Origin of the sequence: Sphingobacterium sp. 1.A.4 (genome assembly GCF_002734245.1) — a bacterium.
Classification (GTDB): domain Bacteria; phylum Bacteroidota; class Bacteroidia; order Sphingobacteriales; family Sphingobacteriaceae; genus Sphingobacterium; species Sphingobacterium tenebrionis.
On sequence record NZ_PEAZ01000040.1, the window covers coordinates 1 to 57671 of the forward strand.

General features: G+C 41.9%; 52 protein-coding genes (1 of these 52 running past the window's edge). 27 read left to right on the top strand and 25 right to left on the bottom strand.

From position 1 onward, the window contains the following. Positions 1-354 precede the first annotated feature (354 nt). The 4 genes from CRJ00_RS04870 to CRJ00_RS04885 all read right to left on the bottom strand — a co-directional run bounded on the left by CRJ00_RS04870 (position 355) and on the right by CRJ00_RS04885 (position 4249). Positions 355-1737, bottom strand: coding sequence for a nucleoside permease (locus tag CRJ00_RS04870; protein ID WP_099365759.1), 1383 nt, complete (start codon positions 1735-1737; stop codon positions 355-357). A 31-nt stretch (positions 1738-1768) separates the two neighbouring features. Continuing rightward, positions 1769-2419, bottom strand: a complete 651-nt coding sequence (locus CRJ00_RS04875; RefSeq protein ID WP_099365760.1) for a bifunctional nuclease family protein — start codon at positions 2417-2419, stop codon at positions 1769-1771. Between the two features lie 104 nt (positions 2420-2523). Continuing rightward, on the bottom strand, positions 2524-3498 hold the full coding sequence (locus tag CRJ00_RS04880) for an electron transfer flavoprotein subunit alpha/FixB family protein (RefSeq protein ID WP_099365761.1): 975 nt from the start codon (positions 3496-3498) through the stop codon (positions 2524-2526). A 19-nt stretch (positions 3499-3517) separates the two neighbouring features. Beyond that, the gene (locus CRJ00_RS04885; protein ID WP_099365762.1) at positions 3518-4249 is read right to left on the bottom strand and encodes an electron transfer flavoprotein subunit beta/FixA family protein; all 732 of its coding nucleotides are present in this window, start codon (positions 4247-4249) and stop codon (positions 3518-3520) included. Positions 4250-4405: 156 nt separating this feature from the next. Between CRJ00_RS04885 and CRJ00_RS04890 the strand changes: the two genes are divergently transcribed. Both CRJ00_RS04890 and CRJ00_RS04895 read left to right on the top strand, forming a co-directional pair. Next, a complete protein-coding gene (locus CRJ00_RS04890) occupies positions 4406-4738 on the top strand; it encodes a tetratricopeptide repeat protein (RefSeq protein WP_099365763.1) in 333 nt (110 codons plus the stop codon). A gap of 102 nt (positions 4739-4840) precedes the next feature. Beyond that, entirely contained in the window at positions 4841-5257 is a 417-nt protein-coding gene (locus tag CRJ00_RS04895) for a copper resistance protein NlpE (RefSeq protein ID WP_099365764.1), read from the top strand. A gap of 226 nt (positions 5258-5483) precedes the next feature. On the opposite strand, the gene CRJ00_RS04900 is transcribed toward CRJ00_RS04895, so the two are convergent. The 5 genes from CRJ00_RS04900 to CRJ00_RS04920 are packed head-to-tail and all read right to left on the bottom strand — an operon-like array spanning position 5484 to position 10168. After that, entirely contained in the window at positions 5484-6617 is a 1134-nt protein-coding gene (locus tag CRJ00_RS04900) for a cysteine desulfurase family protein (RefSeq protein ID WP_099365765.1), read from the bottom strand. Between the two features lie 14 nt (positions 6618-6631). After that, the gene (gene lnt, locus CRJ00_RS04905; RefSeq protein WP_099365766.1) at positions 6632-8263 is read right to left on the bottom strand and encodes an apolipoprotein N-acyltransferase; all 1632 of its coding nucleotides are present in this window, start codon (positions 8261-8263) and stop codon (positions 6632-6634) included. Positions 8264-8266: 3 nt separating this feature from the next. Next, positions 8267-9013 (bottom strand): PH domain-containing protein, encoded by a 747-nt coding sequence (locus CRJ00_RS04910; protein WP_099365767.1) that lies wholly within the window; start codon positions 9011-9013, stop codon positions 8267-8269. A 29-nt stretch (positions 9014-9042) separates the two neighbouring features. Continuing rightward, the gene (rsmI, locus tag CRJ00_RS04915; protein WP_099365768.1) at positions 9043-9708 is read right to left on the bottom strand and encodes a 16S rRNA (cytidine(1402)-2'-O)-methyltransferase; all 666 of its coding nucleotides are present in this window, start codon (positions 9706-9708) and stop codon (positions 9043-9045) included. A gap of 16 nt (positions 9709-9724) precedes the next feature. After that, positions 9725-10168, bottom strand: coding sequence for an acyl-CoA thioesterase (locus tag CRJ00_RS04920; protein WP_099365769.1), 444 nt, complete (start codon positions 10166-10168; stop codon positions 9725-9727). Positions 10169-10510: 342 nt separating this feature from the next. Here CRJ00_RS04920 and CRJ00_RS04925 point away from each other — a divergent pair, with 342 nt between their 5' ends. Both CRJ00_RS04925 and CRJ00_RS04930 read left to right on the top strand, forming a co-directional pair. Next, entirely contained in the window at positions 10511-13300 is a 2790-nt protein-coding gene (locus tag CRJ00_RS04925; protein WP_099365770.1) for a TonB-dependent receptor, read from the top strand. 22 nt (positions 13301-13322) lie between these two features. Continuing rightward, entirely contained in the window at positions 13323-14381 is a 1059-nt protein-coding gene (locus CRJ00_RS04930) for a phytase (protein ID WP_099365771.1), read from the top strand. A 199-nt stretch (positions 14382-14580) separates the two neighbouring features. On the opposite strand, the gene CRJ00_RS04935 is transcribed toward CRJ00_RS04930, so the two are convergent. Next, complete coding sequence (locus CRJ00_RS04935; RefSeq protein ID WP_099365772.1) at positions 14581-15846, bottom strand: DUF819 family protein; 1266 nt, start codon at positions 15844-15846, stop codon at positions 14581-14583. A gap of 114 nt (positions 15847-15960) precedes the next feature. Here CRJ00_RS04935 and CRJ00_RS04940 point away from each other — a divergent pair, with 114 nt between their 5' ends. Together CRJ00_RS04940 and CRJ00_RS04945 are read left to right on the top strand one after the other, a co-directional pair. After that, positions 15961-17223, top strand: coding sequence for a Gfo/Idh/MocA family protein (locus tag CRJ00_RS04940; protein WP_099365773.1), 1263 nt, complete (start codon positions 15961-15963; stop codon positions 17221-17223). Between the two features lie 49 nt (positions 17224-17272). Beyond that, positions 17273-18346: a Gfo/Idh/MocA family protein gene (locus tag CRJ00_RS04945; RefSeq protein WP_099365774.1), complete on the top strand. Its 1074-nt coding sequence runs from the start codon at positions 17273-17275 to the stop codon at positions 18344-18346. 191 nt (positions 18347-18537) lie between these two features. Here CRJ00_RS04945 and CRJ00_RS04950 read toward each other — a convergent pair whose 3' ends face one another. Together CRJ00_RS04950 and CRJ00_RS04955 are read right to left on the bottom strand one after the other, a co-directional pair. Then, on the bottom strand, positions 18538-22587 hold the full coding sequence (locus CRJ00_RS04950) for a glycoside hydrolase family 2 TIM barrel-domain containing protein (RefSeq protein WP_218962186.1): 4050 nt from the start codon (positions 22585-22587) through the stop codon (positions 18538-18540). Between the two features lie 134 nt (positions 22588-22721). Then, a complete protein-coding gene (locus CRJ00_RS04955; RefSeq protein WP_099365776.1) occupies positions 22722-23345 on the bottom strand; it encodes a 7-carboxy-7-deazaguanine synthase QueE in 624 nt (207 codons plus the stop codon). Positions 23346-23405: 60 nt separating this feature from the next. Between CRJ00_RS04955 and CRJ00_RS04960 the strand changes: the two genes are divergently transcribed. From CRJ00_RS04960 to rplT, 6 genes are all read left to right on the top strand, one after another. After that, positions 23406-24020 (top strand): Crp/Fnr family transcriptional regulator, encoded by a 615-nt coding sequence (locus CRJ00_RS04960; protein ID WP_099365777.1) that lies wholly within the window; start codon positions 23406-23408, stop codon positions 24018-24020. A 66-nt stretch (positions 24021-24086) separates the two neighbouring features. After that, positions 24087-24611 carry a cupin domain-containing protein gene (locus CRJ00_RS04965; protein ID WP_099365778.1) on the top strand — a complete coding sequence of 175 codons (525 nt, stop codon included), beginning with the start codon at positions 24087-24089 and terminating at the stop codon, positions 24609-24611. A gap of 156 nt (positions 24612-24767) precedes the next feature. Further along, positions 24768-26693 (top strand): threonine--tRNA ligase, encoded by a 1926-nt coding sequence (thrS, locus tag CRJ00_RS04970; RefSeq protein WP_099365779.1) that lies wholly within the window; start codon positions 24768-24770, stop codon positions 26691-26693. Positions 26694-26710: 17 nt separating this feature from the next. Continuing rightward, complete coding sequence (infC, locus tag CRJ00_RS04975) at positions 26711-27274, top strand: translation initiation factor IF-3 (protein ID WP_245153202.1); 564 nt, start codon at positions 26711-26713, stop codon at positions 27272-27274. A gap of 38 nt (positions 27275-27312) precedes the next feature. Further along, positions 27313-27513, top strand: coding sequence for a 50S ribosomal protein L35 (gene rpmI, locus CRJ00_RS04980; protein ID WP_099365780.1), 201 nt, complete (start codon positions 27313-27315; stop codon positions 27511-27513). 103 nt (positions 27514-27616) lie between these two features. Beyond that, positions 27617-27961: a 50S ribosomal protein L20 gene (gene rplT, locus CRJ00_RS04985; protein WP_099365781.1), complete on the top strand. Its 345-nt coding sequence runs from the start codon at positions 27617-27619 to the stop codon at positions 27959-27961. A 419-nt stretch (positions 27962-28380) separates the two neighbouring features. On the opposite strand, the gene CRJ00_RS04990 is transcribed toward rplT, so the two are convergent. Next, positions 28381-29145 carry a DeoR/GlpR family DNA-binding transcription regulator gene (locus tag CRJ00_RS04990; RefSeq protein WP_180268422.1) on the bottom strand — a complete coding sequence of 255 codons (765 nt, stop codon included), beginning with the start codon at positions 29143-29145 and terminating at the stop codon, positions 28381-28383. A 144-nt stretch (positions 29146-29289) separates the two neighbouring features. Between CRJ00_RS04990 and CRJ00_RS04995 the strand changes: the two genes are divergently transcribed. The 10 genes from CRJ00_RS04995 (at position 29290) to CRJ00_RS05040 (ending at position 42766) form a co-directional block, all read left to right on the top strand. Next, positions 29290-30570, top strand: a complete 1281-nt coding sequence (locus CRJ00_RS04995) for an MFS transporter (RefSeq protein ID WP_099365782.1) — start codon at positions 29290-29292, stop codon at positions 30568-30570. Between the two features lie 76 nt (positions 30571-30646). Next, positions 30647-32053, top strand: a complete 1407-nt coding sequence (locus tag CRJ00_RS05000) for an FAD-dependent oxidoreductase (RefSeq protein WP_099365783.1) — start codon at positions 30647-30649, stop codon at positions 32051-32053. Positions 32054-32120: 67 nt separating this feature from the next. Further along, positions 32121-33209, top strand: coding sequence for an endonuclease/exonuclease/phosphatase family protein (locus CRJ00_RS05005; protein WP_099365784.1), 1089 nt, complete (start codon positions 32121-32123; stop codon positions 33207-33209). Between the two features lie 273 nt (positions 33210-33482). Further along, on the top strand, positions 33483-34754 hold the full coding sequence (locus CRJ00_RS05010) for an MFS transporter (protein ID WP_218962187.1): 1272 nt from the start codon (positions 33483-33485) through the stop codon (positions 34752-34754). Positions 34755-34756: 2 nt separating this feature from the next. Further along, on the top strand, positions 34757-35767 hold the full coding sequence (locus CRJ00_RS05015; RefSeq protein ID WP_099365785.1) for an NAD(P)-dependent oxidoreductase: 1011 nt from the start codon (positions 34757-34759) through the stop codon (positions 35765-35767). A 2-nt stretch (positions 35768-35769) separates the two neighbouring features. Beyond that, positions 35770-37218, top strand: a complete 1449-nt coding sequence (locus CRJ00_RS05020) for an FGGY-family carbohydrate kinase (protein ID WP_099365786.1) — start codon at positions 35770-35772, stop codon at positions 37216-37218. Then, positions 37218-38654, top strand: coding sequence for an FGGY-family carbohydrate kinase (locus CRJ00_RS05025; protein ID WP_099365787.1), 1437 nt, complete (start codon positions 37218-37220; stop codon positions 38652-38654). Before CRJ00_RS05020 ends, CRJ00_RS05025 begins: the two co-directional genes overlap by 1 nt. Next, positions 38651-39247 carry a histidine phosphatase family protein gene (locus CRJ00_RS05030; RefSeq protein ID WP_099365788.1) on the top strand — a complete coding sequence of 199 codons (597 nt, stop codon included), beginning with the start codon at positions 38651-38653 and terminating at the stop codon, positions 39245-39247. The genes CRJ00_RS05025 and CRJ00_RS05030 overlap by 4 nt, the downstream gene beginning before the upstream one ends. Before the next feature lie 22 nt (positions 39248-39269). Then, entirely contained in the window at positions 39270-40145 is an 876-nt protein-coding gene (locus CRJ00_RS05035) for a glycerophosphodiester phosphodiesterase family protein (protein ID WP_099365810.1), read from the top strand. A gap of 59 nt (positions 40146-40204) precedes the next feature. After that, entirely contained in the window at positions 40205-42766 is a 2562-nt protein-coding gene (locus tag CRJ00_RS05040) for a DUF3857 domain-containing protein (protein WP_099365789.1), read from the top strand. On the opposite strand, the gene rimK is transcribed toward CRJ00_RS05040, so the two are convergent. The 7 genes from rimK to purH all read right to left on the bottom strand — a co-directional run bounded on the left by rimK (position 42763) and on the right by purH (position 49345). After that, positions 42763-43698 (bottom strand): 30S ribosomal protein S6--L-glutamate ligase, encoded by a 936-nt coding sequence (gene rimK / locus CRJ00_RS05045; protein ID WP_099365790.1) that lies wholly within the window; start codon positions 43696-43698, stop codon positions 42763-42765. The two genes, CRJ00_RS05040 and rimK, sit on opposite strands and share 4 nt — an antisense overlap. A 29-nt stretch (positions 43699-43727) precedes the next feature. Further along, the gene (locus CRJ00_RS05050) at positions 43728-44159 is read right to left on the bottom strand and encodes an ATP-dependent zinc protease family protein (RefSeq protein ID WP_099365791.1); all 432 of its coding nucleotides are present in this window, start codon (positions 44157-44159) and stop codon (positions 43728-43730) included. Between the two features lie 11 nt (positions 44160-44170). Beyond that, positions 44171-45349: an AIR synthase related protein gene (locus CRJ00_RS05055; RefSeq protein WP_099365792.1), complete on the bottom strand. Its 1179-nt coding sequence runs from the start codon at positions 45347-45349 to the stop codon at positions 44171-44173. 56 nt (positions 45350-45405) lie between these two features. Further along, positions 45406-46137: a helix-turn-helix transcriptional regulator gene (locus CRJ00_RS05060; protein WP_099365793.1), complete on the bottom strand. Its 732-nt coding sequence runs from the start codon at positions 46135-46137 to the stop codon at positions 45406-45408. 103 nt (positions 46138-46240) lie between these two features. Next, positions 46241-46723, bottom strand: a complete 483-nt coding sequence (locus CRJ00_RS05065; RefSeq protein WP_099365794.1) for a DNA-deoxyinosine glycosylase — start codon at positions 46721-46723, stop codon at positions 46241-46243. Positions 46724-46777: 54 nt separating this feature from the next. Next, positions 46778-47434 (bottom strand): hypothetical protein, encoded by a 657-nt coding sequence (locus tag CRJ00_RS05070; protein ID WP_144038102.1) that lies wholly within the window; start codon positions 47432-47434, stop codon positions 46778-46780. A 384-nt stretch (positions 47435-47818) separates the two neighbouring features. Continuing rightward, positions 47819-49345 (bottom strand): bifunctional phosphoribosylaminoimidazolecarboxamide formyltransferase/IMP cyclohydrolase, encoded by a 1527-nt coding sequence (gene purH, locus CRJ00_RS05075; RefSeq protein ID WP_099365796.1) that lies wholly within the window; start codon positions 49343-49345, stop codon positions 47819-47821. A 69-nt stretch (positions 49346-49414) separates the two neighbouring features. Between purH and CRJ00_RS05080 the strand changes: the two genes are divergently transcribed. Next, on the top strand, positions 49415-50608 hold the full coding sequence (locus tag CRJ00_RS05080) for an alpha/beta hydrolase-fold protein (protein WP_099365811.1): 1194 nt from the start codon (positions 49415-49417) through the stop codon (positions 50606-50608). Between the two features lie 24 nt (positions 50609-50632). Here CRJ00_RS05080 and purN read toward each other — a convergent pair whose 3' ends face one another. Continuing rightward, positions 50633-51208: a phosphoribosylglycinamide formyltransferase gene (gene purN, locus CRJ00_RS05085; protein WP_099365797.1), complete on the bottom strand. Its 576-nt coding sequence runs from the start codon at positions 51206-51208 to the stop codon at positions 50633-50635. A 117-nt stretch (positions 51209-51325) separates the two neighbouring features. Between purN and CRJ00_RS05090 the strand changes: the two genes are divergently transcribed. The 3 genes from CRJ00_RS05090 (at position 51326) to CRJ00_RS05100 (ending at position 52973) form a co-directional block, all read left to right on the top strand. Next, the gene (locus CRJ00_RS05090; RefSeq protein ID WP_099365798.1) at positions 51326-51829 is read left to right on the top strand and encodes a TlpA family protein disulfide reductase; all 504 of its coding nucleotides are present in this window, start codon (positions 51326-51328) and stop codon (positions 51827-51829) included. A 253-nt stretch (positions 51830-52082) separates the two neighbouring features. Continuing rightward, entirely contained in the window at positions 52083-52517 is a 435-nt protein-coding gene (locus tag CRJ00_RS05095) for a helix-turn-helix domain-containing protein (RefSeq protein ID WP_099365799.1), read from the top strand. Between the two features lie 81 nt (positions 52518-52598). Further along, on the top strand, positions 52599-52973 hold the full coding sequence (locus CRJ00_RS05100) for a RidA family protein (protein ID WP_099365800.1): 375 nt from the start codon (positions 52599-52601) through the stop codon (positions 52971-52973). A gap of 109 nt (positions 52974-53082) precedes the next feature. Here the strand turns inward: CRJ00_RS05100 and CRJ00_RS05105 are convergent, their stop codons facing one another. Genes CRJ00_RS05105 through CRJ00_RS05120 form a run of 4 tightly spaced genes read right to left on the bottom strand, consistent with a single transcriptional unit; the run spans position 53083 to position 57207 of the window. Continuing rightward, positions 53083-54534 carry a serine hydrolase domain-containing protein gene (locus CRJ00_RS05105; protein WP_099365801.1) on the bottom strand — a complete coding sequence of 484 codons (1452 nt, stop codon included), beginning with the start codon at positions 54532-54534 and terminating at the stop codon, positions 53083-53085. 20 nt (positions 54535-54554) lie between these two features. Continuing rightward, positions 54555-55298, bottom strand: coding sequence for a LytR/AlgR family response regulator transcription factor (locus CRJ00_RS05110; protein WP_099365802.1), 744 nt, complete (start codon positions 55296-55298; stop codon positions 54555-54557). Continuing rightward, complete coding sequence (locus CRJ00_RS05115) at positions 55291-56334, bottom strand: sensor histidine kinase (RefSeq protein WP_099365803.1); 1044 nt, start codon at positions 56332-56334, stop codon at positions 55291-55293. Before CRJ00_RS05115 ends, CRJ00_RS05110 begins: the two co-directional genes overlap by 8 nt. A 3-nt stretch (positions 56335-56337) precedes the next feature. Further along, entirely contained in the window at positions 56338-57207 is an 870-nt protein-coding gene (locus tag CRJ00_RS05120) for a LiaF transmembrane domain-containing protein (protein WP_099365804.1), read from the bottom strand. Between the two features lie 269 nt (positions 57208-57476). Between CRJ00_RS05120 and CRJ00_RS05125 the strand changes: the two genes are divergently transcribed. Further along, positions 57477-57671 carry the 5' portion of a DUF3276 family protein gene (locus tag CRJ00_RS05125; RefSeq protein WP_099365805.1) on the top strand. Its footprint extends 144 nt past the window's final position, so 195 of the gene's 339 nt are visible here — the first part of the coding sequence; the start codon lies at positions 57477-57479; the stop codon falls past the right edge of the window.

Consider the following 57671-nt stretch of genomic DNA (forward strand, 5'->3'; position numbering starts at 1 on the left):
GGCAGGGCCGATTCCTATGGTATCCATAACATGGAAATGCAGGGTGCAATGGCCATCTTTACGGTAAACTTGAAAAGAATCCTGAAATTGATCTAAAAAGGAAAGGTATTACCTCAAAAACAGGGCAATTGGGATACTAAAATCTCAAACAGCAAGCCTAGTCGGCTAAACCTTCAATAAGGCCATTAAAAAACACACTTTCAGAAATCCTTTAAACAAAAATGACCGAGTAAGGTAAATCCTGTACTCAGTCATTTCTTTAAATCTCATTAAAAAGTTGAGACTTTTTCAGTGCCCTCCAAATCTGGAGGCTGTTTTTTTATATCTATAAAATAATAAAGATTCTTAAAAACCTTAATGCCCTTTGAATTCCTCGGCTGCACTTTCCACCTCATGCTTATGCCTAAACAAAACCGCAAATAATATCGCAACAATCAAAGTATAAATCGCAAAAGCGATCCAGATATTCTGCCAATCCTTCAATTGGATAACCTGATTAAAAATCCCATTAGAAACCTCAACCCCTTTTTCCTTGATCACATTCAGCAGGGAAGGGTTATCAGGTGTAGTATCCAAAAATGAAGCTAAACTAGCGCTGTCATTGAAAGATTTTGTATAATACTTATCAATTGCCCATCCGGAAACGCGAGAGCCTAGAATCGCCCCAAAACCGTTCGTCATCATCATGAACAAACCCTGCGCCGATGAACGGATCTTATTATCCGTATTGGTCTCCACAAAAAGAGAACCCGAGATATTGAAAAAATCGAAAGCCATACCATAAACGATACAAGACAGAACGATCATCCAAAGGCCGGAAGAAGGGTTTCCATAAGCGAACAAGCCAAAACGAAGCACCCAGGCAAACATCGCAATCAACATCACCTGCTTGATCCCGAATTTCTTCAAGAAGAAAGGAATAGCCAGGATAAATACCGTTTCAGATATCTGGGAAATGGACATGATGATCGTTGAATATTTGATCACAAAAGAGTCCACATATTTGGGGAAGTACTTGAATTCGTCCAGGAATACATCTCCATAAGCATTGGTCAGCTGCAGGGCAGCACCCAAGAACATGGAGAAGATAAAGAACAAGGCCATTTTATAATTGGCAAAAAGCTTGAAGGATTCCAGTCCCAACATTTGGGTCCAGGAAGCATTCTCCCGGATATGATGCTGTGGAGGACATTTTGGTAGATTAAAAATGGAATATACCGCCAATAAGATGGATCCGCCCGCCGCAATATAGAACTGTCCTTCCGTGGCTTTGCTACCCGTTAGGTTGGTCAGCCACATAGCCACAATAAATCCGATCGTTCCCCATACCCGGATAGGAGGGAAGGCCTTGATCAGGTCGTAGTTGGCTTGATTCAATGCGGTATAGGCAATGGAATTGGATAGTGCCAAGGTTGGCATATAGCAGCACATCGCCAATAAGATCACGGTGAAAAAGCTGTCCGGATCGGGAACATGCGCCAGGGAAATCAAACAAATGGCATACAAGAAATGCAGGATAATGTAGAGTTTCTCGGCGTTTACCCATCGATCGGCAATAATCCCGATGATGGTAGGCATGAACAAGGAGGCAATCCCCATGGTGGAGAAAATGGCTCCAAATTCAGTTCCGTCCCAGTTTTTGGTGCCAAACCAATAATTGGCAATAGTGATTAACCATGCTCCCCAAACAAAGAATTGCAGGAAGTTCATAATGGTCAACCTATGTTTGATAGACATATTGGTAGATGATATTAGGTTATCGAAAAGATTATGATTTTCGTTTTTCTATTTCGTCCCTGATCTTGGCCGCCGTTTCGTACTGTTCGTTTTCGATGGCTTTTTCCAGGGTGTTTTCCAATTGCTCCAAGGTAAGGGAAGCATAAGGGGATGGTTTGTTTTTGATGGGTTCGGCAGCTGCAGGAGGCTCAGGATCCTTTTCTGCTTTAGCTGGCTCATCCTGTTTGTAGTTGCCTACATTTTCGATATTCTCCAAAAAGGCGAAATCATTGCCTTCGATCACGATTCCTGCACTGTTCATAATGAAATCGTAGGTAAAGATCGGACATTCAAAACGGACGGCCAATGCTACGGCATCCGAAGTACGTGCATCGATCTCCGTCGTGGTAGTACCATCCGAACAAATCAATTTGGCAAAGAATATCCCGTCGATCAGGTTATAGATGAGCACTTCTTCCAGTTTGATTTTAAAGGTCTCGGCAAAAGTTTTGAACAGATCATGCGTCAGCGGCCTGCTGGGCGTCATTTTTTCGATCTCCACCGCGATGGATTGCGCCTCGAATCCGCCAATGATAACCGGTAACCTTCTGTTTCCTCCTACTTCTCCCAAAACCAATGCATAGGCCCCAGACTGCGTCTGGCTATAGGAGAGACCGACAATATCTAACTTGATTTTCTTCATTAATAACGCGTTAACGGAAATACAAAGATGCTAATATTAAAAGCAAAAAAAAAGTGACCTTGCGTTTTTTTGAGCAAGGCCACTCGTTCATTGTTTAGTTTGTTTTAGTTGTTTTTCAAGTTTTTGATCGCCTGAGTCAATTTAGGGACGATTTCAAAGGCATCTCCAACGATTCCATAATCGGCAACCTTAAAGAATGGTGCCTCCGGATCTTTGTTGATCACCACGATGGTTTTGGATGAACTCACCCCAGCCAAGTGCTGGATAGCACCGGAAATACCGATAGCGATGTAAAGGTTCGGGCTTACCACGATACCTGTTTGGCCTACGTGTTCGGAATGAGGTCTCCAACCGGCATCAGAAACGGGCTTGGAACATGCCGTAGCAGCACCCAATACATCCGCCAATTCTTCAATCATGCCCCAGTTTTCTGGTCCTTTCATTCCTCTTCCCGCAGAAACAACGATCTCTGCTTCCGGAAGCGTCACTTTATCCGTTGCGCGAACGATATCCTTCACCAATACATTGAAATCTGTTGCTTCGATGTTTGGCGTGAAATCCACGATTTCGGCCGAACCTCCAACTTCTTTGACCTCAAATGCATTAGGATTGACCGCAATAACTTTAACCGCCGATTTGATAACTTCAGTCGCAAAAGCCTTATTGGAAAAAGCGGTCTTTTTGATCTCCATGCTATCGCCTTGGAAGCTTGGAAGATTGATAGCGCCATCCGCCAATCCAGCATCCAATTTAGCCGCTAAACGTGGTGCCAAGCCTTTTCCACTGAAGGAATTCGACAATACCACCACTTTAGATGATTCTTGCTGTGCAGCTGATGCGATGATCGATGCATAGGCTTTGTTCACAAAATTCTTTAGGTTCTCTTGGTTAGCGTTCAATACCTTGCTAACCCCATATTTCCCTAATTTTTCCAATTCCGCAGCATCCACGTTTCCAATGGAAAGTGCGGTTACCGAATCCCCTAATTGATCAGCGATTGCTTTAGCATAGGATGCTGCTTCAAAAGCCGATTTTTTTAAGGTTCCGTCTGTATTTTCGATATATACTAAAATTGCCATGATAATTTCTTTTTAAGGATTAGATAACTTTTGCCTCGTTGTGTAATAATTGAACCAATTGATCGACTTCATCTACCAATTTCACGGCTCCGCGAGGAGCAGGAGATTCAAATTTACTGATGCTCGACAATTCGGCTACTTCAATAGGCTCTACAACCTGCAAAGGCTTTGATCTTGCACCCATGATGCCGCGCATATTCGGGATTTTTGGCTCTGCAACACCTTCTGCTGTTCCCACAACAACCGGAAGAGAAACGGTAAGTACCTCTTTTCCGCCTTCGATCTCGCGATCGATGGTTGCTTCCGTACCTTGTATATCTAATTTTTTGGCGATGGATACCGATGGAAGATTCAATAATTCACCCAATAATGCCGCCACCTGCGCTCCATTGAAATCAATGGATTCACGACCGGTCAAGATCAGGTCAAATCCTTGCTCTTTGGCATATTTAGCGATCTGATTGGCTACGAACCAAGCATCACGAGGTTGGGCGTTGATGCGAACTGCATCATCTGCGCCAATGGCCAACGCCTTACGGATCGTAGGTTCTGTGGAGGCATCTCCAACATTGATCACCGTTACGGTACCTTTGCCACCTTCTGCCAGCTCCACCGCTTTCGATAAAGCAATCTCATCGTATGGATTGATGATGTATTGAACACCGTTGGTATTGAATACCGTGTTATCATTCGTGAATGTTATTTTGGAAGTGGTGTCAGGGACATTACTGATACATACTAATATTCTCATAATTCTAACGTTTTACACAAACCTACTTTTTTTTGTAAGCATTTCAAAACCTTTCCAAAACCAGAGGTCATGGAATTGTCATTTTCTATGCTAGCATAGTAATTTTATTCCTTCTTATAGCGCTCCCACGCAATTATTATTTGCTTAACTTTGGGGATGAAAACGCGATTAGATCAACTTAAAGAGTTTTTAAAGGAGTCTCCACAGGATCCTTTTTTGAAGTATGCCCTGACGATGGAGTACGTGAAAATGCAGGATAACAGCCTAGCTTTAGCCGGATTTGAGGATCTGGTAATGGAACATGCTGATTATGTAGGGACCTATTATCATTTCGGGAAGTTTTTGGAAGGGCAGGGAGAAAAGGATAAGGCTATTGAAATCTATGAAAAAGGGATCGCTGTAGCGCAATCCAAGCGGAATTTCCATGCCTTAGGGGAGCTGAAGAATGCTTTGTTGATGGCACAAGGTCTTCTGGATGAAGACGAGTAAATGAGGATGTGTTAATGTTCAAGGGGAAACGGAAATGTTAAATTTTCCTAAACAACCATTTATGGTATCTTTTTTGTTTTTTAAAAGTATATCATAAAAATCATGCGCAGGCTTACTTACATATTATTCAGTATTATCCTCTTGGTTTTTGGTTTTAGTTGTATCAATAACAAAACCAATGTAAACCAGTTAGTGGGTAATGAGGGTAATGCGTTAAAGGGTACTGGCGTGGTTGGAACCTATGAAGGAAAGCTTCCCTGTGCTGATTGCACCACGATTTCAACGGTTTTGAGCTTGGATAACAATAAGAATTACCTGATGAGGTATATGTATGTTGGGAAGAGCGAAGAGGTGTTTGAACATAAAGGAAAGTGGCAATTGGATAATGATATTCTGAGTTTGGAGAATATTGATTATAATTTCAGGATATCGAATAATCAATTGCAGCAGTTGGATTTGTCCGGAAAAGAGATCAAAGGCGACCTCGCCGAGAAATATGTGCTCTTAAAGATTAAGTAAGGTTTTTTATTAGAAATGTAAGGTATTGCGGTTTTGCGTTTATGCTTTTGTGCGTTTGCGCGTTTGCGCGTCATTGCGAGGAGGTACGACGAAGCAATCTTTACATTAGTAGAAAGATTGCTTCGTTCCTCGCAATGACGAATATCCTCGCAATGACGGGGTGAAGATTGCTTCGTTCCTCGCAATGACGGACGCCTCGCAATGACGAATATCCACGCAATGACGGTTATTTATGCTCGCAAATCTCCTTCAAAACACCCACTACAAAATCCACTTCCTCCTTCGTATTATACTTACAGAAAGAAAATCTCACCGATTCTCTTTTCGGATCAGCACAGATCCCTCTCAACACATGCGAACCAATATCCGAGCCCGAGCTACAAGCCGAACCACCAGAAGCCGAAACCCCTTTGATATCCAAATTGAACAATAACATATCGCCCATATTCGTACATGGCAAGGACACATTCAATACCGTATACAAAGCCTTATCCGCATCTGTCTCCCCATTGAACTGTACCCCAGGAATCTCCTGTACCAATTTATCCTTCATATAATCCTTCAGTCCTTGAATATGCGACTGATGCTCTTCCATTTCCTCATAGGCCAATTCCAACGCTTTCGCCAAGCCCACAATACCATACACATTCTCTGTTCCTCCGCGCATATTCCGTTCCTGTGCACCCCCATAAATCAACGGCTTGATCTTATTCTTTCCATTGATATATAAAAATCCGACACCTTTTGGGCCATGGAATTTATGCGCCGCACCCGTAATAAAATCGATCTTCAGATCAGAAAGGTCATGCTTATAATGCCCCATGGTCTGCACGGTATCCGAATGGAAAACCGCATCATACTGCTCGCATAACTCACTAACCCCTTTGATATCCGTCAAATTCCCAAGTTCATTGTTTGCATGCATGATGGAAACAAAAGTCCTTGGGTTCTTCGCCAATAATTCCTCCAAATGGTTCAGGTCGATATTTCCTTTCGCGTCCACCTTCAACAGATCCAGCTGGATCTTTCCGGCATGTGCCAGTTCTTCCAAAGTATGGAGCACTGCATGGTGTTCGATAGGAGAGGTAATGGCATGGGTAATCCCATAACATTCAATGGCACGTACGATGGCCATATTATCCGCCTCGGTACCACCAGAAGTAAAGAAAATCTCCGATGGGGAAGCATTAAGTAATTTAGCTACTGTTCTTCTTGCCTTTTCCACAATGGTCTTGGTTTCACGGCCGTGCGCATGAATAGAAGAAGGGTTCCCGAAGTTCTCGTTCAGGGTTTTAACCATTGCTTCGATAACTTGTTTATCTAAAGCTGTGGTCGCGGCATTGTCAAAATAAACTTGCATAAAGGCAAATATAATTAATCGTTAGGAGAATCGTTTGTAATTTTCTTATTTCTGACCATCATCAAACCTATTGATATCAAGCCCGTTAATAAAGCCAAATAAACGATCAAATCCTTGTTCTTTGTATAAAATGTTAATTCTTCGTTCAGGTTGATTTCCTGCGATAGGGCGGTTGGCACCCACCAGCTCGAACGCTGAACAATATCCCCGCGTTGGTTGATAAAGGCCGATATACCTGTATTGGCCGAACGCACCACCCATCTTCTGTTCTCTATGGCTCTTAATTTGGCATAGAGCAGGTGTTGATCCTTGCCCGAGGTGTCGCCCCACCAGCCATCGTTGGTAATCACAGCAATGAATTGTGCCCCTTTGGCCACATATTCCGCCACGTAATTTCCCCAGATGGATTCATAACAGATCACCGGAGCCGCGCCAATTCCGCTAGCAGAATAGAAAACCGAAGGCTCTTCCTGACTGCCATAACCTCCTGTTGTTCCGCCAAAATGTTGGAACAAGGGTTTCATAAAGGCAAGTTTAGATCCAAATGGCATCAATTCGGCACCAGGTACCAATTTTGATTTATGGTAGAACTGCAGTTTGCTGGATCCGTCGATCAGTACCGCTGCATTAAAATGGTCCTTGAATAGATTTCCGACAGGTCTCGCCGTAAAAGTACGTTGGTCATCATAAAACTGATAGCTTTCGATTCCTGAGAGTACATTTCCATTGTGGTAGGGTTCCAGGAAATCAATCACCGCGCGATACTGTGGATATTCTCGGAATTCTTCCTCGTTGATACCACCATAATTGGAAATGGCCGTTTCTGGCCATATAAAAAATTCCGTATTCAATTTCGCCACTTTCTGCGAAAGATCCATCAGCACCCTCATTTGTTCCTCAGGTGTAATCGGTCCCCATTTTCCAAATGGATCGATGTTCGGTTGAACCGTTACGACTTCGGATGGATTGATGTGTTCTTCATATTGGCTGTAGGCGATGATCGAACCTACGGAAGGGATCAACACTAATGCTGAAGTAACCGATAAAAGGATCTTATTGCTGTAAACTTCTACCTGCTCTCTTCTTTGCCAGTACCATAGGAAAACAACGACATTGACCAGCCAGATCCATAAGGTTCCACCATAAACGCCTGTCACACTGTACCATTGTACCAATTGATGGAAATTTGAAAAACCGTTTCCAAGGGTCATCCAAGGAAAGGAAAGTTCCCAAGATTGGTGCAGGTATTCATAGGCGATCCAAAAGGAAATCAGCCCCATAAAGCTTAAAAGGATGGAGTTTCTTTTCCGCATTTGATAATACAGCCGAAACGCCAGTGCCATGAGCAATGGCCCGAGGGTATAAGGGATCAGGGCTACAAAAAGGGATGGTAGGGCAGGTAAGAATGCGTTCATCGCATTGTACACCCAATAAATGGAAGCGGTATTCCAGACAAAACCGGTAAAAAAAGCCAATCCAAAAACCTTGCTTCCTTTCCGCTTGTAGTTCCCGCGCATCACCTGTTCTATGGCAACCAAAAGTGGTACAAAACCAATGAACAGCAAAACGCTGGAATAAGGAATAGGAGGCCAAGCCAACCACAATAAAAAAGCACTTAACAGCGCCAAAAGGTAATTATTGCGCATGACTTATAACTGGCTTAGGATTTCTGCCTTCTTGGTTTCGTATTCCGCTTGGGTGATCAATTGCTTATCATACAAGCTCTTTAATTTTTTTAGTTTAGCCGTGATCTCATCTTCTTCTTCCTGCTCCACTTTAACAGGCTCCGGTCTTGCCGGTTCAGGTCTAAAAGGCTCCGACCTTACAGGCTCCGGTCTGTTAGCTTCAGGTTTAGTCTCCTCAGCCACCGGACTCGGTGTGGTATTAAAGCCTTGGAAAGTCTTCGGTGATTCCTCTTCCTTAACCTCTGGTTTAGGTGCCGAATAAACAGGCTTATTCTCAATAACAATTTTATTTTCCTTTGCTTCCAGTTTCTGGTTCTGTAGATTATCCAAAGCCGCCTTGATCAATTGGTATAATTTTCTGGCCTGCGTTTTAGGAATATAATCAATGGTCAGATTTTCCCCTGTAAATGGAATAACAGTTACCTTCGATCCGAAGATTTCCTCTTTGAAAGCGATATCCTTCACATCCTGCCAAGAAAAGATCTCAAAGTTCGTCGCCAGTCCCAACTTGGTGAATTCGCATAAGAAGATGCGCTTGTTACTAACGGTTATCGAATCCGGTAAAAGCGTTACGGCCGGTTTCTTCTGTAGGGCAATATAATTGATGGATTCGCCAGGCGTCAGCATATCCAGGATCTTTCCGTGGATTTTCTCTACGACCTTTGGGTCCTGACCATCCTGTACATATTTGTCGATTTGATAATTTTCCATGTTCAAATTCTTTTTTAACGTCTATTTAATTAATCAAGACCAGCCACGCAGCATACAAACTCGCCTTTGATGGGATTGGTCTCGAAATGGGTCTTTAGTTCTTGCAGGGTTCCACGTACGGTCTCCTCATATAATTTACTGATCTCTCTGGAAAAGGAAGCCTGTCTATCTGGTCCAAAAACCCCAATAAACTCATCAATTGATTTGAGGATCCGATGGGGCGATTCGTAAAAGATCATGGTACGCTTTTCCTCCGCCAAGGCTTTCAACCGGGTCTGTCTGCCTTTCTTGACAGGAAGGAAACCTTCAAAACAGAAACGGTCGTTCGGAAGGCCAGAATTGACCAAAGCGGGTACAAAAGCGGTCGCACCTGGTAGACATTGCACTTCCAATCCTTCCTTTATGGCTTCGCGAACCAACAGAAATCCAGGATCGGAAATAGCTGGCGTACCGGCATMCGAGATCAATGCGATCTGATTTCCCTCCTTCAGTAATCGGATGATTTCATTGACGGCCTTGTGCTCATTATGTTGATGATGGGCAAACACCTTTTTATCGATTCCAAAATGTTTCAAGAGGGGGGCCGATGTCCGGGTATCCTCCGCAAGGATGATATCCACTGCTTTCAGCACATTGATGGCCCTAAAGGTCATATCTTCTAAATTTCCTATCGGAGTAGGTACGATATACAGCATAGGTCAAAGATAATTATTATTCATTGATTTCGAGGTAATCTGCTGCACGTGGAATTTTATGGATGATGCTCATCCATTCTTCGGGGATGTTCGTTAATTTTCGGGCTACAATATCCATCCATGCACCATCAACCACCACAACAGCTGCTTTCACGCCGTTTTCCTTGAAGATCTCATGTCGAAAGGAGAACCTGGAGTTTTTTACATTGAACTTGATGATCTCAACACTGACCTTGATGCGTTCATCCAAGCCGATTTCCCGCAGGTAGTTCAATTCCTCCCGAAATAGAATCGGGCCTATTTTCTTCTGGTTGAATTCGGAGAGGGAAAGCCCCAGTTGGTTCAACATATTGCTCCTTGCCTGCGCACAGAAATCGGCATAGGCCGAGTGGCGTAAGTGTACATTGGCATCAATCTGAGACCATAAAACCTGTCCTTCGTAAAATATATTGTTTTCCATTTGTTTCGATTTATCAATATGCCTAAATTAAGCAAAAGCTCACAGAATTTCCCAATTTAGTTCGCTATGAAACTAAGGTGAAAGCATGGTGAAAGTATGTAAAATGTATGCTAAGGTTATAAAATCATGCTTTATGTATACTTAAGCCTTGGTTTTGCCTCGAAAACATAGGGTTTACATAGGAAAAACATCGATTTTCCACTTAATTGATAATCTTATTTGTTAATATCTAATTAATTTAATTTCTTTAAAAGGTTATCTACTTAACAAATTGATAACATTGCCTTAATTCTGGTTTTAATTATCTGCAATAGTTTTGCAAAAAAATAAAACCATTATTATATGAGATTTTCTTTACTTATTATTTTTCAATTGATTTGTTGTTTAGGATTTGCCCAGAATACGATTCTGAAAGGTAAGGTCATGGACAGCAATGATAAATTCTCCATGCCGGGAGCTACCCTTCGCATTACAGAAGGTAATAGATATACGGTTTCTGATGGAAACGGTAATTTCGAATTCTTAAACCTACCAACAGGAACCTATACATTATCTGTTGATTATTTGGGATATGAACATTACGAGCAGAAAGTGAATGTTTCTGCGAAATTAGGAACTTTAGAAATTCTTTTGGAACCTGCTTCCAGAACTTTGGATGAGATCCAGGTGATCGGAGACCAGGCAAAAGGACAGGCAAAGGCCCTTAACCAGCAAAAGAACAACAGTAACATTACGAATGTTATTTCTTCCGATCAGGTAGGTCGTTTTCCGGATCAGAATATCGGGGATGCCTTAAAACGTGTACCGGGTATCACCATGCAGAATGACCAAGGTGAGGCGCGAAACATTATTGTTCGTGGTTTATCGCCGGAGTTGAACTCCGTGACCTTGAACGGTGACCGTATCCCATCGGCTGAAGGGGACAACCGTAATGTGCAAATGGACTTAATTCCATCGGATATGATTTCTTCTATTGAAGTGAACAAAACATTGACTCCCGATATGGATGCAGATGCGATTGGTGGTTCTGTGAACTTAGTGACCAGGGCTGTTCCAAATAGACAGCGTATTTCTGCGACATTGAGTGGAGGTTATGCCCCTATCCGTGAGAAAGGTGTCTACAATGGAACACTAATCTATGGTAACCGTTTCATGGACAATAAAATGGGTCTTGTATTATCGGGAACTTTACAGAGCCAGAATTTTGGTTCGAACAATATCGAAGCAGTATGGGATAAGCAAAGTGAAAACCTTTTCATCAACGAAATGGATATCCGTAAATATGATGTGAGCCGTATCCGTCGTAGCGTTTCTGCGGCTTGGGATTATGATTTCAATTCCAGAAACCGCATCGCCATCAATGCGATGTACAACTGGAGAGATGATTTGGAAAACCGTTACAGATTACGTTATAAAACAAAGTATGACGATAAAACCAATGTTTTTAATACAGAATTATCCCGTCAGACAAAAGGTGGTATTGACAACAATACAAACGAAAATACCCGTCTTGAAAGACAAAGCGTGATGAATTTCTCGATTGTAGGAGAGCATCTTTTGGCGCCAAAATTGGATTTTGATTGGTCTGCGTCGTATTCCAGAGCAGAGGAAGATCGTCCGAATGAAAGATATATCAATTATGTGTTGAAGAAACAACAGGTTTCTCAAGATCTATCCGATACGTACCTGCCATATTTCAACGATACATTCAAAGATTATTCTAAGTTTAAGTTTGATGAATTATCGGAGAACAACGATAATACGAATGAACAGGAAATCGGTGGAAAGCTTAATTTCCGTATCCCTTTGAGTTTGATCGATGGACAGAAGGGTAGATTACGTTTTGGTGGTAGAGTGCGTTTAAAAACCAAGGAAAGAGAGAATATCTGGAATGAATATACGCCAACTACGGATTTTGGGGTATTGAGTGCGATGCCTAATGTGCAATGGGACGCTAGAACTTGGGAACAAGGAGATCGTTACGCGCCGGGAATGTTTGTGGACAAAGCTTTTCTAGGTGGATTGGACTTGAACGATGCGACAAAATTCGAATCGGAGTTGAAGCCAAAAGAATATTTGGCAGTAAATTACAGCGCAAAAGAACAGATCTATGCAGGATACCTGCGTTTTGATCAGAACCTAACTGAAAATACAGCCTTGATTTTAGGAGCTCGTTTGGAGCATACCCGTATTGATTACAAAGGAAATAACGTGGTAAATGAAGAAGATTTGGAAGGGGTGATCAATACCAAGAATTCGTATACGAATATTTTGCCTAACTTAACCTTGAAACATAATTTCACGGAAGATTTCTTGCTTCGCGCAGCCTATTCAACCGCTTTGGCAAGACCGAACTATTATGCCTTGGCTCCATACATCAACAGTATTCCGGAAGAAGAGGAAATCACTGCTGGTAATCCAGACCTTAAGGCTACTTATTCCCATAATTTTGATGTGATGTTGGAGAAATATTACCGTAATATCGGTTTGATCTCCGGAGGTGTATTCTATAAGAACTTAAATAACTTTATTTACAGATATAGTAATACAGCCTATAAAACCGCTGATTTTGAAAGAGACTTCCCTGGAAAACCGAATCCGATCGAAGCAGGTAAATCCTTTGACTTCTTCCAGGATAGAAATGGTGATAAAGTGAACCTTTATGGATTTGAAGTTGCATTCCAAAGACAGTTGGATTTCCTACCTGGAAAATTCCTTCAAGGATTTGGGGTATATGCCAACTATACCTATACGAAATCAAAAGCTAAAGGTATCGCTGGTGAGGACGGTGTGTTGCGTGAAGGTTTAGGTCTTCCAAGAACGGCTCCTCACATGTTGAACGGTTCCCTATCTTGGGAAAACAATAAATTTTCCGCACGTGTATCTGCTAACTATACGGCAGCTTATTTGGATGAAATCGGTAAAGATGCATTCAATGATGCCTACTATGATAAACAATTCTTCTTGGATGCCAATGCATCTTACAAAATCACACCACAGTTACGCGTATTTGCGGAAGCAAACAACCTAACCGACCAACCTTTACGTTATTACCAAGGTGATGTAGCTCGCATGAAACAATTGGAGTACTACAAGCCAAGATATACGTTAGGTGTTAAATTCGATTTGTAAAATTTAAAAAGAAGGAAAACACATGATTAAACAATTCATCTTTATATGCGGTACAGCCCTGATTTTCGGGGCTTGTACTAGCAAATTAGCCCCTGTGGCGGAGAATGCAGTAAAGCCAACAGTTGTTACGGAACAAGTTCCGAACGATACGGATGACCCAGCTATCTGGGTGAACCCGAATGATAGTACGGAAGTTATTATCGTTGGAACGGATAAGCATGAGAAGACCGGTGGTCTGTATGCTTATGATATGGATGGCAAGATTATTAATAAAGTAACGCCATTGGATAGACCAAACAACGTGGATATTGCGTACGGTTTGGAGATTGATGGGAAATTGGTGGATATTGCAGTGCTTACCGAAAGAGGTACCAATAAGATCCGCGTTTTCAGTATGCCGGAACTAAAGCCATTGGATAATGGTGGTATCGAGGTTTTTGTAGGAGAGACTGAAAGATCGCCAATGGGTATTGCTTTGTATACGAAAAAGGATTCTACTGGGAATAAGATCTATGCTGTAGTAGGCCGTAAATCTGGAGGCGCTGATAATTATCTTTTCCAATATGAGTTGTCGGTTGATGCTGGTGTTGTGAAAGGAAAGAAGGTTCGTGAATTTGGGAAGTTCCAAGGTGGAAAAGAAATTGAAGCTATTGCCGTGGATAATGAGTTAGGGTATATCTATTACTCGGATGAAGGCTTTGGTATCCATAAGTATTATGCAGATCCTGCCAAAGGAAATGAGGAATTGGCCTTATTTGGACAGAAGGATTTCAAATCTGATCATGAGGGGATTGCATTGTATAAAAGCACGGATTCTACTGGTTATATCGTGATTTCAAATCAGCAGAACAATTCTTTTAATATTTATCCAAGGGAAGGTGCTGCTGGGAATGCTCATTTACATGAGATCTTGGCGGAAGTGCCGGTTTCAGCGGTTGAATGTGATGGTGCTGATGCTATTTCCATGCCGATCGGAACGAAGTTTCCGAAAGGAATGTTGGTGGCCATGAGTAATGGAATGGTTTTTCATTACTATGATTGGAGGATTTTTCAGGAGGCAGTGGATAAGGGGAGAATGTAGATGATAGATGATAGATAATAGATTATAGACGATAGACCCGTCATTGCGAGGAACGAAGCAATCTTATTTTTTCTCATCCTGAGCGAAATATTTTGTCATCCTGAGCGAAGTCGAAGGATCTGTACACTGGTAAACGAACAGATCCTTCGACTGCGCTCAGGATGACATTTTTAATATCAGTATATCCTACTTCTTCCCCCTACATCGGTGCTACCATCTGCATCAGCATCGCTGTAAACCAGCCTGCATAAGTTCCAACCGCATACCCAAACACCGCCAAGATAACCCCAACGGAAATCAAGGAAGGGTGGAAAGCGGCCGAAGTCACAGAAGCCGAAGCCACACCACCTACATTCGCCATACTACCTACAGCAAAATAAAAGAATGGCACTTTAAAAATCTTACCGACGATGAGTAACAACAAGGCATGCACACTCATCCAGATCAATCCAACTACCAATAATCCAGGATTTCCAGCAATCGCTGTAATATCCATTTGCATACCAATCGTCGTAATCAAAATATATAAAAATACGGTAGCTACTTTAGAAGCTCCTACATATTCCAATTTCTTGGCAGGCGTAAAGGAAAGAATAATCCCAATTACCGAAGCAATGAATATCACCCAGAAGAAATTACTGGTCAACGAGAATTTTGCTAGTTCTGGATGGTTGTTAGCCATATAAGCAGACAATGGCTCGGCTATCAAAGCCGATAAAGCCGTACCTCCAAATGCCAAGGCAACAATATAGATCAAATCTTTTGTTTCTGGTGTTTTACTGTTTGCTTTAACCTTAGCATCCATTTTTTCCTTTAAAGCTTCCACGTCCGAAGACTCCGCCTTAAAGAATTTATCAAACTGCTTGGATTTACTAGCTCCATATAATAAGAATGCCATCCATAAATAGGCGACAAATACATCCACAGCAATGATGGAAGAAAAAACCTCTGGAGAGGGTTGTAGGATTTCCTTTAGGGCCACCTGGTTTGCCGAACCACCGATCCAAGATCCCGCCAAAGAACCCAGACCTTTCCAAACCTCATGTGGAGTAGCACCACCCACAACCTCTGGCGCAACCATGGAAGTCAACCAAACTGCCAAAGGACCACCAATCATAATGCCGACCGTTCCTGTTACAAACATCAATCCGGCCCTTTTTCGCAATGCCCACATTTCTTTTAAATCCAGGTTGATCACAAACAAAATCAAACAGGCAGGCAATAAATAATTGCTTCCAATGCCTGTTAATGGGGAATTCGCGCCATCGATGATGTTTAAGGAATTGAGCAAGCCCGGTAAGAAATAACAGAGCAATAGGGGTGGGATGATATTGAAAAATCCCTTAACATATTTATTCGATAAGTTCGATGTATAGAACACCAAACCTAAAATTACCATTAGTAATCCCAATACAACAGAAGTGTTACTGATCAAAGGGAGGTTTTCGGTTTCTGGTATTTGCATAAACTTGTAATAATTGTTAATTTGCTGTGAAAATAGTTATTTCCATTGACTAATTTTTAATAATTACCCAAATTGCATGGGTAAATTCAAACTAAATCGAAATAATAACAGGTAATGGACCGCAGAGATTTTATTAAAAGTAGTGGCATTCTGGTAGGAGCCAGCACATTGGATATGCCCGATTACAGCATGGATGCAAAGAAGAAGATCAAGGTAGGATTGATAGGATGTGGCGGTCGAGGCACTGGTGCTGCCTTTCAGGCGCTGAACGCTGATCCGGATGTGGAAATTGTAGCGTTGGCGGATATTTTCCAGGCACAATTGGATACCGCTTTGGCATCCTTGATGGAGGCGCATAAGGAACGTGTAAAAGTTTCGGATAAACGCAAATACGTTGGTTTCGATGCCTACCAAAAGTTGATCAACAGCGATGTGGATGTCGTGTTGTTGGCTACACCCCCATGTTTTCGCCCGGACCATCTCGCTGCTGCAGTGAAAAAGGGAAAGCATGTTTTCTGTGAAAAACCAATGGCAGTGGATATTCCTGGTGTACATAAAGTAAGGGAAGCGGTTCAACTGGCTAAAGATAAAAAATTGAATATCGTTTCAGGTTTCTGTTTCAGGTATACCAATCCTAACCGTGAATTGGCAAAGTTGATCCATGGCGGAGCGATCGGTGATATCTACTCGATCAGTACCTTCCGCTTGGGTGGTGAGCTGACCGAAAAGGTTAGGCAGCCACAATGGGATGATCTGACCTACCAACTGTATAACTGGTTCTATTATCAGCGCTATTCGGGCGATATCATTGTGGAACAAACCGTACACAGTATCGATTTTATGAACTGGATGTTGAATCGTGGATTGCCAAAAGCCGTTTCGGGTACCGGTGGCCGACAAAGTAGACCTTGGGATAAATATGGAAATGTATTTGACCATTTTGCCATAGAATTCGATTATGGGGATGGGGTGAAAGGTTATCATTTCGGTCGTCAACAGAATGGAACGCAATCTCGGAACTCGGTGGAAGCTATCGGTACGAAAGGAGCAATGAATGTGAGTGTATTGAGTAAATATGAAATAACGGGTCAGAATCCTTGGAAATTCGCAGGAAAGACTGATAATATGTACCAGACACAACATAATGAGCTTTTTGCGGCAATAAAGAATAAGCAGGTGATCAATGATGGTGACTTCATGGCAGATTCTACTTTATTGGGAATCTGGGCGCGCGAAGCTGCCTATTCAGGAAAGATCATCAGTTTAGAGGAGATCCAGAACTCGACCAAGGTTTATGGGCCAAGTGCCGATGAATACAGTTGGCAGATGGAAATTGATAAGGCATTGATCCCAAGACCAGGTTTGGCAAGTTCTTAAAGCCATAAATAGATATTACTTTGCTTAAACATTGTATCCTTAATTAATAATGAATCAAAAAATTAAGATTTTGGTGGTGGGTTGTGGCAATATGGGTGCATCCCATGCACAGGCCTATCATGATATGGATGGTTTTGAAATTGTAGGCTTGGTTTCCCGTGGAGCGAGCAAAGAGATTTTAAATGTGCGGCTGGAAGCCGATTATCCTTTATTCGATGATTATGCGACCGCCTTGAAGGAAACTCAACCTGACGCGGTTTGTATTTCTACTTATCCGGATACCCATGAAGCCTATGCCATTCAGGCTTTTGAGGCCGGAGCGCATGTGTTTATCGAAAAACCATTGGCGGATACCGTGTTGGGTGCGCAGAAGGTGGTTGAAGCAGCAAGAAGGGCCAATAAAAAATTGGTCGTTGGTTATATCTTAAGGCATCATCCTTCTTGGATCAAATTTATTGAGGTTGGAAAAACCATGGGTTATCCTTTGGTTATGCGCATGAACCTCAATCAGCAGAGCCATGGGTACATGTGGGATGTGCATAAAAATTTGATGAAGAGTTTGAGCCCGATTGTGGATTGCGGGGTGCATTATATTGATGTGATGTGCCAGATGACAGTGGCCAAACCATTGTCCGTTTCGGCTATTGGAGCGCGGTTGACAAATGAAATTCCGGAAGATAATTATAATTATGGGCAGTTGCAGATCCGGTTTGATGATGGGAGTGTGGGTTGGTATGAAGCAGGTTGGGGACCAATGATCAGTGAAACGGCATTTTTTATTAAGGATGTGATTGGACCGAAGGGTTGTGTTTCCATCGTAGCGAATGATGCTGGGAAGGCTGGGAATTCGGATTCCGTGGAAGCCCATACCAAAACGGAGTCGTTGAAGGTGCATTATGCGGATATTGATGAGGAAAATGAATTCCTTAAAAAGGATGAATGGATTGATTTAACGGATGAGCCGGATCATCAGGAACTGTGTAATCGGGAGCAGGCATTCTTTTTAAAAGCGATTGCAGAGGATTTGGATTTGGAGAAATCTATGCAGGATGCGGTGAATAGTTTGAGGATCGCAATTGCATGTGATGAGTCGGTGAAGACCGGGGAGATTGTGAGGTTGTAATTTTTTGCGTCATTGCGAGAGGGTTTCTGCGTCATTGCGAGGAACGAAGCAATCTTCCCGCATGTCATGCTGAGCGCAGTCGAAGCATCTGTTCGTTTATATTCGTACAGATCCTTCGGCGATGCTCAGGATGACAAAGTTCAAAGATTGCTTCGTCGTACCTCCTCGCAATGACGCAAAAACTACCTACCCTAATCCGCTAACACCGAAAACTCTGCTCCAGAGGCGAAATCCTGTCCGTTTTGCGAACTCAAAGCCGTAAAACGAATATACCTCGCCAATACAGGTTTTGTCAACATGATCGTCTTCAATTTACTGCTTCGATCAAATTCCCCTTCAGCCACAGGTTCTGACCAATTCTCCCCATCCAAACTTACCTGAATCCTATATCCTTTTACATTTCCATTCGATCCATTCTGTCTCGGCAAATACGTAAAACCCTTGATTTTCTTCGCCATGCTGGCATCAAAGTCAATCCAATGCGGATATTGCGCAACTGTTACCGAATACATCGTATGCCAAATCGTCGATGGGTCCCCATCAATTATATGCTCAGCATTTCCTTCACCAATCTCCTGGCTGGAAACAGATTTGATTTCCATCTGAATACTTTCAATCTTTGGAAAATCCACACTTGTTTTCAGTTTTTCTTTTCCGTGGTACCATGCCGTTACCTTACCACCTTCACGTAGGTTAATAGCGCCCTTATAAACAGAAACTTTGCCTCGCCCAATCTGTACCATCAACGGAGATCCATTCGAATCCGTACGAATTTCCACCTTTCCAGAACGATCGCGGGTGATCGATAATGGCATATCCCCAGCCACAGCCGCTTTTGCTTGTGTTGCAGCATTATTATTTGCCACAGGACGAATTATAAATCCAAAATCATGCGCTCCAGCTTTCACGCGGTCCTGCTCTAATGGAGGGCCTTGTCCACAACTGTTACCTCCCAATCCAGTTACCTCAGCCATCAGGTACAAATGCGTGCCAGAGCTTTTCGGTAATTGATATCCATGTGGTGCCAAGGTCATTTCCAATTCCGACCAAGGCAATGCAGAAGCAGAAAAGGTATTTTTCGCAATAAAGATAGCTCCAGAACCAGCAGCATCGGTTAATGCACACCACCTCAATTCTTCCCTGTTACCGGTAGACTGTGGTTTCGGCCAATTGACCATCTGGTTCTTTACCGAGCTTTGGTATTGTTCAATGAATTGTCCCGTTTTCCGATCCGCATAATTATTGATCGGTCCACGGCCATAATATTGGTAATTGCTATAGTTCTCAGGTACCTGCATGGCAAAGCCTAAATGCGGTAATACAAAGGAACTATTGTTGGAAGTAATGTTGCTTTCCAGTTCGATCGACCCATCTTTATAGATCGTCCAAATATAATTGCTGGAGAATTTAAAGTCGTTCTCCCCAAATAGACGGTCTTTATGGTCTTCTATCGTATATGTTCCTGAACTTCCTCCACGGATGGTTCCGCCATTTTTCGCTTGGGATTCTACTTGGTAGATCAACACATAAGCCCCATCCTCTCGCTGATAGCTGTTTTTGGATTTTACCCTATGCTGCAATTGATGCAAACCTTTTTCGAACCACTGTTGATATGCCCAGTTATCATTGTCCAATGGAGCACGTAAAGCATCCAATTTAGGGCCTTCACCAGCACGAATTACTTCCTCTCCCTGGTAACTCAATTGATAAATGGTTCCTGTTTTATTGTCAAATTTCACATTAAACCCTTCACCTTTGATCTCTTGAACATCACCTTCCGCGCCTATCATCAGCTTACTTCCTTTGGCCAGATCCGCAATGGATGGAAGGAAAGTCATCGGTTTAACCAATATTTGTTCTTCCATCTGCACCTGACCTTGTTTTGCCCAAGGCATATCCTTTTTATGTACAAATTGCACCTTTAAGAAATATTCCGAGCTGGCCTCCAATTTATCGTATGCATATGGAACCTGGAATTCTTTATGCTGTCTTGCCGCAATAGCATTGGTCCCTTCCGTTGCGAAAGTACCTTTCTCCATTTCCTTACCATCTTTCCATAAAGACCAATTGATCTGATAATCATCCAAAGAGCTGAAGTAATTCTTATTGAACACATCAATCTTACCATTTTTCATATCTACTGCCTTTACACTCACATTCTGGTAAACTTTGCGAACCTCATAGTATTGGGGTTTTGGTTCCATGTTAGCAAAGATCAACCCGTTCATCACAAAGGTTCCATCATTCGGTTTGTCGCCAAAATCTCCACCATAGGCCAGGAATTTCTCACCTGTTTTCTTGTCGTAATAATACATGGATTGATCGATCCAGTCCCAAATTGCACCTCCCATAAAGAAATTGGTAGATTCGATGACCTCCCAATAATCGATCAGGTTACCCGATGCATTGCCCATGGAATGGGAATATTCGGAGATATGGAATGGATATTTGAGGTTATATTTTCCTTTTACAGCACCACGAACCCATTCAATGGAAGGGTACTGGTTGGAGCCGATATCCACGATGCTGTTGTTCCTTTCGTATTGAACCGGTCTGGAATCATCCACTTTTTTGATCGCATCGTACGCATGGACAAAATTCTTGCCCGGTCCAGCCTCATTTCCTAAGGACCAGATTACGATGGAAGGATGGTTGATGGTCGCATGTACCATTTCCAGATTTCTCGCCACGTGTGCATTTTTCCATTCCACAGGATGGGAAAGTGAAGCATCGCCATAATAATATTGATGGCTTTCGATATTGGCCTCATCCTCGAGATAGATACCATATTTATCACATAGGTAATACCAATAAGGATCATCTGGATAATGCGAGTTTCTAACATGGTTGATGTTTGCCCTTTTCAATAACATGATCTCTTTTTCCATCTGATCGTGGGAAACGACCTTTCCCGTTTCCGGGTTGGTCTCATGTCGGTTCACCCCTTTAAGTTTTACCGTTTTTCCATTGACATAGAAATAACGGCCTGCCAATCCAAACTCATCATCTGCAGCTTTGGTGTCTTTCAATTCTACTTTTCTGAAACCAATATAGCTGGAAACAACCTCGATAAGCCGGCCTCTATTGTCCAACAATTCGGCAAGAAGCGTGTATCGGATTGGCTCTTCTGCTGACCATTTTTTTGGATTGCTGATCTTCAAGGTCTGTTCTACGATGCTGGTAGAATCTTTGGCAATAGGATCAATGGATCGCTGAAGATCTATTTCCTTCACCTTGGAAGAGGCATCACTGTATAAAACATTTTCGTATAGGGAATACCTGATTTTATAGCCTTTGACCGATTTTCCTTGGCTGTTTTTAACCTCGGCAGTCACTTTTAGCGTCGCATCTTTGTATTCCTGATCCAGATCAGGGATGGCAACCAGGTTTCTGATCTGTACTTTTGGCTTCGCTGTTAGGGATACGGTTCGGAAGATACCTGGCAAGCGGAACATATCCTGCGCTTCCAAATAGGAAGCATCGGAGCTGCGGTAAACTTCCACAGCTACTTGGTTCTCGCCTTTTGGATTCAGGTAGCTACTGATATTGAAAGAGGCTAGGTTCCTCGAGTTTTTGGAAAAGCCTACATATTTTCCATTGATCCATAGGTAGAAGAAGGAGTCTACGCCATCGAAATTGATGTAGATTTCTTTTCCTTTCCAATCTTTTGGAACAGAGAATGTGCGTTTATAGGACCCCACTTCATTGCGATAGATATAGGTTGTCCAATTTTGGGGAGGCGTACGCATAACCCCGCCACGCCAATCATCCACCTTTACCTGATGTTGGAAAATCACCGGTTGGTTCACATAGATCGGCACGCCATATTTCAACGAACCATCCTTCTGAATGCCCAGGATGTTCCAGCTCATCGGTACCGGCACATCATCCCATTTACTCACATCGAAGTTTTTCTGGTAAAAATCTTGGGGTCTTTCCTCTGGTGTCTTTACCCAATGGAATTTCCAGGTGCCATCCAAGGACATCCAATTGCTGGAGTTCGTTGGCAACACTTTTTGGGCGGAGTTGATATCATTGAAGGAAAAATGGTAGGCATGGGGAAGTTCTTTGTTCAAGGATAGTTCCTGCGGCGATTCCCATTCTTTTCCGGTAGGCGCCTGGACCTGACCATAGGCAAATCCTTCTATATTCCTGGTTACAGGTGTTTGGGCAAATAAGTGGGTTGGTTGACTAAAAATCAGCAAACCAAAACAGAGTGCTTGCGCTAGGCTACGATTCATAAATTTGGAATTAGGTAAAACAAATTTAGGAATCTTTAACCCCATTTTCCGATATTTTAATCGGTAGGAGAAGGTTAAGGTATGAAATCAAGCCTTTTCGATAAAAACAATCGTTTGTGTATTTTATATTTTACCTAAGGGATATTCAGGTATTTATGGGTTTGAAGGGAAATCTCCCATTTTGGATTATCCTTGACATAGTCAATGATCAATGGGGTCATCTCCGCTGCTTTGGACCATTCGGGTTGTAGGTACAGCTTGCAGGTAGAACCTACGAATTTGGCATGTTCTTCTGCCCAAGCAAAATCGCTCTTGTTGAATACGATCACTTTCAATTCACCTGCCGCGCTCAGGACATCTGGTCGAGGACCCTTGAATTTCTTTGGTGAAAGACAGATCCAATCCCAGTAACCGGTTAATGGATAGGCGCCTGATGTTTCCAAAAAGATCTGTATGCCTGCTTCCTTTAATTTTTGGGTCAAGTAGGAGAGATTGTACAATAATGGCTCTCCACCGGTAATAACCACTGTTTTTGCAGGAAATTGCTTGGCATTTTCTACGATCGTTTCTGCCGAAGTCAATGGATGCAGGTCAGCATCCCAACTTTCCTTCACATCACACCAATGACAGCCCACATCACATCCTCCAAGACGGATGAAATAAGCCGCCTTTCCGGTGTGGTATCCTTCGCCTTGTATGGTGTAAAATTCTTCCATCAAGGGAAGCATTGATCCGTCTGCTGGAACTTGATTTGACATAACGATTAAAATAGAGCTGCAAAGGTATGGAATTTATTGTTTGAGAATTGTTATTTTTAAGTGAAAAATCTAAAAAACAAGATATTGGATTCATTGATTCGTAAGATTTCTGCCTATGTAACCTTGACCGATGAAGATGTTGAAATCATTCAGTCGTTGTTTAAAGTGAAGCAGTTGAAAAAAAAGGAATTCTTTCTTCAGGAAGGAGAGATCGCTCGGTATGTCGGGTTTTTGGACACAGGCATTGTGCGTTATTTTGTTGATGTTGATGGCATTTGTAAAACCTATGAATTTGGTAGGGAAGGGGATTTTTTTAGTGAATATGAAAGTTTTATAGGATTAATACCCACTACGAAAAATATTCAGGCCTTGGAGGATTGTACCTACTATGAAATCGGAAGGGCAGATCTTGACAAGCTATATGGGCTGTTGAGCCAAGGGGAACGATTGGGCCGGTTGGTGATCCAGCAATTGTTTATTGATGGAATGAAAAAGCTGGCCTCCCTATATTCGGACGGTCCAGAAGAAAGGTACTTGAAATTTCGGGCGATGTTTCCTGATCTGGAGCAAAGGGTATCCCAATACCATATTGCAAATTTTGTAGGCGTAGAGCCCTCTTCGCTGAGTCGGATTAGAAGAAGGATGGTTGGGTCGAAGTTAGCGCTTAGGAAATGAATTTATTGACTTAGGTATATCATTTACGGATTTTGGAGCCGGAACTTTGCTGAAAACCAAATAGCAATGGGAAAAGTTCAAATCCGAAAAGTAAAGATTCTTAAATCTGTTTCAAAACATCCTTACAGTGAGATTTTGTTGCGTATTTTTCCTGGAGAAAAAACGCCTAGGCATTTCCATCGGGAATTTTCCGAAAGTTTCAGGATAATTTCTGGTGCATTGGAACTGGGTGTGGGTGATAAAACATACATCCTTCGAACAGGTGATGAAATGACCATACCAGCGGATGAGATCCATTATTTCCATAATATCTGGAGCGAGGAATGTATGGTTCAGGTAAGGGTGGAAATGGGAAATAAAAATTTTGAAAAGGCTTTATTGCTGTTGTCTTCCCTGCATGCTTCTGGCTGGATCGCCAAAGATGGAAGCCCGAGACGATTCAAGGATTTGGCCTTGTTTGTTTATTTGAATAATTCTTTCAGTATTGGGGTAAGGTCTTGGTTCGAGCCTTTCCTGTGGTATGTTGCTAAGCGAGCTATCGCGAAGGGGTATTTGGAGGAACAGTTGAAAGCTCATGATGATGTTGTTTAATAATTTCAATGGATTTGGTTGGGGATTTGATTTCATTATGCGGTAATTTTTCCGTATTTTTGTAGCCGAATTAATTAAGGTGATTCCCGAAAATCAAGGTACTTGTAGACCTTGATCGGAATCATGATTTATGAACAAACACCAATCATGTTGTAAATGATTAATATTACACTACCTGACGGCTCCGTACGTCAGTATGAAAAAGGCACTACGGCCATGCAGGTTGCATTGTCAATCTCCGAAGGATTAGCAAGAAATGTATTGGCTGCCGAAGTAAATGGCGAGGTATGGGATGCCTCTAGACCTATCGAATCCGATTCCTCCATTAAGTTATTGACTTGGAATGATGATAAAGGGAAAAACACCTTTTGGCATTCCTCCGCACACTTATTGGCAGAAGCATTGGAAGCATTGTACCCAGGTATTAAATTCGGTATTGGTCCTGCCATCGAAACTGGATTCTACTATGATGTAGATTTCGGTGATCGTGAGTTTTCATCTGATGATTTCAAACAGATCGAAGACAAAATGGTTGAATTAGCTAAACAAAAGGAAACTTTTGAGCGTAAAGCGGTTTCTAAAGCTGATGCATTGGCTTATTTCACCGAAAAAGGAGATGAATATAAACTGGACCTGATCAAAGATCTTGAGGATGGTAAGATCACCTTCTATACGCAAGGTAATTTCACTGACCTATGTCGTGGTCCACATATTCCACATACTGGAGTGATCAAAGCCGTTAAATTGACCAATGTAGCTGGAGCTTATTGGCGCGGTGATGAAACCCGTAAGCAGTTGACACGTATCTATGGGGTGACTTTCCCTAAAGCTTCTGAATTGACAGAATACCTGAAATTCATCGAAGAAGCAAAGAAACGTGATCACCGTAAATTGGGAAGAGAATTGGAATTGTTCGCTTTCTCTGAAAAAGTAGGGATGGGTTTGCCTTTGTGGTTACCTAAAGGAACTGCTTTGAGACAGAAATTGCAGGACTTCCTACAGAAAGCACAGATTGCTGCTGGATATGAGCCGGTGATCACCCCTCATATCGGGCATAAGCAATTGTATATAACTTCTGGACACTACGAAAAGTACGGTGCGGATTCTTTCCAACCGATCAATACTCCGGTTGATGGCGAAGAGTTCTTGTTAAAACCGATGAACTGTCCGCATCATTGTGAGATATACAAAACGAAACCTCGTTCTTATAAAGAATTACCGGTTCGTTTTGCAGAGTTTGGAACGGTTTATCGTTATGAACAGTCGGGAGAATTGCACGGTTTGACTCGTGTAAGAGGGTTTACACAGGATGATGCCCACTTATTCTGCCGCCCTGATCAGGTAAAAGAGGAGTTCAAAAAAGTAATCGACCTAGTGCTTTACGTTTTTGGAGCTTTAGGTTTCGACAATTTTACCGCTCAGATTTCTTTGCGTGATCCGGAGAACAAGGCGAAATACATCGGTTCGGATGAGAACTGGGCTTTAGCAGAAGCAGCGATCATCGAATCGGCAGCTGAAAAAGGCTTACCGACTGTTGTTGAATTGGGTGAAGCGGCTTTTTATGGTCCAAAATTAGACTTCATGGTGAAGGATGCTTTGGGACGTAAATGGCAATTAGGGACCATCCAAGTGGATTATAACCTTCCAGAGCGTTTTGAACTGGAATATACAGGAAGTGATAATCAAAAGCATAGACCGGTGATGATACACCGTGCACCATTCGGTTCCTTGGAACGTTTTGTTGCCGTATTGATCGAGCATTGCGGTGGACAATTTCCGTTATGGCTTGCGCCTGAGCAGTTTATCGTCTTGCCAGTGTCAGAAAAATATGAAGAATATGCGCAAAAACTTTTGGAATCACTAAATAATTCCGATATTCGCGGTCTGATTGACTTACGTGACGAGAAAGTAGGACGGAAAATCCGTGATGCAGAGGTGAAGAAAATACCTTATATGCTGATCGTAGGGGAGAAGGAAGTCGAAAGTGGAGCAATCTCGGTTCGTAAACATGGTGGTACCGACTTAGGGTCGATGACATCAGAAGAATTTAAAGATTTATTAATAAAAGAAATTACTGTTTAATTTAATTAAGGAAACATTTGGCAAAAAGTAACAATTTCGGCAATAGAGGCCCAATTAGAAAGAAGGAACCTGAGCACCGTATCAACGAGCATATCCGAGTTCCAGAAGTGCGTTTAGTAGGTGATAATGTAGAACAAGGAGTTTTCCCTACGCGACAAGCTTTAGCGCTCGCTGATGAATTGGAATTGGATTTGGTGGAAATTTCTCCAAACGCTACGCCTCCTGTTTGTAAGATTATCGATTACAGTAAATTCGTATACGAACAAAAGAAAAAGCAAAAAGAAATCAAGGCTAATGCTAAGCAAACCGTGATCAAGGAGATCCGTTTCGGACCTAACACGAGTGAGCACGACTTTGAATTTAAGTTGAAGCATGCCATGCGTTTCTTGGAAAGTGGTGAGAAGGTTCGGGCCTATGTACACTTTAAAGGCCGTGCGATCGTATTTAAGGAACAAGGTGAAATCTTGTTGCTACGTTTCGCTCAAGCTTTGGAAGAATACGGAAAAGTGGAATTGCTGCCTAAATTGGAAGGTAAGCGTATGTTCCTGACCCTGGCTCCGAAAGCCGCCGCTAAGAAATAACAAAGTATCTAACAGATTGATATAAAATTTATAGTATTATGCCAAAAATTAAAACCAATTCCAGCGCGAAAAAACGTTTCAAATTGACTGGAACCGGTAAAATTGCAAGAAAAAACGCTTACAAAAGCCACATCTTGACTAAAAAAACAACCAAACAGAAACGTAACTTAACTACAACTAGTTATGTATCTGATGGTGATACAGGCAACGTAAAACGTATGCTTGGTATCGGTAAATAAGTTTTATACAATTTTTTTTAAATAACAATATTTTTAACCGGGTATCGGGTAGTAAGTTTACTGAAACACGTAACACCTTATACCAAACTAAAATTTAATCATTATGCCACGTTCGGTTAACGCAGTTGCTTCTAGAAGAAGACGTAAAAGAATCCTAAAATTAGCTAAAGGCTATTACGGATCTCGTAGCAAAGTTTATACTATTGCTAAAAATACAGTAGAAAAAGGTTTACAGTACGCTTACCGCGACCGTAAAACCAAAAAACGCGAGTTTAGAGCTTTATGGATCCAACGTATTAACGCTGGAGCTCGTCAACACGGAATTTCTTATTCTCAGTTGATCGGTAAATTAAACGCTAAAAATGTAGGTTTGAACCGTAAGGTTTTAGCTGACTTAGCTTTAAATAACCCAGAGGCTTTCAAAGCAGTTATAGACGCAGTAAAATAAAGATTTTTAAACCGCTGTCAATTTGTTAGGTATTTGAAAAGCCACCCGTTAGGGTGGCTTTTTTAGTATTAAGTAGTTAGACCTGTGGTTTGATAACCTTGTTGGATTAGGATATGATAGACTTGTTGGATAAGATAACCTTAATAGATTTGTATATTACATCCTTATTGGGGTTAAGAATTGATTGATGTTTAAAAAGGTTTTAATTTATATTAGGTATTAAAATTGATTCTTGGAAATGGAATTATTTAATGCATTTTAATTATTAAATTTTCAAAGAATTATAAAGATGCTATTTATTCATAAAATGGTAACACTAAATTATTTTCTTTTAAAGCACTTGTAAAACAAAAAAAAGATTTTTAAACATGATTATGTTCAAAATCTTTTTTTAAAAAGTTAAAGAAGTAGGGTAGGTATTAGGCGATAATGATTTTTATGCCTAGGTCTTCAATAGTTTTAACAGTGCTTTGTGATACCTTGCTGTCGGTGATGATGTAATCCACATCGACGAGTTCACAGATTTTGCCGAGTCCGCGTTTTCCGAACTTGCTGCTATCTGCCAGGATAGCGACTTTCTGTGCGGTGTTCAACATTTTTTGGTTAAGTGTTGCTTCTGGAAGGTTGCTGATGGAAATCCCGAAATCCAGATCGATGCCGTCGGCTCCTAAGAACAGGATGCCACAGCTGATCTCATCAAGGATTCGCATGGCGTATTGCCCAGCGACTGAGGAAGAGTTCGGGCGGATCAAGCCACCAAGTTGTAGCACCTCTATGTTTGGTTTGTTGCTGAGTTCCAAACTTACCTTAAGTGCTGGTGTTATGACAGTTAAACCGTGCGTCACTTCCAGATTTTTAGCCAATGCAAAAACAGTCGTGCCAGATCCAATCATTATGGAATCGTTGTTTTTGATCAATTTTAAAGCTTCCTGAGCAATTCTTTGCTTCTCCTCATCGTTAATAGTTTCCTTTACGAGGATGGGCCGGTCTATGGCGTATGGGTTGCTGTTTGATGCGCCGCCCTTTATCCTGAACAACAGGTTTTTGTCCTCAAGTACCTTCAAGTCCTTGCGGATCGTGACGCTGGAAACCTTCATGGTTTCGCATAACCAATCGATACTGATCTTTCCTTTGTCTTTTAGTGTCTTGAGGATGAATTCGTGTCTGTCCGTTATATTCATCATAATTCATTTATAAGTTAACTTATGACAAATATAGCCACCTTTTAGCAAGTAATGAATTCTTTTTTTTTATTTAAAAATCTTTTTTTCTATTATTTTCCATACATTTGATTAGGCATTAGCAAATATTATAACCTAATCTTAAATATGTCCAAGTTTACTTTGCCCATCCCCGCTGAAAAGAGGCGTTGGTTCATCATTTTTGTGATTTTCCTAGCCATCGTTTTCAACTATTACGATAGACAGATCGTTTCCATATTAAAACCGATGTTGAAGGAGGAGTTCTCGCTAGGTGATGATGGGTATGCTATGGTGCTGAATGTATTCACCATATTTTATGCGTTGATGTATCCTGTTTCGGGTTGGTTGGTCGATAAGTTTGGAGAAACAAAGGTGATGCTATGGGGTATTTTGGGTTGGTCGACAGCCTGCCTGGGGGGAGGACTTTCCAGAACATTTGGTTCTTTTCTATTTTTCAGGGGGATGTTAGGTGCTTCGGAGCCTACCAATTTCCCTGCCCAATTGAAAGTAGTCACGGTTTGGTTCTCCGGAAAGTTAAGGGCAACCGCCAATAGCCTTTGTGTTGCAGGAAGCAGTATTGGGGCGATAATCGCGCCGCCGTTGGTAGCTTGGCTCGCGATGCAGTATGATTTCCATACGGTTTTCATTGTTGCAGGTATCGTAGGATTAATCATTGCGCTTCTTTGGTTTCTGATCTATACCGAACCGCCGGCTGTAATAAAGCAGGAAGCGGTAGGTCAGGATGCGGCTAAAGGAAATGAGATCGGATTTACATGGGGGCAGCTCTGGAAAACAAAATCCTTATATGGCATCTTATTGATTCGCTTTGTGAGCGATCCGGTCTGGTATTTTTGTCTCTTCTGGCTACCTGGATATTTACAGGAGGAGAGCGGATTGACATTGGCTCAGATCGGTATGTTCGGTTGGATTCCTTTCCTAGTGGCAGATCTCGGAGCGATAGCCACTTCAGCCTGGTCAGATAAAATGGTTAGAAATGGAAAAGAACCGTTGCTTGCCAGGAAGATCATGTTGAGTACGATTGCCGTTCTTGCCCCCTTATGTTGTTTAACGACCTATGTCAATAGCCCCTACCTAACGATAGCTATTTTTGCTTTGGTGGCTGTTGCCTGTCTGAGTTGGCTGTTCACTATCTCCGTAGTAATTGCAGAGGCTTTTCCTGTAAAGAATGTGGCTTCGGTATTAGGAATAGCTGGAGGTTTTGGGGCTTTAGGCGCGGTTCTGTTCAATTATTTTGTCGGGCAGATGATGGGGTCCTTGGGTGCTGGAACCATCTTTATCGCCATGGCGTTTATGCATCCCGTGGCTGTATTGATATTATGGACCATGGTCCGTAAAGAAAAACCTTCCGATAATGCTCATAAAGCACAAGGCTTCCAGGTGAATTAACCAAGACTACGGCATTATTGATAAGAAATCCAGATAAATTAAGATTGAAAAAATAAGACTTATATAGTTAGCAGATATGAAAGATGTTAAGACCATTTTGGAGCCTGCAAGGGAAACTCCAGTTCGTATGGAAGTGGATGTACTCGTTGTAGGCGGAGGACCAGCAGGAATTATTGCAGCACAAGCGGCTGCATCCGACGGATTGAAAGTCGCATTGATCGATAACCGCAGTTTTGTAGGGGGGAATATGACCATTGGTTTACCTATTTTGGGTTTTTTAGGCCAAAAGGGAAACCAGATCATTAAGGGATTGCCACAAAAATTCATTGATCGTCTGAAAGAAGTCGATGCGGCATCGGAACACAGACCATGCCCGCTGCACATGAGTTTGACTTTGGTCGAACCCGAAGCCGTTAAAAATATCGGTCTAAAAGTATTGGAAGAATCGGGTGTAAAAGTACTTTTATATGTTTTCTCTTCTGGAGTGGTGATGGATGGTGACGAGCTAAAAGGGGTGATCATCGAAAGCAAATCAGGTAGGGAAGTGATCCTTGCCAAGACGGTGATTGATTGTACTGGAGATGCGGATGTCGCCTACAAAGCGGGGGTAGCATGTGAGCAAGGGAATGATGTTGGCGGCGCGCAGCCACCGACCTTGATGTTCTGCATGGCCAATGTGGATACCGATAAATTAAGGATGTCCATTGCGGAGGAGCCTCGAACTTACTTAACCGATTTTATTCCTGCGGAATATTTCGGACAGAATCATCAGTTTATTGTGGTTGGATTGCGCAGTGTGATGGAGAAAGCAAGGGCGGCGGGATATGAATTGCCGGTTGAGCGGACAATTCTGATCACGGGCCTTCGAGAAGGCGAGGTGTGGGTAAATATGTCGCGAATCAATGGAGTAGATGGAACCAACCCAGAAAGCTTGACCTTCGGCGAAATCGAAGGCCGTAAGCAAGTGGAGGAAATCCAACGATACCTGAAAGAATATGTTCCGGGATTTGAAGACTCCCATTTTACCAAAATGGCACCTTTCCTGGGAATCCGAGAGACCCGTCGAATCGTTGGGAATTATGTGATGACCGCGGATGATATCTTAGAATGCCGAAGATTTGATGATGCAGTGGCCGTGGCTAGTTATCCATTGGATATCCATCATCCAGAGGGTGGGGGATGTACTTTGACCTGGTGTGGCGATAGCTATGATATCCCTTATCGCAGTTTGGTGCCTACAAAGGTGAAGAATCTTTTGGTAGCAGGGCGTTCCATTTCCACCACGCATGAAGCCATGTCGGCGATTCGGGTGATGGCGCCTTGTATGGCCATGGGCGAGGCGGCAGGAAGAGCCGCAAAACAAGCGGTGAGGAAAGGTGTAACACCTGCTGATGTGAATGTCGATGAATTGAGAGCAGAATTGATACAATCAGGAGCTTATCTGGGTGAAAGTGTAGGAATAGATGTAACTTTACTCAAGTAAGGCTACGAAGATTAATACTGTAAGGTTTCTAAATTTTACTCCAATAAGGTTTCAAAGAATTATAAAAATGGCTCCATTACCCAAATCCAATCGAAGGGAATTTCTGATCAAAGCAGGGCTATTCGCCAACATCCCTTTTCTGCATCGTTTTGATGTGGAAGCAGCTGAGCATATCCTTCAAACCTCCGAAGCAGGGAAAAACTCCCTGAAAGTGCTTACTTGTAACATCCGGGTGGATCTACCGGAAGATGCTGAAAAAGGATTGGGTTGGAAGGATCGGAGACTCTCTTGTTTGCATGTTATAAAGAAACAGCAGGCAGATCTGATCGGTTTTCAAGAGGTCTTAAGAGGACAGTTTTTAGACCTCAAAGAATCGCTTCCTGATTACTTTGCTTTCGGTTTTGATGGCCCGGAAATGGATAAGTTCAAAGAAGGGTATCATGGGATTGCCAAGAACCCTATCTTTTTCTCTAAAAAGAGGTTTGAACTATTAACTGCTGGAGGATATTGGCTGTCCGAAACTCCACTGCAAGCAGGTAGTTTATCCTGGGGATCTGCTCGCGCGCGGAATGCTTCCTGGGTGAGGTTGCTGGATAAGAAAACTAACAAGGAGATCCGATTGATCAATCTTCATTTGGATCATGTTAGTAATGAAGCAAAGGAAAAACAGATGGATGTGGTTTTGAGGGAGGCGGCACAATATCAAGAAGATTTTGTACAAATCCTTACTGGTGATTTTAATGTTGGGATGGATTCGAAAGTGTATGAAAATGTATTGGGGGCGGGATGGGAAGATTGCTTCGTTCCTCGCAATGACGGTCAATCTCGCAAAGGCAGTAATTCTTCCCATGACGGGCAATCTCGCAATGACGGGCAAACTAACAACGACGGTAATTCTTCCGATGACGGGCAAATTTCCAATAATGGGCAATCTCGCAAGTATGGCCAATATGGCCATGACGGGCAAAGGATAGAAGGAACTACCAATGGATTTAAACCCATAAACGATCCTCGACAGGCCAAAGCCAAAAAAATCGACTTCATTTTTATAAAAGGACCGGTTAAAGCGAGCAGCTCCCAAATCATCAAAGATAAATTAGGGGAAGTATATGCAAGCGACCATTATTTCGTCAATGCCGTTGTGAACTATTCCTAGATTAATATTTGCAATGATTCCGAGGAAAATTTGAAATATGAAAAATGAAAAAATTTCAAAATGGAAAATGGAATTTGCAAAATTTAAAAATGGAAAACATACCCTTAACTCCAAAACTTACCCTTACTCCAAAACTTAATCTAAACAACCCCAAAAAAAGAACAGCTAAAAACTGTTCTTTTTTTAACATAAAATACTTTAAAAATCTTTTTTTATATTAATTTTTATTTATTTTAGTATAACCAATTCCTATAATCTAAACAAAAAACTCAAATGGGAAAAGACAATTTATCCAATAAGCTTGGAATACCTGGGAACTTAACTTGGGGATATCTAGGTATTTTAATCTTTATGATGGGCGATGGGGTCGAACAGGGCTGGCTAAGTCCCTACCTGATCGAGCATGGCATGTCGATGGAACAATCAGCGAGCCTATTTACGGTATATGGTATTACCATTGCCATTTCCTCTTGGTTTTCCGGCGTACTGGCCGAAAGTTATGGGCCTAGAAAATCCATGGTCATGGGGCTATTGCTGTATATCATCGGTACCATCGGTTTTATTTCCATGGGTATGGCGAAACTGGACTATTCCTCCATGTTGCTGTTTTATGCGATTAGAGGTTTTGGCTATCCCTTATTTGCCTATTCCTTCATGGTCTGGATCAATTATCGAACCCCACAAAAAATGCTGGGAAGGGCCGTAGGATGGTTCTGGTTTGTTTTTACCGGCGGCTTGAACGTCCTAGGGGCTTATTACTCCAGCTGGGCATTGGAGCGCTTTGGCTACGAAAATACCCTTTGGAGTTCCATTTTCTGGGTATTGGTAGGGGCATTTTTCGCCCTCGTACTAAACCGCGATAAATTTGAAACCAAAGCTTCCAAAGAATCCAAGGTCAAAGAACTGGTCAATGGCCTAACCATTGTGAAAAAAGAACCTAAGGTATTGATCGGGGGCATCGTACGGGTCATCAATACCACCGCCCAATTCGCATTTCCAGTTTTTCTTCCGCTCTATATGGCGGAACATGGTTTTGATACCAAGGAATGGCTACAGATCTGGGGCACCATATTCACCAGTAACATTGCTTTTAACCTAATTTTTGGATTTGTAGGCGACCGTTTGGGCTGGCAAAACACCATCATGTGGTTTGGCGGAATCGGCTGTGCCATCAGTACAGTGCTGTTCTACTATTCGCCAGTTTGGTTCGATGGAAGTTATTGGGCCGTAATGGCTGCAGGTATTGCCTGGGGAGCCTTATTGGCAGGCTATGTGCCACTTTCCGCACTAGTGCCTTCCTTGGTCAAAGAGGATAAAGGCGCCGCCATGGCAATCCTAAACCTAGGAGCAGGACTGCCGGTATTTGTCGGTCCGGCCATCGTTGGGCTCCTGATCGGATCGATTGGATCCGAAGGCGTCATCTGGGTATTGGCAGGTCTCTATGTCATTTCAGCCATATTGACCAAGTTCATCAATATCCCGAAAGAAGAAATCTCCCCTTTAGGAGAAAATAGCAGTTTAAAAGAAAATAGTATTCAAGCATAATTATGAAAGTATTACTTACAGCACCTTACGAGAACGAAAAGGCATTGAATGAGTTGAAAGGTCTTTTTGATGAAGTTATCTATCGATCTTGGAAACCACACGGACGTGCCTATAACCCATCAGAATTAAGTGAATTATTAAAGGAAACAGGTGCTGAAGCATTAATTTCAGAGCACGATGAAATTACAGAGCAAGTATTGCGTGCGCATCCAGATCTCAAATTCGTAGGGATCTGCAGAGGCACACCATCGAATATCAACCTAGCCGTAGCTACCGAATTGGGCATTCCAGTGTTCAACACACCTGCCAGGAATGCCCAGGCGGTGGCAGAAATGTTCATCGCCAATGTGATTACCTTAATGCGCAATACCCTGCCGGCGATCAGCTGGTTAGAAGGCAAGCATTGGGGCGAGGGCGCCCATACGTCCTATTTGGAATTTAAGGGAAATGAACTGGCCGGAAAAAAGGTCGGTATGGTGGGCTTTGGAGCAGTAGGGCAACATATTGCCCGTATGCTACAAAATTTCCCTTCAGAAATCTATTATTACGATCCCTACTATACCGATGAAAACAAAGATTACAAAAAGGTGGAACTCCAAGAATTATTCGCCATATGCGATGTTGTTGGTATCCACCTTCCGGTAACACCTGAAACAGAAGGGTTGATCGATAAAAAATACCTGGATCTCCTCAAGGAAGATGCTATTTTTGTGAATACCGCTCGCGCAGTTGTGGTCAATAAAGAGGATTTATTGCATACTATTGAGAACGGTAAGATTAGAGGTGCTGTACTGGATGTGTTCTACCATGAACCACCAGATGAAACAGATTATAAAATGATATTGAACAAACGAGTGCTGGCCACGCCACATATCGCCGGGGCAACCCACGAAGTGGAAGACCACCATGCCTTCATCATGAACAATAATCTCCGTGAATTTTTCCGTAAAGGAAATACAGGCATTAAACAATTGGTGAACAAAAACGTATTGGAGAGAATTTCAATTGGCTAAACATGGCAAATAAAGAAGGTTATTTAATTGTTGATATCGGTACAGGAAATGCTAGGGTTGCTGTTGCAGGAACAGACGGCGAATTATGGAGCATCAAACGCGAAAATGTACATTACGAAACAGATGCGAACTATGAAGAGTCCATCTATTTCAATCCAGAGGAACTTTGGGGCCAAATTCTAAAATTGGCCAAGGAAGCCTTAGCAGAGGCTCCAGAAGTGACTATAAAAGCCATTACCGCCACCAGCCAACGCGAAGGCATCGTGATCATCGATCCATCGGGTAAATCCCTTTTGGGCATGCCAAATATTGACCACCGCGGAAGGAAATGGGAAAAAGACCTGTTGGAAAAAGACCTGGTCTATAACCTTTCCGGAAGATACCCAACCTCGCTCTTCTCCGCTTTTAAACTGGTGGGTGTGCGAGAGGTGTATCCCGAGATGTATGCACAGATCGAAAAGTTCATGAGCATCAGCGATTGGATCCAATATCAATTTTCAGGAGTTCCTTGTTACGAGCATTCCCAGGCATCGGAAACCCTGTTGTATGATGTGGAGCATAAACAATGGTCTGCACCATTAGCTGAACTGTTTAATATCCCTACTTCTATTTTTCCGCCTTTATATCAAGCAACTGATATATTAGGGAGTATAAAACCGGAAATAGCCAATGAACTAGGCATTAATCCGGAGGCGAAGATTGTTGTAGGTGGTGGAGATACCCAATTGGCTATCCGAAGCATGGAACCATCGGCAAACGATGTGGTCATTGTTTCCGGTACGACCACACCGATCATCAAGATTGTCGGACAATATGAAAAGGATGAGGATCAACGTACTTGGACAAGCCGGCATATCGATGAAAACAACTTTATCCTGGAAGCCAACGCAGGGGTTACAGGATTAAACTACCAACGACTCAAAGAGATTTTCTATCCAAACGAGGGCTATGAGGTAATCGAAAAGGAATTAGAAGATGCTACCTATTCGCAATGTGTGGCTTCTTTAGGTTCGCTTATTGCCGATGAGGATGAGCCGCTGACCAAAGGGGGCTTCATATTCAATGCGCCGGTATCCCATCAATTGACCCGTGGAAGTTTTGTCTTTGCGATCCTTTGGGATATTGCCTGCAGTATTTATGAGAACTATAAATTTTTGGATGCGGTCTCGCCGCATACCGAATCCTATATCTGGGCATGTGGCGGTGGAGTGGAAAGCCGCAAATTGCGACAGTTCATTGCCAACCTGTTCGGGAAAAGCATCAAAATCCGCGATACCTTCCGCCAAGCTTCGGTCTTGGGTGGAGTATTTGTGTGTAATGATGCCCTAGGTGTCGCAAATAAAACCCCAGAACTATTGGAAGAGGTCTTTCCGAAAGACCACGAGGAGTTTGAAAAGTTATACCAGGAATGGAAGAACGCTAGAAAAACCTTTAAACAAGTAGCACATTAATGGATAACTATTTCATAGGTGTTGATGTGGGAACCCAGGGGGCGAGAGTTGTCCTGGTCGATCAAAAGGGGAACCTCCTAGCATCGGATTCCAGGAAGTTTGCCCTCGATGATCGTTTTAGGGAAGAGCAATCTCCAGCAATCTGGTGGAAGGACGTGGAGGAAATGTTGGAAAACCTTTTCCATCAGTTACCTGCTACAATCCAGAAAGAGCATATCAGGGCAATTTCTGTTACTTCTACTTCTGGAACCGTTATCCCTTTAGATAAAAATAACCAACCTATCCACGAAGCGATCATGTACAGTGACCCTCGATCGGAAGAGCAGGGGAAACGCTGTCGCGAAATAGCCTTGCGTCATGTTAAGGATGGTTATACAGGTTTTAATGCATCCAGCGGCATTAGTAAGATGTTGTGGTTCATAGAAACCTATCCCGACAAAGCACAGCAATTGGCTACTTGGATACATGCCTCTGATTTTATGGTCGGTAAATTATCCGGAAATTACCATACTACAGATTATACCAATGTATTAAAATCAGGTTATGATCTCGATAAATTAACCTGGCCAGCCTATATCTCAGAAGAAATAGGTATTAAAAAAGCCTGGTTACAACAGGTGGTTCCATCAGGTACCGTTGTAGGAAAATTGGATGCCGAGCTGGCTTCAACTTGGGGGATTCCCCCCATCGATGTGGTGGTCGGCATGACCGATGGCTGTGCTACGCAGATGGCTTCTGGAGCTGTGAAACCTGGCGATTGGAACACCACCATCGGAACCACCTTGGTCATCAAAGGTGTGACGAAAAACAAGGTAGTCGACCCATTGGGAAGACTATACAGCCATCGCCATCCCGAAGGTTATTGGATGCCAGGGGGAGCCAGCAATACCGGAGCAGATTGGATTTCCTTGGATTTCCAGGAGGATCTTCAAAAGCTCACCGCAGCGGCAGAGAAGCTTATCCCTACAGGCGAATTAGCCTGGCCCTTGAAACAGATTGGCGAACGCTATCCCATTATGGCTCCGCAGGCTAAAGGCTTCGAACCTCAAACTACAGATCGGACAACCTTATTTGCTGCGAATCTGGAAGGGGTAGCCTTTATAGAGCGTTTGGCCTATGAGATCATCGAAGAATTATCTGGCGAGAAAATAGCGGCCATTTATTCGGCCGGTGGAGGAGCAAATTCCGATCTATGGCTAAAAATAAGGGCCTCGGTCATGAATGTACCAACTTATAAATGTAAGGAGGCAAGTGGTGCTTTTGGAGCCGCTATTATGGCTGCATCCTATACCTATTACCAGTCCTTGCAGGAAGCCGCAGCCGAAATGGCTTCCATAGAAAAGAAAGTCACGCCCGATCCGATACTCCATCAGGAATATGAGAAACAATACAACGCCTTTAAACAAAAACTAAAAGATCTAAATTATATTTCATGATAACAATCTGTTTATTGCGACATGGTGAAACAGCCTATAATGCAGATGGAAATAAATACTGTGGTAGAACAGATATCCCCTTAACCGAAAAGGGAATGGCACAGGCCAATAGAATGAAAGCATTATTGAAGGATTATTCCTTTGATCAGGTTTTCTCTTCACCCTTGATCAGGGCAAGAACAACGGCAGAAATCGCAGCCGGAAATAAGGATTTGGTCCAGACTGATGATCGACTGATCGAGGTGGATTTTGGACAGTGGGAGGGAAAAAGTTCAGAAGAGTTTAGAACGGAAGATCCGGATTCATGGAATAATTGGTTATCCGATCCTGCGGCTTTCCGAGCAGGGAATACAGGTGAAAATGCAAGTCAGGTGTTGGAGCGTCTGAACGGTTTTTACCAGGAGCTTATGGATAAATACGATGGACAAACCATCTTGGTTGTAGGGCATAACGGTGTCAATCGTTTATTCATGGCGAGCCAATTGGAAATGCCATTAAGGAACTATAGAAAGATCGTACAGGAAAACTCTGCATTGACTTTGATAACATTAGATAAACATTCTGGCTTTAATTTATTAAAATTGAATGCCTAATTTCGAAACAATCTTATTATCCATGAAAAAATACGTTTCCCTTGCCATGCTTTTCTTGTTGATGATGCCATTTTTTGTGCAGGCCCAACAGAAATCCAATTATCTTAATTTTCCTACCGTTCAGGATATGTATGCTTATTTCCGATATGTACCTGGGAAAAAGATCATCTCAGGCCATCGAGGCACCATGGAGCAGGGATTGCCCGAAAATTCCATTCCCGCTATGGCGGCCGTTTTGAAGCATACCCCGGCTATTTTTGAGGTGGATCCACGCTTGAGCAAGGATGGAATTCCGGTGATGGTTCATGATGCTACACTGGATAGAACAACGACGGGAACCGGGAAAGTCGCCGATTATACTTATAAAGAACTGAAGAGATTAAGGTTAAAGGATAAACAGGGAAACAAGACAAAACATAAAATCAATACCTTGGAAGAAATGATCCTTTGGGCAAAGGGCAAAACCATACTCAATTTGGATAAAAAGGATCTTCCCATGGAGATGACTGCTGAAATTATCCGCAAGCACAATGCGTATGCATGGGTCTGGGTGACGGTTCATAACGTGGAGCAGGCGAAGTTTTACTTGGACAAAAATCCTCAACAATATTTATCCATGCACATCAAAACCGCTAAGGACCTGGACACATTTAAGGCTTCGGGATTGCCCTACGACCGCATGATTGTATACATTGGTCCTGAAATCAAGGAATCCAACCAAGCGATGTACGACTTCTTTAAAGAAAAAGGCGTGCTATGCATGATTTCCACGGCGCCAACTTACGACAAATTGGAAAGCAAAGCGGAAAGAGCAGCGAAATATAGAGCCGTTTTTGCGGATGGAGCCACCGTCCTGGAGTCCGATCTTCCGATCGAGGTGAGCCAAGCCATCCGGTAATTTTATTTCCTACGATTTAAGATAAATTAATCAGTATATTCGTATACTGATTATTACAGATGAGACTACCAATTATTATCGCAATCTGCGCAGCTTGGCTGTGCAGCTATGTTACTGCATTTGCACAGACTCCGAAAATCCAAAAGGCTAATACCCCAAATTGGTTATTGCCCTCTAGCATTAAACCCCAAGTTGTAGATCTCGACGATATCAGTTTGGGTTATTATTATGAATCGACGATAGATCAGGTCCACCTAGGACAACAAACTTCCTATTATAAGGAAGTAAAAGTAATCACCGATGATTCGGGGATTGAATATGCCGGACAAGTGAATGTAAATTTTGATCCAACCTACCAACGGTTGGTTTTTCATGAAGTTCAGATCTTGAGGGGTAACCAGGTATTAGACCGTTTGGATATTTCCCGGTTTCGGGTCCTGGCTACCGAGACCGATTTAAGTCGATTTCTTTACAACGGTACCTATACAGCCCATCTTATTCTCGATGATTTAAGAAAGGGGGATAAGATCCAAATCGCTTATTCCTTGGTCGGATTTAACCCCGTCTTTGGCGGTAAATATTCTGGCGAATATTATTTTACCTCCGGGGAGCCGATGGGTAAGGCACAGGTGGTGTATATTGTGCCTGATTCCCGAAAACTTAATATCCGCCGGTTGAATGATGTTCCGGTAGAGAAAACTAAAAAGCAGGGCGGTCTCACCTATATCTATTGGGATTTTCACCCGAGTGTTTCCGATGAATATATCCCAACGACACCAAGTTGGTTTAGCCAATCGGGTAAATTGGAAGTCTCCGAATTTTCCACTTGGCAAGAAGTATCGGATTGGGCCACGAAGGTCAATCCGATTCCAGCAATCAAAGCAGGATCACCCATTGCTAAATTTGTGGATGAACAATGGGCGAAAGCCAAAGGGAATAAAGAAACCTTTTTGGAGTACTGTTTAAATTTTGTGCAGGATGAAGTCAGGTATATGGGTATCGAAATGGGGGAGCATTCCCACCTTGCCCATGCTCCAGAAAAAGTATTTAATCAGCGGTATGGCGATTGTAAGGATAAATCCCTGTTGCTGGCGGCCATGTTGAAATATAAAAACATCAAGTCTTCCCTTGTTTTAGCGAATACCTACCAGGATAAAGAATTGAACAAGCGCTTACCTAGTCCATACGCTTTCAACCATATGGTCATTCGCGTGGATATGGAGGGGCATAATAAATTCTTGGACCCCACCATTAGCCATCAAGGATCTTTGCCTTTAGATCGCTTCTTTCCTTATTATGGCGAAGTGTTAGTGCTTAATAAGGGGAACAAATTAATGGAAGTTCCAAAACCAAACGGCCAAGAGATGATAGTGGAGGATATCATCCATATGATATCGGGTGATAAGGTTCGTCTGGATGTAAAGACAATCTATAAAGGTAGTCAGGCGGATGAGATGCGGGCTAACCTCAAACAATCTTCTAAAAATCAATTACAGAAGGATTATGAAAACTATTATGAGGAATTATATCAGGATGTAAAACGGATTAAGCCTTTAGCCATCCAGGATGATAGGAAGAAAAATGAGATCATTGTGATGGAAAGTTACGAGATCGATGATTTCTTTATCCAGGAAGAAGGTAGTCAACGGAAAATGGTGCCTGCCTATGCCAAGACAATTTATGATCGTTTGCCCCAGGTAGAAAATAAGGTGAAGGCTCCAATCGCTGTCCCTTTTCCGATTAAAATTTCCCATACGGTGAAGATCATCAACAAGGATAATAAACCATTAAGTTATTTTCAGGAAAAAATAAATGGATCCAGCGATTATTATCAGTTGGATCATGAGGTGTATACCCAAGAAGATACCTTAGTTTCTACCAATATAATGGAATTCTATGATAGCTTTCTTCCAGCAGAAGAAGCATTGATCTACGCAAAGGATTATGAAAAAAGCAATACACCGCTTTGGTATAGCTTCTATTTAAACGACGATGGAAGTCTTTATGTGAATACTGTTTTGGAAGGTATAAATGTTAATTTTTGGGCGTTTGCATATTTTTTCCTGATCATTCTGCTAACGATAAGTTTTATCTACATAAAATACAATAAATCGAAACCTTTCCTTCGGAACAACGATCCTTCATTGCCGATCTATACGGGTATTGGGGGGTGGATGATCGTTGTTCTGATCGGGGTCATCCTTGCTCCGTTACTCTCCCTATCTAATCTTTTTTCGCACGATTCCGTTCTTATGGAAAAATCCTGGGCAGCAATCGAATTTCAACCAAAGGCTGATCAATTACCTTTATGGTTATTTCAAGGTTTTTCATTAACTTTTTCAGCAATAGCCCTTACCTTCACTGTCTATCTTGTTATTATCTTTTTCCAGAGACGGGATATATTTCCACAGACATTTATAATTTTTAGAATTTCCATGTTGGTGTTTATCATTATTCACCTTTTCTTTTTGTATAAATTCAAACTTGGTGCTCCAACCTATATTCCTAAATTCATTGGAGACATGATTGGGACCTTGCTTATCGTGGCATACATCTATTTTTCCAATAGATCAAGAGGTACATTTGTTGTACCTTATCTAAAAAAAGAGAGCAAGTTTTAAAGCTTGCTCTCTTTTTTTATTTTTCTTTTTACCGTAGTCGGTTTTGCTAATTGTTTGGCTTCGTATTGCCTTTCCAGATATTTGATGATCTCCGCAGCGATATCCTTTCCGGTAGCATTTTCAATACCTTCCAAACCAGGGGAGGAGTTTACCTCCAAGATCAACGGACCACGTGCTGATGGCAACATATCCACCCCGGCAACGGTTAATCCCATGGCTTTTGCTGCGGCAATGGCAGTCTGTCTTTCCTTTAAGGTTAATTTTACCACTTCGGCGGTACCTCCTCGATGCAGGTTCGAACGGAATTCTCCTTCTTTAGCAGTACGTTTCATAGCGCCAACCACTTTACCATCCACCACAAATGCACGGATGTCAGAGCCTTTTGCCTCCTTAATGTATTCCTGGATCAGGATGTTGTTTCCTAAACCATAGAACGCTTCGATCACCGAAGATGCGGCTTTCTTGGTCTCTGCCAATACCACACCGATCCCTTGGGTTCCTTCCAACAATTTGATCACGAGCGGTGCACCACCAACCATGTTGATCAAATCGTCTACATTGGCTGCAGTCCTTGCAAATCCGGTAATCGGAAGTCCCAATCCAGCACCGGAAAGGATCTGCATACAGCGCAGTTTATCCCTGGACCTGGTAATGGCCTGGCTCTGGTTAGCGGAAATTACATCCATTACTTCGAACTGGCGGACAATCGCTGAACCGTAGAAGGTTACCGAATTACCGATACGTGGAATAATGGCATCTATGGCAGGCATGTCCTGGCCTTTATAGTGCATGGTAGGTTCGCCTTGGCGAATCCCTACGTAACATTTGCTATGGTCTATGACTTCGCACTCATGTCCTCTGCTGATCGCAGCCTCTACGAGGCGTCGTGTAGAATATAACGACTTATTAGTCGATAAAACGGCTATTTTCACTGTTGCTTTTTGTATAAAACTTATAATGATTATATCATATTGGATGCCAAATTTTTCTTAGATACATCCACAAGAAATTTTCCTGTAATAAAGTTTCGACCTAATAACATGGGGTAGGACATGGCTGAACGGTCGCGAAAAGACAATTTAATGTCGTATAGCTCGTTAAACATGCGAACCTTGGTCAAGAAGATATAGCGGATCTCTGATTGCCCAAAAGAACTCTTTACGGTTCTCTCGCGGTGCACAGGGAATGTAAGTTTCAAAACCTGATCACTTTCCAAGTTCGGGCGGATATGCCCGATGATATACAAGTGACCTTTTCGTTTTACCACCTCCATCTGTTCACAATGAAGGACAGAGGTTTCTGCTCCCGTATCCGTTTTCGCCTCGATATTGTAAAGGCCCAACTCGGGTAAATCAATGATTTCTGTTCTTCCGATGATCTTCTTGCCCTTCACGCACAAAGATTTTACTCGTAAATAAATTCTCCGTATGGGGAGCGAATCGTCACTTGTTTTTGCGTTGATTCTTCCACACGACCGATGATCTGTGCCGGAATACCAAAGGATTCAGAAATCTGGATGATATCAGCAGCAATTGCTTCCGGTACATAAAGTTCCATACGGTGACCCATATTGAATACTTTGTACATCTCCTTCCAGTCGGTATTGGATTCTTTTTGAATCAATTCGAAAAGGGGAGGGATCGGAAATAGATTATCCTTGATGACATGTACCTTGTCCACGAAGTGCAACACTTTCGTCTGCGCACCTCCCGAACAATGTACCATCCCATCAATCTGCGAACGGTATTTGTCCAAAATCTGTTTGATAACAGGGGCGTAGGTCCGGGTAGCCGATAAAACCAATTTTCCAGCGGTCACCTCTTCACCTGTTTCTACTTTAATTTTATCTGTTAAGGCTTTTCCACCAGCAAATACCAGATCGTATGGTACTGCCGGATCAAAACTTTCCGGGTATTTTTCTGCAATATATTTACTGAATACATCGTGACGGGCAGATGTCAATCCGTTGGATCCCATTCCACCATTGTATTCTTTTTCGTAGGATGCCTTGCCATTTGATGCAAGACCCACGATCACATTTCCAGCTTTGATGCGGTGATTGGAGATTACGTCCTCCCGTTTCATCCTACAGGTCACGGTACTATCTACAATGATCGTACGAACGATATCGCCCACATCAGCGGTTTCACCACCGGTGGAATAGATACCAATTCCCATTTCACGCAATTCGGCCAAGATTTCTTCTGTTCCGTTGATGATCTCTGCGATCACCTCTCCTGGAATCAGGTTTTTGTTTCTACCTATGGTAGAAGATAATAAGATGTTGTCGATGGCTCCAACGCAAAGCAGGTCATCCAAGTTCATGATGATGGCATCCTGCGCAATACCTTTCCAAACCGAAAGATCACCGGTTTCCTTCCAGTAAACATACGCTAAGGAAGATTTTGTTCCAGCGCCATCCGCATGCATGATGTTGCACCAAGCTTCATCAGCACCCAATATATCCGGGATGATTTTACAGAAGGCCTGTGGATATAAACCTTTGTCAATATTTTTAATTGCATTGTGTACATCCTCTTTCCCTGCGGATACACCTCGTTGATTGTATTTTAAATCTGACATCTTGATGCAAAAATAAACAAACCAAGCGATTAAACCGAATGTTTTTCTATCCTGCCTTAGCGGAAATCAAAAGGGTCAAATTTATGTAAATCGGATTCCTCCTGATTGTTATTCATCAATTGGAAGGAAAAGGTATCTCCCAAACTGATCAATTCACTTATTTTATTGATTTTAAGTTTTTTATAGATCGTTTTGCTATGCGTCTGCACGGTGGAGGTGGAAATAAACAATCGACCTGCAATTTCTTTTTTACTTACGCCATCGATCAGGAGTTGAGCAATCTCTTTTTCCCTGCTCGTCAGCTGATTGATCAGGTCTAATTTGCTGGTGCTGCCCTTTTCCGAACTTTCTTTTGCTACGGTGATAGCATATTTAGGTTTTCCATTCTCCGTTCTGATGATGGTTTTGGAAGTCCCGATCACCAGCCTAAATTCCTTGCTATGATGCAGGAGCTTGTAATCCAGGTTAAGGTAGGAGGGTTTATCCTTACGGAAGAAAGTCAGGGAATTTAATAAACTGTGGTAAGTGCTGGTATGTATGGTCTGCAGGTAATAAAGGTAATCCATTCCGGTCAACCAATTTTTTTGAAATCCATAGAACAGCCGCATGGCATCATTGATACCGATAGGCCGGTAGAATTCCACATCATGAATGGTAATCAGATAGGGGGAGCTATTGATCAGGTCCATAAACTCCTCCGTTCGAACACTGGAAGTATTGGAAAGATTTGCCGATTTGATCTGCAGAACAAGCTGCTCAAGGGCATCTTCTAATTCCTTAAATCTCATAATAATTGGACGTGCTAATAATGGTTTCTTGAAGTTACGTCATTATATCTTATTATGAAAAAGGTTTCCCGTATTTTTTTTAACACCTAAACAATTTTCCGCATCAAATGAAAACCATTACCCATTTTTCGTATAATTTTTCCAGGTTATAGCTGGCATTTGCAGGGCTCGTACTCGGCAATTCATGATACTGAATGCCATCTATGCGTTCAAAAAATCGATCGTACAGATGCATCGCTTTTTTTCCATTAAAAAGTACATGTTCAATCCCCGGATTTTGCTTTAGCAAATCCAGTATATCATTAGGTACTACCTCCTGAATCGCCGTATCCATACTCCCCACCCGAAATGCCGTCCCGCAAACATCCCATACCGCGATATGATGCTTAAGAAGAAATCGCTTTTTATCGGCATAATCCAACATGCTATCCTCCTGAAATATCATCCCCAATAATCTCCAAAACCTATTCTGCGGATGCCCATAATATTCCTGTTTCTCCAGCGAAAGATCCCCTGGCAACGAACCAAGAATCAGATACCTCGAATTCAAATCCACTATAGGCCTAAACGAACATTTTATAGCCATCTACTTATTCTCCCTAATTCCAATCCACAACCTCCATTCACTAATCCCCATTCACTAATCCCTCTCCGCTTTATAATTATTCGCCTTTATCTTCATAAACTTTTGAAACATATCCAGGTTCACCTGCGCCCTATCCCTTGTTCCTGCCACATCTTCTTCCTGTTCTTTCGTCCCTATAAATTTGAAAAATTTCCCATCATAATAATAAAACCGATCCTCCCCAAACTTCTTCGTCTTATCCATATCAAATTCCGGCGCATACATATGACTGTTATAATTATACCTTTCCTCAAAAACAAAGGAAACCTTATTATCCAATAAATAATACTTCGCCAAGGTATATCCAGACTCCCCATAATAAGAGACATCCAACTTCTCCAACACCTTATTTTTGAAATAATAATAAACCATACCACCTTCCGTAGACTCAAAAATTTCAGCAGAATCAATCCGATCCCAATCCCGAATACCCTGAATCCGATCATAATTCGCTCTCACCACCTTTAAACTATCCACATTCCCACCATCAGAAAACCCATCCTGTCCCAACACCGAATCCAACCCACTTCGTTCACCTAATCCAACAGTATCTCCCGAACCAACAGAATCATCAGAACCCATCTTACCTCCTCCTTGACATCCCACCAATCCCAAAGACACGATCCCTAAAGCCACCATGCCCATAACTAATCTTAAAAATATGTTCCTCATAACATCCAAATTTCTAATATCTTTAATCTAACATCTATCATCTAACATCTATCATCTACCATCTAACATCTAAACACGCAAATTGTTCCAATTCGGTCCGCTCTGAAACCATACTGAAAGTATACCTAAAGTATGTAAAATGTATGCTTTCCATACTTTTCCTATACTTTAACCCTCCTTTAACCCTGCTTAAACCACGTTTTTACCCCAAATTCAAACATATTTTGAATACACAGGTTAGAAGCCACCTGCAAAAAACAGACAATATTGGTTAAAAAAAAAGCCGATTCAAAACATCTCTGTTCTGAATCGGCTTCATAAATTCTTTGAGCAGTGTCTAACTACTAAATACTATCTACTAAATACTAAAACTTACTACTACGATTAGTGTTTGAAATGCCTAACCCCTGTAGTCACCATAGCCACGCCTTTTTCATTGGCCATATCGATGGACAGTTGGTCTTTGATCGAGCCACCTGGTTGCAATACCGCGGCAACACCAGCATTTCCAGCAATTTCCACACAGTCTGGGAAAGGGAAGAAGGCATCAGATGCCATGGAGCTACCTTTGATATCGAAACCGAAAGATTCCGCTTTTTCGATGGCCTGTTTAAGGGCATCCACGCGTGAAGTTTGGCCAACGCCAGAGGCGATCAAGGTATTATCCTTAGCAAATACAATCGTATTAGATTTGGTATGTTTTACAATTTTATTGGCAAAGTATAGATCCTGCAATTGTGCTTCATTTGGTTTTACCGTGGTTACTGCGGTCATTAATTCAGGACCTTCCACTGTATTGTCCTTATCCTGCATGATCACACCATTCAACAAAGTCTTGAATTGCTGTGTTGGAAGTTTCACTTCTTTACGGCGAAGGATAATTCTATTTTTCTTTGCGGTAAGAATAGCCAGTGCATCTTCCGAATAAGCCGGAGCGATCAATACCTCAAAAAACAGGTTATTGATTTCTTCTGCAGTTTCCTTATCTACTTCACGGTTGCAGATCAATACACCACCAAAGGCAGATACCGGGTCACAGGCCAATGCAGCCAACCAAGCATCTTTAACTGAAGGTCTCGACGCTACGCCACAGGCATTGGTATGTTTTAGGATCGCGAAGGTAGGTTCAGTGAATTCATCAATGATGGCCACTGCCGCATCCACATCCACCAAGTTGTTATAGGAAAGTTCCTTACCATTCAATTTATCGAACATGCCGTCCAAGTTACCGAAGAAAACACCTTTTTGATGAGGGTTTTCGCCATAACGCAATACTTGTGCGGTTTGTTCCGACTGCTTGAATACCTCCAAAGGTTCTTCTTGATTGAAGTAATTGAAGATTGCGGTATCGTAATGGGAAGAAGTGTTAAATGCACGTTTTGCGAAGGATTTACGTTGCTCTAGGCTAGTGCTTCCTTCTTGAGCGGCTAAGATCTCTTCCAACTCGGTATAATCATTCTTTGAAGAGATGATCACCACATCGTTGAAGTTCTTTGCTGCTGCGCGGATCAATGAAATTCCTCCGATATCGATTTTTTCGATGATATCTTGTTCAGATGCGCCTGATGCCACTGTTTCCTCAAATGGATAAAGGTCAACAATAACTAAGTCAATTTCAGGAATGTTATAAGTTTCCAATTGCGCTTTATCATCAGCCAATGGACGGCGAGAGAGGATTCCACCGAAAACATTAGGGTGTAATGTTTTTACACGTCCACCAAGGATGGAAGGGTAACCGGTTAGGTCTTCTACACGTTCAACTGGGATGTTCAGGTCGCGGATAAAGGCTTCAGTTCCGCCTGTGGAATAAAAGGTTACTCCAAATTTGTTAAGTAACTGAATTAGAGGTGCAAGGTTGTCTTTGTAATATACAGAAACTAATGCATTTTTGATCTTTACAGGATGATTCATTGCGTATTGTTTGGAGCGGCAAAGGTAACTATATTTTTTTTATTTTTGATTAGGATTAACCGTATAAACATGAATAAAGCATATTACCTTCTTTTGGGATTATTTCTGGCCTGTACCTGCAAGCTTGCCGCCCAGCCTGCTGTTGGCGATTTTAAGTCTTCACAGGTTTATCTATACGATGCAGAAAAGAGGACCGCTGATGGGAAGTATCGTTTTGAAATTTTCGCGCCTAAAGCCAAGGATGTAAACCTTTTTGCCCATTGGATCGAAGACAATGATTTTGGAAAGAGGCTTATTAAAATGACTGCGGATCGTTCTGGAGAAAATTGGGCGGTTGAACTGGACAGTCTTCCATCCGATCTGTTGCATTATAGTTTTTTAGTGGATGGGATATCGGTTCTGGACTTGAAAAACCCACGGGTAATCCGTGATGGAAATGGCCTATTCAGCTATATCATTCCGGGTGGAGGCGTTGGGGATTATTATAAGGCTCAACAGGTTCCTCATGGAACGCTCCTTCAGACCTGGTATCCTTCGAAAACTGAACATGGGGCGCGAAGGATGAATATCTATCTGCCTCCTGGTTATGAGAACAGCAAACAGAAATATCCGGTTTTATATCTCCTCCATGGCATGACGGGAGATGAGGGGGCATGGGTAGAACTTGGTAGGCTGCCTTTTATTATGGATAAGCTGATTGCTGAAGGCAAGGCTAAACCCATGATCGTCGTGATGCCCAATGGCCATCTGCCCAATGATGCTGCGCCAGGTTATAGCCCTAAAACCTATGCGATAAATGTTCCAGGAAAAGATATTGGTTCTGGTTTGATGGAGAACTCCTTTCCGGAGATTATCCAATATATCGACGGCCATTTCCGAACCAAAAAGGATCGCGCTAACCGAGCCATTGCTGGGCTTTCTATAGGCGGCTCCCATACCTTGTTTATTTCTGCTAACTATCCGAAGACTTTTGATTATATCGGACTGTTCTCCGCGGCTTTCAAGATGGGGAAGATGGCCGATCTACCGGTTTATACCGATTTTGATCAGCACTTACTGACCCAAAAGAAAAATGGATATAAGCTGTACTGGATGGGAATGGGGAAACGGGACTTTCTGTACCAAGTAGGGGTAGATTATCGAAAGAAATTAGATTCCATACAAATGCCATATACCTACCATGAATCCGAAGGAGGCCATAGTTGGTCCAATTGGCGGAAGTATATGCTGGAATTTGTGCCTTTGTTATTTAAGGAAAAATAATTAATAATCCCTTCGAAAGGCTGATTAATTGTATTTCTTCAAAAGGTTTTCAATAACCTTTGGGTAGTGCAGGTGTTCCAATTGCTGTCCATTGAACTTGATGATCTCCAAGGTGTCTCCAGGTTCCACACGGAATTTTGCCTGATAAATAACCTCGCCCTCATCAAAATGCTCATTCACGAAATGAATGGTGATTCCATGTTCCTCTTCTCCGGCATCCAAAATAGCCTTATGCACCCGATCACCATACATGCCTTTGCCACCGAATTTCGGTAAAAGGGCAGGGTGTATATTAATGATCTTATTCGGGAAAGCTTTCAGTAGGTTTTCAGGTACCAACCATAAAAATCCAGCCAGAACAACCAGGTCAATTTCCAAACGTTTTAAGAGGTTAACCACTTCATCCGTTTGATAGAAATCGTGCTTATCAAATACATGGGTTGGGATTTCGAAATTATCTGCGCGTTGAAGCACAAAAGCTTCAGGATTGTTGCTCAACACTAAAGCAACTTCTGCAGAGTCGGAGTATTTGAAATGCTCCATGATCTTTTGGGCATTGGACCCAGACCCAGAAGCAAATATGGCAATACGTTTTTTCACTCGTTTCGTTAATAGTAATGTTTAACCTGATAAAAATCAAATATAGCGTTTTTTTGTCAAGGGAATGCCTTTAATATGAATATTAGGTATTTCCGTAAGGATTTGTTAAATTGAGGTATGTTACAGAAAAAATCCTTTCTTTTTGCTATAATCCTGTTTTTTGCCATAAAACTTCATGCACAAGTCCCTGATAGTATTCCTCCTTTCCATAAATTTAAGGATTATGAACTCGGAGCAACTTTTTCGCGCGACTCTTTAAATAAGGACCATAAACAGGTGTTCATCCTCTATGATGCAGGTTGTGGTCATTGTCAGGAATTAGGGCATGAATTCGCCAAGGCCATTCCAGAATTGGACAGCCTAGTGGATTACTATTTCATTGCCATGCAGGAGAAACCTTTGGTTGAAGGCTATATCAACATGTTTGCTAAGGAATTGAAGAACTACGCCAATGTCAAGTTCCTCCACGATCCGGAAGGGGAGTTTATCTTGAAGTTCCATCCGAAGAATTTCCCAGCCACCTACATCTATGATCGGAAGACCTCCAAATTGCTATTCCAAATAGATGGGGAGAGCAAAGTGGCAAAAATGTTACCATTTCTGAAAAAGCAAAAAGAGTAAATAGTTCAATTTACTTAAAAGGGCTTTTATTTTCCTAATATTAAAATTTAACATTTCATTAAACAAAAATTTCCGTAGCTTTAGCTTGTCAAAGGCGAGTAGTGGAAATTCTTGTGGAATTTCCTTATTCTTTTCATTTTAGTCTACCTAAAAATAGCATCATCCCCACCTATGAAAAGAACAATCTACTCTTAACAGCTGAGAACAGAGCTGTAAGGAATGCCTATGAGTAAAATTCAATTGATGCTATAGAATGATTAATATTTATAAAGATCTGAGTTATAGGGATGAACAGACTTTTAAAGAGATAGAAGCCCTGATCTTAAAAATAGAAGAGGGTAACAAAAAAAGGGTAGAACAATTACAAATTCCAAATTGGGTAAATACAGCAAAAGAGTATCTTTTGGAGAACTGGAACAAAACAGTTGGTCTGGAAGAATTGGCCGCTTTATGCGGTGTCCATAAGGTCACCATTTCGAAATATTTCCCGAAATATGTAGGAAGTTCGCTACGGCTTTACCAAAGAAAAGTGCGGATTATTCGGGCAATTGAATTGATACGATCGAAGAAATATTCCCTTACAGAAGTGGCTTTTTTGTGCGGTTTTGCCGATCAGAGCCATTTTACACGGTTCTTTAGACAGACCGTTGGCTGCTTGCCAAAAGAGTTGCCCATGGACGAAACTTAGCCCTTACGCTAATATCGTTCTATTTTAATTTTTAAGCATGAGGTTATTTTGTAAGGGGAATGATGAAAATAATTGTTGAACATGAAAATATTACAAGGTAGTCGGATACCTAAAGCCAATGGACACTATAGTACGGCCATAGTGTCCAACCATTTATTGTTTGTTTCTGGACAATTGCCTATATCGAAAGAAGGAAAGGATTATGAAAATGCGGAATTTGAGGAACAGTTCAATGTGGTTTTCCATAATCTGGAAGACATCCTATTGGCCTCATCGACCAACTTTCAAAAAGTAGTAAAAGTGACCACCTACCTCTCCGATGTGCAATATTGGAAGCAATTCAATGCTTTATTTGCCGATTTTATCGGTAAACACAAACCTGTAAGAACGGTGATAATCGTGCCTGAGCTTCCGCAGGGATTCAAGCTCGAGGTAGAGATCATCGCCGAGGTATAAAGCACACAAATAAACCCGTATATGCTCCTGACGTTTTAACAGATGGAGAAAAAAATAGCGGGAAGTCTTTAATGGACTTTCCGCTATTGTTTTTTTATGTTGAGGTATATTACTTAGTAGTCAATACCTTTTCAAGTAACTGTATGCCTGTTTGGGTTACATCGATCTCCGAATTGGATAGGATGATCACGACCGACTTCTCATCAGGCACAAAGCCAACAAAGGAACTGGAACCCGCTGTTCCACCATTATGCCAATAATAGGTCATGCCCTCCAACATGTTCATGTGCCAAGCCATACCGATATCGGAATTTGGTGGCACAAAAAAAGTGAATTGTTTAGTGAGGTTCATCGCTTTTTGGATATCCGTTTCTGGATAGGTCAATTGCGCAATGGTATATCGCAACATATCGTTCAAGGACGATTTCAATGCTCCTGCACCTGCCATTGCTTGAAAATTCCAAAAAGAAACTTTCGTTCCTTCCTTATTATGGGGAGGGGCAATATTCTTATTTTTCGGATCGATTTTATCGGAAGTATTGGTCATTTCCAATGGAACAAGTATGGATTCCTTGACCAATTGCATATACGGTTTTTTCTGGATGATGGCTATCAATTCGGCCAATAGTCCAAAACCTAAATTGCTGTAGGCATATTCTGTCTCTGGATCTCCCTTTGCTTTGTAATTTTTTAAATAGGCGAATAGTTGTTTCCTATCGTAAAAGGCATAAGGATCATCCATAGAGAATTTCGGGCCTTTATTCCAGTTATCTGCCAGTGCTGGCAGGCCGGAAGTGTGGTTCACTAAAGATTTAAAGGTGATTTTTTTAATGTCCGGATTCTGGGCTATGGAATCAGGAAGAAACTTAGCGATGCTATCCTCCAGGTTGACCAATCCTTTGTTTACCATATCCGCCAGTAAGGATGCAGTAAATGTTTTACTGATGGATCCGATTTCAAATAGGGTGTTGGCATCCGGAAGCTTATTGTTTCCTTTGTCGGTTTCCCCATAGAAAAACGTATTGATTTTGTTCTTATGGATAATGGCTACCGCCAGACCCTGTGCATTTCCTTGTTTGGCATAGTTCCGAGCAACCGAGTCCACGAAATTATCCAATGGATTCGTTGCTTTAACATTGGAGATGATATCCTTTTTAGCGCTTGCTGCCGAGTCGGCTTTCGCATCGCCCTGGTAAGGTTGGAAGGCAAGGGTATGGTAATGCATGGTTGAATCAACCCCTAACAAAATAGTCATGGTCTCTTGTTCAAATTCCGTTTTGTAGCTGGCTACTCCACGGTTGTATTTGAAGACAGTGGCATTCTTTATTTTGCCCAAGACCGATAACTGGGTCAAGATGCCCGTTAATTGGGACCTACTGATCTGCGATTGGAAATCTTTATTCGCTAATTGATAGATGGAATCGGGCTGTTGGGAATTGATGAAATATTCAATCCGGTTAAAAACAGCCCTATTGTTTTTTTCTTCCAAAGATTGTCCTTTGGAAAAAGAGATGGTTAAAAAGGAGATGAGGGTAAAAATGCCCAGTATTTTGGAATTCATATCCAAAAGTACAAAACAAATTACAAACCGATAATCTGTTTTAATCTGGCATACCCTGATTTGGAGATATTGACTTTTCCTCCGCTCAAAAGGGTAGCGATATAACTGTCCTTTTCCATGGGTTCTATTTTCTGCAATTGGTCTACTTTCACGATGAAGGAGCGGTGCACCCTGACGAACTGTTTGTTGTCCAATTGTTTTTCAAAAGAACTCATGGTTTTGTTCTTTAAGAACATGCCTTCGGAGGTATGGATTTTAACATAATCATCATAAGCTTCCAGATATAGGATCTGTTGAACAGGTATGATTTTAATCTGGGTTCCATTCTTAACTACGATCCGCTCCAAAGAGCTTTCTTCTTCCATGGACTCCTGAAGTTTTTCCGTGTCGATTTTAGGGCTGCTTTTCGTCTGAAAGGATGCTTTGAATTTATCAATAGCTTTCTGGAAACGATCTGGGCGAATAGGTTTTAATAAATAGTCGACCGCATTTTTCTCAAAAGCTTTCAAGGCATATTCATCAAAGGCGGTGGTAAAAATGATGTGGGGTTGGTTGTCCAATAATTCCAACATTTCAAATCCTGTTAATTTAGGCATCTGAATATCTAGAAAAACCAGGTCAGGTTGGTGCTGATGAATGGCTTTTACACCTTCAAATCCATCATTACATTCTGCCAATACCTGAAATTCAGGGTACTGCTGTAGGTATTCAAGCACCATGCTGCGTGCTAAAGGTTCGTCGTCAATTAAGATGGTCTTAATCATATTGTGGGATTCTTAAAATTGAAATAAATGTGTTTCCTTCTTTCTTCGTCTGTAGGAGATCCGTTCTGCCATATAGTAAATATAGCCGTCTTTGAATGCTGGAGAGGCCGAAGCCAGTCCCTTTTTTCTGTTCATGTTGGTCAGCTTCAAAAGGATTGCTGATTTTTATGGTCAGCATTTTTTCTGCTAAAGTTAGGGAAATTTTGATCACCACTTCCGTAGTAACATTATATAAACCAAACTTAATGGCGTTTTCTACCAAGGGCTGTAGGATCATCACTGGGATTCTGCCTTGCAGAACATCCTCTTCATAATGGAATTCCGTTTCCAGGCGATGGCCAAACCTCACCTTTTCAATATCGAGGTATAAGCTGAGATGGGAAATTTCTTCTTCTACTGTAGTGAATTGCGCATCATCTTTCCGCATGGTCCCCCTAAGAAAGTCGGATAGTTGAAAAGTCATGTTCCTGGCCTCCATCGGCTTACTTCCGATCAGGGCAATGATGGAGTTTAGACTGTTGAACAGGAAATGGGGTTGTAGTTGTTGGCGAAGGTTATATAACTCCGCATCCCGGACCATTTTCTCGCTCTCCTCCTTACGTTTTTTATTCCCCATCGATTCTTCTTGGATGTTCCAAAACACATTGATGGTCATCACGCAGGTGATGATCAGGAAGTTGATGACAAAACGGAAGGGTAGGCTGAAATTAAGGTATATCAATTCCTCGTCGGAAATAAACTGAACAATCAAAAAACGAGTTATTGTAATACTTATCAAGGAAAAAATGGCAGCCAGTGCGAATAATTTCCAATAATTCCTGTTATTCGGGATGTAATACTGTAAGGAACTGAACACCAGGTACGAAATACCGGTAATGGTCAGTGCACTGATCCCAGCATCATAAATAGCGACATCCCTAGCGATCTTTGACCACCATAAAAGACCATACATGATGGCCAGGTATAAACCACAAATAATCCAAGAGGTACCATGGATTATCGATCGTTTGGATTGTTCGCTAATGGGTTTTGCCATGGCCTAGCTGTTCTTTATCGTAATGCTTCCAAAGATCGAGGTACCTGTGATATAGATCTTCTTGTTGCTGTCGGTCGTGATCTCGAAATGTGGTCTACGATCGTCTACATCACCAAAAATGGACGATACGTTGGTATGTACGCGCCAATGCATCGGCACAATGATCTTGGTGCTTCCGAACAACTGGAAGGTGTCGATGACTACCGGTTGGTTCAGGTCTGCCTGTAAGAAGTTCAGGTTGGTGCTTCCGAATATACTGGTGATGTTTCCGCCTAGAAAATTTTTGCTCAAAATGATCTTTTTGGTATCACTGAAGAAATTATCCACTTTGAGGTAGTTCTCAAATTCGGGCAGGTAATTCTTAAAACCAGTTATCTTACGCTCTGCGTTTGGGCTTTGAGCGTAAGAATCTGATGATGTTTTTGTGGATGATTCACTGGAAGGGGTTCCTGTAAAGGTACTGTCTACCCGCTTGTCCCAATCAAATTCGTCATCCTTTGGAGGAGTAGGTGGCAATTGCGGCCTGGTTTTGTTACGATTAAGTAAATACAGACCTAAAATAATGGCTGCGGCCGGGATGATGAATCTACCGATATGTAAGCCCAATTCATTCCTTAAGAAAAATACCGATCCGATCGCTATTAAAATAATAGATGATTTTTTCTCGAATTTGGAATTTACACCGATAACCAAACCAATGATGATTAAAATAGTCTCCCATCCAAATAACCAACCTGGGATGATATTACCCAAGTTCATTTGCTTCATCAATAGGGCAAAGCCTAAAAAAATGATGATAGCACCTACTATGGTTGAGGTATTGTTGTTTTTTGGAGGCCTCCCGTCGATCTCGTTTCTGTTTTGATTGTTCATTGTCATTTGTCTTTTGATTTAGTTTACTCAAAAGTATTGCGAATATAAGCATCAGCACATAGCAAATAGGTCTTTTGCCTCATTTTTTCGGTGAATGTGTGGAAATCTTCGGTGAAAATTCTATCCATGAATTTTATGATATCTGTAGAATGAGTGAATAATTTAATTAATATAATAAATAATTTTTACAAAAATTTGGATGTTTGAGTTTAATTATTATATATTTATGACTGAAAATAGAGGATTAAACTTAAATATTAACAAATCTAATGGGAGATTTTGATAACAAAGAGCGTGAAGAGGTATTTTCAAAAAAGGTGAGAGCGGGTAAACGTACTTATTTTTTTGATGTAAAAGCGACTCGTTCCAACGACTACTACGTAACGATTACGGAAAGCAAGAAACGTTTTGAAGACGGCCAATTTATTAAGCATAAGATCTTCCTTTATAAGGAGGATTTTGAG

What these genes read in the sequence shown, in the direction of transcription:
- CRJ00_RS04920 (WP_099365769.1), bottom strand. Translation starts at nt 10,168, where the DNA reads ATGGAAAACAATATATTTTACGAAGGACAGGTTTTATGGTCTCAGATT.
- CRJ00_RS04890 (WP_099365763.1), top strand. Translation starts at nt 4,406, where the DNA reads ATGAAAACGCGATTAGATCAACTTAAAGAGTTTTTAAAGGAGTCTCCA.
- rplT (WP_099365781.1), top strand. Translation starts at nt 27,617, where the DNA reads ATGCCACGTTCGGTTAACGCAGTTGCTTCTAGAAGAAGACGTAAAAGA.
- CRJ00_RS04900 (WP_099365765.1), bottom strand. Translation starts at nt 6,617, where the DNA reads ATGCAAGTTTATTTTGACAATGCCGCGACCACAGCTTTAGATAAACAA.
- CRJ00_RS05105 (WP_099365801.1), bottom strand. Translation starts at nt 54,534, where the DNA reads ATGAATTCCAAAATACTGGGCATTTTTACCCTCATCTCCTTTTTAACC.
- CRJ00_RS05055 (WP_099365792.1), bottom strand. Translation starts at nt 45,349, where the DNA reads ATGTCAGATTTAAAATACAATCAACGAGGTGTATCCGCAGGGAAAGAG.
- CRJ00_RS05090 (WP_099365798.1), top strand. Translation starts at nt 51,326, where the DNA reads ATGTTACAGAAAAAATCCTTTCTTTTTGCTATAATCCTGTTTTTTGCC.
- CRJ00_RS04995 (WP_099365782.1), top strand. Translation starts at nt 29,290, where the DNA reads ATGTCCAAGTTTACTTTGCCCATCCCCGCTGAAAAGAGGCGTTGGTTC.
- CRJ00_RS05015 (WP_099365785.1), top strand. Translation starts at nt 34,757, where the DNA reads ATGAAAGTATTACTTACAGCACCTTACGAGAACGAAAAGGCATTGAAT.
- purH (WP_099365796.1), bottom strand. Translation starts at nt 49,345, where the DNA reads ATGAATCATCCTGTAAAGATCAAAAATGCATTAGTTTCTGTATATTAC.
- CRJ00_RS05010 (WP_218962187.1), top strand. Translation starts at nt 33,483, where the DNA reads ATGGGAAAAGACAATTTATCCAATAAGCTTGGAATACCTGGGAACTTA.
- CRJ00_RS04885 (WP_099365762.1), bottom strand. Translation starts at nt 4,249, where the DNA reads ATGAGAATATTAGTATGTATCAGTAATGTCCCTGACACCACTTCCAAA.
- CRJ00_RS05120 (WP_099365804.1), bottom strand. Translation starts at nt 57,207, where the DNA reads ATGAACAATCAAAACAGAAACGAGATCGACGGGAGGCCTCCAAAAAAC.
- CRJ00_RS05095 (WP_099365799.1), top strand. Translation starts at nt 52,083, where the DNA reads ATGATTAATATTTATAAAGATCTGAGTTATAGGGATGAACAGACTTTT.
- CRJ00_RS05020 (WP_099365786.1), top strand. Translation starts at nt 35,770, where the DNA reads ATGGCAAATAAAGAAGGTTATTTAATTGTTGATATCGGTACAGGAAAT.
- CRJ00_RS04955 (WP_099365776.1), bottom strand. Translation starts at nt 23,345, where the DNA reads ATGTCAAATCAAGTTCCAGCAGACGGATCAATGCTTCCCTTGATGGAA.
- CRJ00_RS04940 (WP_099365773.1), top strand. Translation starts at nt 15,961, where the DNA reads ATGGACCGCAGAGATTTTATTAAAAGTAGTGGCATTCTGGTAGGAGCC.
- CRJ00_RS05080 (WP_099365811.1), top strand. Translation starts at nt 49,415, where the DNA reads ATGAATAAAGCATATTACCTTCTTTTGGGATTATTTCTGGCCTGTACC.
- CRJ00_RS05005 (WP_099365784.1), top strand. Translation starts at nt 32,121, where the DNA reads ATGGCTCCATTACCCAAATCCAATCGAAGGGAATTTCTGATCAAAGCA.
- CRJ00_RS04875 (WP_099365760.1), bottom strand. Translation starts at nt 2,419, where the DNA reads ATGAAGAAAATCAAGTTAGATATTGTCGGTCTCTCCTATAGCCAGACG.
- CRJ00_RS04930 (WP_099365771.1), top strand. Translation starts at nt 13,323, where the DNA reads ATGATTAAACAATTCATCTTTATATGCGGTACAGCCCTGATTTTCGGG.
- lnt (WP_099365766.1), bottom strand. Translation starts at nt 8,263, where the DNA reads ATGCGCAATAATTACCTTTTGGCGCTGTTAAGTGCTTTTTTATTGTGG.
- CRJ00_RS04935 (WP_099365772.1), bottom strand. Translation starts at nt 15,846, where the DNA reads ATGCAAATACCAGAAACCGAAAACCTCCCTTTGATCAGTAACACTTCT.
- CRJ00_RS04950 (WP_218962186.1), bottom strand. Translation starts at nt 22,587, where the DNA reads ATGAATCGTAGCCTAGCGCAAGCACTCTGTTTTGGTTTGCTGATTTTT.
- thrS (WP_099365779.1), top strand. Translation starts at nt 24,768, where the DNA reads ATGATTAATATTACACTACCTGACGGCTCCGTACGTCAGTATGAAAAA.
- CRJ00_RS05040 (WP_099365789.1), top strand. Translation starts at nt 40,205, where the DNA reads ATGAGACTACCAATTATTATCGCAATCTGCGCAGCTTGGCTGTGCAGC.
- CRJ00_RS04965 (WP_099365778.1), top strand. Translation starts at nt 24,087, where the DNA reads ATGGGAAAAGTTCAAATCCGAAAAGTAAAGATTCTTAAATCTGTTTCA.
- CRJ00_RS04945 (WP_099365774.1), top strand. Translation starts at nt 17,273, where the DNA reads ATGAATCAAAAAATTAAGATTTTGGTGGTGGGTTGTGGCAATATGGGT.
- CRJ00_RS05030 (WP_099365788.1), top strand. Translation starts at nt 38,651, where the DNA reads ATGATAACAATCTGTTTATTGCGACATGGTGAAACAGCCTATAATGCA.
- CRJ00_RS05100 (WP_099365800.1), top strand. Translation starts at nt 52,599, where the DNA reads ATGAAAATATTACAAGGTAGTCGGATACCTAAAGCCAATGGACACTAT.
- rpmI (WP_099365780.1), top strand. Translation starts at nt 27,313, where the DNA reads ATGCCAAAAATTAAAACCAATTCCAGCGCGAAAAAACGTTTCAAATTG.
- CRJ00_RS05000 (WP_099365783.1), top strand. Translation starts at nt 30,647, where the DNA reads ATGAAAGATGTTAAGACCATTTTGGAGCCTGCAAGGGAAACTCCAGTT.
- CRJ00_RS04870 (WP_099365759.1), bottom strand. Translation starts at nt 1,737, where the DNA reads ATGTCTATCAAACATAGGTTGACCATTATGAACTTCCTGCAATTCTTT.
- CRJ00_RS04925 (WP_099365770.1), top strand. Translation starts at nt 10,511, where the DNA reads ATGAGATTTTCTTTACTTATTATTTTTCAATTGATTTGTTGTTTAGGA.
- CRJ00_RS04910 (WP_099365767.1), bottom strand. Translation starts at nt 9,013, where the DNA reads ATGGAAAATTATCAAATCGACAAATATGTACAGGATGGTCAGGACCCA.
- CRJ00_RS05115 (WP_099365803.1), bottom strand. Translation starts at nt 56,334, where the DNA reads ATGGCAAAACCCATTAGCGAACAATCCAAACGATCGATAATCCATGGT.
- CRJ00_RS05025 (WP_099365787.1), top strand. Translation starts at nt 37,218, where the DNA reads ATGGATAACTATTTCATAGGTGTTGATGTGGGAACCCAGGGGGCGAGA.
- CRJ00_RS04990 (WP_180268422.1), bottom strand. Translation starts at nt 29,145, where the DNA reads ATGATGAATATAACGGACAGACACGAATTCATCCTCAAGACACTAAAA.
- CRJ00_RS04880 (WP_099365761.1), bottom strand. Translation starts at nt 3,498, where the DNA reads ATGGCAATTTTAGTATATATCGAAAATACAGACGGAACCTTAAAAAAA.
- CRJ00_RS05065 (WP_099365794.1), bottom strand. Translation starts at nt 46,723, where the DNA reads ATGGCTATAAAATGTTCGTTTAGGCCTATAGTGGATTTGAATTCGAGG.
- CRJ00_RS05060 (WP_099365793.1), bottom strand. Translation starts at nt 46,137, where the DNA reads ATGAGATTTAAGGAATTAGAAGATGCCCTTGAGCAGCTTGTTCTGCAG.
- CRJ00_RS05070 (WP_144038102.1), bottom strand. Translation starts at nt 47,434, where the DNA reads ATGAGGAACATATTTTTAAGATTAGTTATGGGCATGGTGGCTTTAGGG.
- CRJ00_RS05110 (WP_099365802.1), bottom strand. Translation starts at nt 55,298, where the DNA reads ATGATTAAGACCATCTTAATTGACGACGAACCTTTAGCACGCAGCATG.
- CRJ00_RS04895 (WP_099365764.1), top strand. Translation starts at nt 4,841, where the DNA reads ATGCGCAGGCTTACTTACATATTATTCAGTATTATCCTCTTGGTTTTT.
- CRJ00_RS05035 (WP_099365810.1), top strand. Translation starts at nt 39,270, where the DNA reads ATGAAAAAATACGTTTCCCTTGCCATGCTTTTCTTGTTGATGATGCCA.